Origin of the sequence: Nocardia sp. NRRL WC-3656 (assembly GCF_000720265.1) — a bacterium.
In the GTDB taxonomy this organism is placed as follows: Bacteria; Actinomycetota; Actinomycetes; order Mycobacteriales; family Mycobacteriaceae; genus Nocardia; species Nocardia nova.
Genome location: NZ_JOJF01000026.1, coordinates 1 through 57671, shown reverse-complemented (window position 1 = coordinate 57671; position 57671 = coordinate 1). Strand labels below are relative to the sequence as shown.

The following is a 57671-nucleotide window of genomic DNA, read 5'->3' as shown; positions in this document are numbered from 1 at the left end:
ATGGCGGCACTGCCGTCGCATCCGGGCGGCGCGGAGCCGACGAACGCGAGGTGTTTCTCGAGTCGCTTGCCGCGTTGTATGTCCGGGGCCATCGGGTGGACTGGCCCGCGTCGCATCCCGCCGGCGGGCGGTGTGTGCGGCTACCGGCTTATCCGTGGCAACGCCGGAGCTACTGGGTGGACCGGGCGGCCTCCACTCACCAGGAATACGGGCATCCGTTGCTTGGCGACCCCGTCAGGCCGGCGACCACACCGGGCACTCTGATACGCGAGCGCGAACTGCGGCTGCCGTATCTGGCCGACCATATCGTCGAGGATGCGGTGGTCTTTCCGGCATCGGGCTACGTGGAGATGGCGCTCGGCGCCTGTGGACGATCGTCGACTCTCGAAGAATTCGTCTTCGAGCGCATGGCGGTCCTCGGAGATGATGGTTCGGGCCACGTCCAATTCATCCGCGACGTTGATGGTTTCGAGGTCTACATTCGCGCGGACGACTCTCGGCCGTGGGTGCGGTGTGCGCGGGGGGTGGTTGGCAGTGCCGACCACCGGCCGCCCACGGCGGAAGCGCCGTCGTCGGTTCGGGAACGGTGTCGCACCGAGGTCACCGCGCGGGAGCATTACGCACGGTATGCCGAAGGAGCCATCGAATACGGTCCGGCATTCCGCGGCGTGCGCCGGATCTGGACTCGCGCCGGTGAAGCTATTGCGGAGGTCGAGCTCCCGGAGTCGGCCGCGCCATACGCGAAGTACATCTGTCACCCGGCTCTGCTCGACTGCTGCTTCCAGGTGCTCGGTAGCGTCCTGCTCGACGGACTGCCCAGCGCGGCAGTCGTTCCGGTGCGGATCGATCGTCTTCGAACGCACGCGACGCCGACCGGTCCGGTCTGGGTACACGCACGGGCCGGTTCCACCGGCGACTGCGGTGACTTGCTGGTTCTCGCCCAGGACGGCACCGTGCTGATCGAGGTGGAGGGCATGACGGTGGTCGGGCTGCCCGATCCACGGCCGTACCGGGACTGGCTCTACCGGGTCGACTGGGAGGCAGCGGATTCCCGCACAGTGCCGGAGCGCTGCCGTGCTGCCGGCACCTGGCTGGTGCTCGCCGATTCGATCGGCGTCGGCGCCGAGCTTGCCAGGCTACTCGAACAAGTCGGCCAGGACTGCGTTCTGATCGACCGGGACGATATCGACACCGTCGACGACTCCGCCTGGGACGCGTTGGTGGACAAGGTTGTCCAGAGTGAGTCCGGCTGTGCCGGGGTAGTGCATCTGTGGAGCCTGGACACCACTGCCACCGAGTACGTCACCGCCGATACCCTGACCACCGACCAGCACATCGCCGGGTTGACCACGGTGCGGCTCGCCCGCGCGCTGGCTCGCCTGCGGGTACGCGACCATCCACGGCTGTGGCTGGTCACCAGGGGAGCCCAGCGGGTGGGGCACGAAAGTGTCGAGGTTTCCCAGACTCCGTTGTGGGGACTGGCACGGACGTTGAGCGTCGAGCATCCCGAACTGGAATGCGCCCGTATCGATCTCGACTCCGTCTGGGCCCCGGCTCGCTGCGCGGCGGAACTCCTTCCCGAACTCGTCGGGGCCGATCGCGAAGACGAGATCGCACTGCGTGAAAGCGGACGCAAGCTTGCCCGACTGGCCCGAACCCGGTTCGACTCCAGCGATATCGAGCCGGCGCGGGCACGAGCCGACGGGTCATATCTGATCAGCGGCGGACTGGGCGGACTCGGGATCGGTCTGGCCCGGTGGCTGACGGCGCGAGGCGCCCGCCACCTGGTGCTCATCGGTAGACGCGAGCCGGGGGCCGAGGCACAAGCGGCGATCGCCGAACTCAGGGGAGCCGGCGTCGAGGTCGTGGTGGCGCGTGCCGACGTCGCTGTCCGTGCGGAGGTCGCCGACCTGCTCGCCGGCATCGACGGCCGGATGCCGCCGTTGCGAGGAATACTGCACGCGGCCGGGGTGCTCGACGATGGAACCATCGCGGGGCTCGACCCCGGGCAATTCGATCGAGTCCTGGCGCCGAAGGTCCGCGGCGCGTGGAACCTACACGAATTGACGGTGGACCGAGATCTGGACTTCTTCGTCATGTATTCCTCGGCGGCGGCGGTGCTCGGCTCGCCCGGGCAGGCGAGTTACGCGGCCGCCAACGCGTTTCTGGGAGGTCTCGCACGCTACCGAGAACACAGCGGCAGAACGGCGTTGTGCGTGGACTGGGGCTTGTACTCGCAGGCGGGGATCATGGCGGATCGAGAGTCGGATGGACGGCGCCTGGCGCATCGCGGAGTCGGTACCATCACTCCGGATCAGGGCACGGACATCCTCGGTCGCCTACTCGATGGTAGCGCCCGCCAGATCGTGGCCGCGAATCTCGATGTGCGGCAATGGCTCGCGTCCTACCCGTCCCTGGCCGGTTCGTCGCTGTTCGCGCGAGTCGGTGACCACGAACCGTCCACCCGGCGAACAAGCGAGTTCGCGGGTCGGCTGCGTCGCGCTGCCGGTTCCGAGCGTCCGAAATTGCTCATTGCCTTCGTCAGCGAGCAGCTCGCCCGGATTCTGCACCTCGATCCGGCACTGATCGACCACAAGGCACCGCTGATCGGTTTGGGCGTCGATTCGCTGATGGCGCTCGAACTAAGGAATCGACTCGAGTCGGAATTGGACATCCGGCTGTCGGCGTCGCTGCTGTACAGCGCGCCTACCGTGCTCGCACTGGCCGAACAGTTGATCGACGCGCTCGGCCTGTCGGCGCCAACCGGTACCGCCGACGAATTCAACGACCTGGACATGGACACTCTGCTGGCGGATATCGACGCTTCGATCGACCGCCTCGAAAACGAGGAACTCACGTGAACCCCGCGGACGAACAACGGTACCGCTCTCAATTGATGAAAGCGGCGACCACGCTGCGCAAGCTGGAAGCCGAAGTCGCGCGACTGCGCCGGCAGCAGAGCGAGCCCATCGCGATTATCGGTATGGGCTGCCGGTTCCCGGGCGGCGCCGACGATCCCGAATCTTTCTGGACATCGCTCAGCGACGGTATCGATGCCGTGACGCGACGAACCGACCGGACCACGACAACGGGCGCCTTTCTGCCCATGGTGGACGGATTCGATGGAGCGTTTTTCGGAATCTCGCCGCCTGAAGCCGACGCGATGGATCCGCAACACCGGCTGTTGCTCGAAGTCGCCTGGGAAGCACTGCAAGACGCCGGAGTGGTGACCGAGCAACTGGCAGACAGTCCAACCGGCGTCTTCGTCGGGATGAGCGGCAACGATTACCTGCTACTCAGCGCCCGGTCCGGCGCCACGAGCGGCTATACCGGCACCGGAACGGCCCACTGTTTCGGACCGGGCCGGTTGTCGCACCTGCTCGGGTTGCGCGGACCGAGCCTGGCAGTCGACACCGCCTGCTCATCGTCGCTGGTTGCGGTGCACCTGGCGATGAGGAGCCTGCGAAGCGGGGAGAGTTCGCTCGCCGTGGCAGGCGGGGTGAATCTCGTCCTCGACGACTCGGTTACCGAGATGATCGCGGATCTGCAGGCGCTCTCCCCCGACGGTCGCTGCCGCAGCTTCGACGCTCGCGCCAATGGATTCGTACGCGGCGAGGGGTGCGGGATCGTCGTCCTGAAGCGGCTGTGCGAGGCGATCGCCGATGGCGATCGCGTGCTGGCGGTGCTGCGGGGCTCGGCGATGAACTCCGATGGCCGGTCGGCCGGATTGACGGCGCCGAATCCGCTGGCACAGCGGGAGGTGGTGCGCGACGCGCTGGCCGATGCCGAGGTGCGTCCCGCCGAAATCGGATACGTGGAGACACACGGAACGGGCACCGCACTGGGAGATCCGATAGAGATCGAAGCGCTCGCAGAGGTTTTCGGCACTACTACGGAATTCGGTCGTGGCGATTGCGCGCTCGGCGCGGTCAAGACGAATATCGGCCATCTCGAGGCCGCCTCGGGCATCGCGGGACTGATCAAGGTGGTGCTGGCTTTGAAGCACGGGGAGATCCCGCGCAACCTGCACTTCAGTGCGCTGAATCCGAGAATCTCCCTCGCCGGAACACCGTTCGTGATTCCGGCGAGCGCGATCCCATGGCCAGTGGGTGAAACCCCGCGAATCGCGGGCGTCAGTTCGTTCGGCATGAGCGGCACCAACGCGCACGTCGTCGTTGCCGAGGCGCCGCGCGCCGAACAGGTGCCCCCTGGGCGCGGACCGGTGCTGCTTCCGCTGTCCGCGCGCAGCCCGGTAGCGCTGGCGGAACTGGCTGTCGCGCATGCCGATGTCCTGGAGCGAGACGGCGATCCATATGACATCGCGTGCACGGCGGGGGCCCGGCGCGATCACCATGAATGGCGGATGGCGGTCGTCGGCGCGTCCGGTACCGAACTGGCGGGGCAACTGCGCGGATACGCCCGCAGGGGTGCGGCACCGGCACGTGTGGTGGCACCACCTCCGCTCACCTTCGTGTTCTCCGGGCAAGGCGCTCAGTGGGTCGGTATGTGCCGCGAGCTGCGAGACAGTGAGTTGGTCTTCGGAACGGCGCTCGAGGAATGCGATCGGCTGATCGCACAGCATGCACCGATTTCGGTGCTCGCCGAACTGGCGGCGGCGGAGTGCGAATCGAGATTGCGTCGCACCGAGATCGCCCAGCCGACACTGTTCGCCTGCCAGATCGCACTGTCGGCTCTGCTGTCGTCGTGGGGAATTCGACCGGACGCGGTGATCGGGCACAGCGTCGGCGAGATCGCCGCCGCGCACATCGCGGGCGCGCTGAGCCTGCCGGAAGCGGTCAGAATCGTGGTGGCCAGGAGCCGTGCCATGGCCGGCGCCGACGATTCGGGGGCGATGGTCGCGGTTGTGTCGGGCCCCGACGAGATCGCGAACGCACTTGCGGCATCGGGAACTTCGGTCGCGGTGGCGGCGGTCAACGACGACGCGTCGGTGGTCCTGTCGGGTGCGGTGAGTGAATTGCGGACCGTCGTGACGCACCTGGAGCACGAGGGTGTCGACAGCCGGTGGTTGTCGGTTGGATACGCGTTCCACTCGCCTGCCATGCGTCCCTTCGCCGCTGAGCTGAGACGAGAACTGGCCGCGGTCGAATGCGGCACCGCCACCTGCCCCATATACAGCACGGTGCGTGGAAACCGAGTCGCCGGAACCGAATTGACCGCTGACTACTGGGCGGACAACGTCCGCGAGCCTGTCCGGTTCACCGACGCCCTGTACGCGGCAGCCGCCGATGGACAGCGGGTGTTTCTGGAAATAGCACCACATTCGGTCCTCACCGGACATATCGCCAATTGTCTGGGCATCTCGGCGGCGATACCGACCCTGCGTCGGGGGCGACCGGAGCTTGCCACGCTGCTCACCTCGATCGCGGCGCTCTACACCGCGGGCTATCCGGTGGATTTCTCCGGCCTGCACCAGGTTCGGCGTCCGGTCGTGACGTTGCCCCACTATCCCTGGCAGCGCGTACGTCATTGGCTCGATTCCCCGGCGACCTCGGGCGAGCAGACCGTAGCGGTGCCGGCGGCACACTGGGTGGATTCGCTGATCGGATTCCCGGAAGAGGAACGAGCGGCGGCGCTCGAGGCGGCTATCCGTAACGACGTCGCGTCCCTGCTGCAGTTGCCATCCCTCTCGGATGTGCCCGTCGATGGTCCGTTCTCCGACCTCGGGATGGATTCGCTGATGACCGTGCAGTTGCGACACGAACTCGTAGCACGAACAGGGCTCGCGTTACCGGCGACAGTCGCCTTCGAGCATCCGACTCCGAGGGCGCTCACCGAATATCTGATGAAAACCCTTGCCGAGGGGACCGACGACATGGAGAACATCGCGTGATGAAGGTGTACGGCACGGCCACCAGCGCCTGTACCCACAAGGTGCTGATGGTACTCGCGGAGAAGGATCAACACGCCGATCTGGTCGAGGTGAGCGTTCTCGCGGGGCACGACAAATCACCGGAGCACCGTCGACGTCAGCCGTTCGGTGAGATTCCGGTGCTGGAAGACGATGGGTTCGTCTTGTACGAGTCGCGGGCGATCATCCGTTATCTCGACCGGCGGCTGCCGGGGCTGTCGCTCACCCCGAGCGACATCAGGTCACACGGGCTGATGGAGCAGTGGATCAGCGTCGAGCAGAGTTACGTCAGTGGCCCGGTATGGGAGCTGGTACGAGGCGGCCCGGTATACGACATCATTCGCGCGAGCCCGGGTGCGAAATACCTTCCGCCGCCGCCGGACGCGGACGCGGTCGCCGCGGCGCGCGGCGAATTGGCGACCGCGTTCGACGTCGCGGACGCCGTGCTGGCCGATCAGGAATTCCTCGCCGGTTCCGAGTTCACTCTCGCCGAAGTGACCTGGCTTCCGTATTTGCAGTACCTGGTCGCCTCGGGCGGCGGCGACCTGATCGGGGCGCGGCCGCATCTGGCGCGTTGGTGGCGGCAGATCAGCGGCCGGGAGGCTTGGCGTCGGGTGGGGCGGGTGCTGGAGCGGCCGGAATGAACTCCTTCGACCTGTGGGGCAGCCATATGCGTGTCGATCCGCTGCCGACATTGGCGCGGATGCGTAGCGAGGCACCGATCCTCCGCCTGTACAACCCACATCAGCAGGCGCCGGAGTGGCACGTCACGCGTTTTGCCGATGTCGCCGAGTTGCTTCGCGACAGTCGTTTCCTCAAAGACAAAAGGAAACTGTCGGACTCGGCGCGATCGCGGTACTTCCGGGTCACCGAATTCGACCGGCTCGACAAACATATGCTTTATGCCGATCCGCCCGAGCACACCCGAATGCGTGCGCTGGTCGCAAAGGCGTTCACCGCACGCCGGATTTCCCGGTTGCGACCGTATGCCGTCGCCGCGACGGACAAGCTGCTGGACCGGGCGCGGCAGCAGGATTCGGTGGACCTGCTCGATGCACTGGCGTTCCGGCTGCCGATCGCGGTGCTGGCCGAGCTCATCGGGATACCGATCGAAGATCAGGAGCGGTTCCGGAAGTGGACGGCGATCCTGATCGCTCCGCCCTCGCAGGCAGATTTCACCGCGCTTCGTCGCATGGCGATCGAGTTCCAGCGGTATCTCGAGGAATTCATCGCGCTGCGGCGCCGCCGGCCGCGAGACGACCTCACCAGCGCGTTGATCGAGGCGCAGACAGACGGTGATCGGTTATCGCCGGTGGAGCTGATGAGCATGATCTTCCTGCTCACGGTGGCGGGTTTCGAAACGACGGCAAACCTCATCGGCAACGGCGTATGGGCGCTGCTGCGGCATCCGGCACAATTCGAACGTCTGCGCTTGGATCCCTCGCTCATCGAGCAGGCGATCGAGGAGGTGCTGCGCTACTGCCCGCCGGTGAAGAACAGCACCGGCGCTTTCGCGCTGACCGACACAGAGTTTCGGGGAACGGTCATTCCGGCGGAGGAATTGGTCGTCGCTTCGCTGCTGTCGGCACATCATGATTCGGCGCGGTTTCCCGAACCGGAACGGTTCGACATCACTCGGGCGCCGAACCGGCACTTGGGGTTCGGGCACGGATTGCACTTCTGCCTCGGCGCATCGTTGGCGAGGCTGGAGGCCACGGTGGCAGTCGCAGCCGTGGTGCGGTGCTTTCCCCGGCTGCGGTTCGCTACGGATCCGGATACATTGCGATGGAAGGATGGTGTGTTCGTGCACGGTTTGGAGCGGCTTCCAGTTGCTTGGGGGACTCGATGACGGTATCGGTACGGCAAGCGACAATGGATGATTTGGACGAGATCATGGGTGTCGAGCAGGACTGGGAGGAACCCCAGCGGGCAAGCCGTGACCAGATGGCCAGGCGTATTGGGGTATTCGCCGAGGGGTTTTGGATCTTCGAACAGCACGGCGAGGTCATCGGAACCCTGATGGGCTTCCCCATGCGGTATGAGTCCGGTCGAGTCACGGAACTCAGTGATTGGGATACGGTGACCGCTCACGGATACTACCCAGAGATCGATCTGGACACCGCGAACGCGATATATCTGGCCTCCGGATCGCTGAAACGTAGCTCTCGTGGTAGCTCGGCATACGGGCTGATGATGGAGATACCGATCGAACTCGCCGAACGCCTCGGGCTCCACTATGTTCTGACCGGAGCGAAAATTCCCGGCTACGACGCCTATTGCCGGCGGTTCGGCGAAATCGACGCGCGGGATTACGCGTTCACTACCCTCGGCGGCTGTCTGGTCGATCCATTCTTGGAAATGTACCGAGGACATGACTATGTTGTGCCCGACCGGAACCACATAGTCCCCGACTATTATCCGGATCCGCCGAGTCGAGATTATGGCGCGATCGTGGTACGGAAGGTCGGAACTCGGTCTCGGGGCCGCTGCACGCCGGGGTGACAGCGCCCACGGGGGCTGAATGGTCACTGGAGTCATGGCTGTCTCGTTCTCGGTCGACCGAACCGGCCAAGGCGTCGTTCAGCAAATTGCGTTGCACCAGGCTGAAGAATCCTTGCATGGGCGGCAGCATTCACCGTCCACCACCGCAGGTCTTCGGTAAGGACTTTGCGTCCGAGAAGTACCCAAAGCGGTCGATGGCCAGCGAAGCTGATCGGTCCGGCCGCGACGCTCGCCGCCTTGCAGGAGGACTCGAAGGTCCCGGGAGCAGCCAGGAGTCACCGCGGCCGAACCACGCAACGAAGGGGCTGCTGCATGGAGAGGTGACAACCTGACCTGCCCCACTGGTTGGGTTCCAACTCCGGTTGCTAACTGACAGCCTGACCGAAAGGCTGTCCCGCGTGCCACGCGCTTATCCCACCGAGTTCCGGACCCGAGCGATCGCTCTGGTCCGGGCCGGCAAACCCGCCAAGCAGACCGCTGTCGAGCTCGGCATCCACCCGGTCACGTTGTCGAAATGGTTGCGCCAGGACGATATCGACAATGGACTGCGGCCAGGCAAACCGTCGGCGGAGTCGGCAGAATTGCGTGCTGCTCGCCGCCGGATACGAGAACTCGAAACCGAGCTCGCGATCATCCGCCACGCCGCAAAGTTCCTCGGGGAGGACACCTCTGGCCCAAAAGGCGGTTCTACCCGGTGATCGACAGCCTCGTCGCGGCCGGGGCACCGGTAGACCGATGCTGCCGAGTGCTGGGAGTGGCCCGGCAGAACTACTACAAGGCCAAACGGCGCCCGACCACACCGACACAGCTGCGGCGCCAATGGTTGACCGGGCTGATCCGCGAAGTCCACGTCGCGTCCCGAGGAACCTACGGCTACCGCAGGATTCACGCCGAACTCACGATGGCAATGGACGTCAAGGTCTGCGCCCGCACCGTCTCGGTTCTCATGACCCGGGCCGGCATCCGCGGGCTGCCGGCCACGGCCCGGAACAAGAACCTGCGCGGTGTGGTGACCGCAGGAGACCTGGTGAACCGCAAATTCGATCGTGGCAAACCGAACGAGTTGTGGGTTACCGACATCGAGCGCCACGATGCGCTCCCGAACCCTGCGGTGGGGAAGGACACCGCCACCGATCGGTCGCAGCCGGTCGGTTGAAGCTGAGGGCAGTCCGCTCCGTGGGATGACGGGGTGGGCGGGAAGCAGCCCTGACAACGACGGGACGGGCCAGCACTGCCAGATGGTCCGGGTCCGGCAAGCAAGACGGAAAGGCGTACGTGAGGAACCAGCGGCTGAACGCCCCTCAAGAGAGCCACCAGCTCGAACCTGGCGGATCTGGGCTGGATAGCAGCGCGCACCCACGCGACGATGTCGTGCGGGGAACTCCTGGATCGGTTGATGTCTCCGGTCGGGAGGCCATGGTGAAAGTCTGCGGCGTAGCCGTGGCGAGGCTGCAGGGGCATAGCTGGGCGCCGACCCCGTCGAAGGGTTCGAGAGTGAACGTGGGAACCACCTCGGCGGTCCCTGACCCGGACGGCATCCAGCCGCTCGGCGGGAACGCCCATCGCCGGCCGATGCCGCCGGGGTGGGGCGGAGGACCCGTAGTAGTCCGAGGCCGGGAAAGCCGGTCACATGGCGAAGGGGTCCAGTGTGTTCGCAGCTGCGATGCATCGTGGGGAGGTCGCTGGTGAATACCAGTGATCCGGAGCTGTTGGCCGAGGCCGAGTTTCGGGTACTCAGGATGCAGAAGAAGCTGCACTGTTGGGCGGTGACCGATCCGGGTCGCCGTTTCGATGATCTCGCCAACCTCGTCTATGACCCAGCATTCCTGCTGGTGGCATGGGCGCGGGTGCGTGGCAACAAGGGTGCACGGACCGCCGGGGTCGACGGGATCGCACCGCGATCTGTCGGCCTCGGCGCCGAGGAACTGCTGAAAGGTCTTCGGGAAGAATTGAAGGCCAATCGGTTTGCTCCCCGATCGGTGCGTGAGAAGGCGATCCCCAAGGCGTCGGGCAAGATGCGGCGTCTGGGAATCCCGACGACCGCGGACCGGGTCGTGCAGGCCGCGTTGAAGCTGGTGCTCGAGCCGATCTTCGAGGCGGATTTCCAGCCGTGTTCCTACGGCTTCCGCCCGAAACGCCGGGCCCAGGACGCTATCGCCGAGATCCATTACCTCGGTTCACCTCCCCGCAACTACGAGTGGGTGTTCGAGGCCGATATCACGGCATGTTTCGACGAAATCGACCACACCGCCCTGATGGAGCGGGTGCGTCGACGCGTCGCAGACAAGCGCGTGCTGGGTTGGGTGAAGGCGTTCCTGCGGGCCGGGATCCTGACCGAACAGGGCCTGAACAGGGAAACGATCACCGGCACGCCCCAGGGCGGAATCCTCTCACCGCTGCTGGCCAACATCGCCCTGTCCGTGCTGGACGAGCACTTCGCCGCGAAATGGGCTGCGCTCGGACCGGCATGGACACGCGCCAAACGTCGCCGCGCCGGGGAACCGGTCATGAAAGTCGTCCGCTACGCGGACGACTTCGTGATCATGGTCGCCGGGAAACGCGATGACGCCGAAGCGCTCTGGGACGAGGTCGCGACGGTGCTCGCTCCGATGGGTTTGCGTCTGTCGGTGGAGAAAACGAGGGTTTGCCACATCGACGAGGGGTTCGACTTCCTGGGCTGGCGCATCCGGCGTCGAGCTTGGCGAAGCCGGACCGGCAAGAAGGCTGTCTATACCTATCCGTCGAAGAAGGCGTTGGCCTCCATCGTGGACAAGGTGCGGACACTGACTCGCCGCGCGAAACATCGAACGTTCGCGGACTTGCTGCGCCGGTTGAACCCGGTGCTGCGAGGCTGGTGCAACTATTTTCGGCATGGGGTGTCGTCGCGGACCTTCGGCTATGTCGATCATTTCGCCGTCTGGCGGATCATCGGTTGGCTCCGCAAAAGACACCTCGGGCTGAACATGCACACCCTGGTGCGGCGTTTCCTGCCTGGCTGGCAGTTCAGCGCCGAAGGGATCGATATGTTCCGGCCCGTATCGGTCGTCATCGAGCGATACCGATACCGGGGCAACAAGATTCCCACACCATGGTCGAACGCACTCAAGGCCGGATCACCCGCACCAGCGGCATGAACACATGGAGAGCCGGATGCGGTGAAAGTCGCACGTCCGGTTCGGAGGGCGGGCCGCAGAAACCCATCGGATGAAAGTCCGGCAGGGCGCTGCGGTCCGACCCCTACACCGTCCACCGCACCAGAGAAGGCCAGGTCTACTGCGCCGCGGTCCTGGATGCCTTCAGCCGCCGCATCGTGGGCTGGTCCATCGACTCCCGCCAAGACTCCACCCTCGTCGTCAACGCGTTGGACATGGCGATCCGAAACCGCCGTCCCGCACCCGGCGGGATCGTCCACGCCGATCACGGAACCCAGTTCACCTCATGGGTTTTCGGCGACAAGATCCGATCGGCCGGACTGCTGCCATCGTTCGGCACCGTGGGCGATGGTCTGGACAACGCGATGATCGAATCGTTCTGGTCCTCGATGCAGATCGAACTACTCGACCGCAAGAAGTGGAAGACCCGTCTCGAACTCGCGAACGCGATCTTCGACTACATCGAGATCTTCTACAACCGCCAACGCCGCCACTCCTCCCTCGGGTACCGCACCCCGATCGAGTACGAACTACTCTCCGAGAAGACACCCATCACCACTGCCAGTTAGCCACCACGACTGGAACCCATTTGGTGGGGCAGGTCACACTGTCACCCAATCGTGCAGCAGCCCCAATACCCGGCGCCCACCGCGCCAGCCTGTGTTCAGAACTCACAAGCCACGAGACTGTAAGGCGTCCAGAGGCGTCGAACCAACCGTTACGAAATAAGTAGTAGGTCGTTGGGCTTCACCGTTCGACCTATCGGCGGCTGCCGGCCGCGCAGACCCCGGCCGATCCCGACGCCGTATTGCGGGCCTGGCCGCGGTCCTACGCCACAAAACACCAAGGCCATCGGTTCCGCCGCGCCTGTGCCGCGTTGCGGTTCGATGAGGGCAGCGAGGTGAACAAGAAGAAGGTGCAGCGGCTCTGGCGTGAGGAAGGCTTGCAGGTACGCGCACATTCCCCGCGCAAGCGAGCCGGATGTTCGTCGGCACCGGCGGTCGACGCGGACGCGCCGAAGGTGGTGTGGGCGTTGGACTTCCAGTTCGACTCCATCGTCGACGGCCGCGCGGTGAAGATCGCGTCGATGATCGACGAGCACACCCGGCCGAACTCGAGGCGGTGTTCACCGCCCGCGGCGGTCCGCCGAAGGTGCTGCGCATGGACAACGGACCGGAGATGTTTCCCATGCGTTGCAACAGTTTTGCGCTGATCGTGTGGGGATAGTCTACATTCCGCCCGGGACGCCCTGGAACAACGGGTTCATCGAATCCTTCAACCGCAGGCTGCGAGCCGAGTGCCTCAATCGCAACCACTGGACGAGCCTGCTCGAAGCGCGAATCAATGCAATAGCCGACGATCTGGTTGGAGAAGACGTGCTTGCCTGCATACATATGCAATTCGCTTGCATCTGTCCGGACGTTCAGTGACATTGTTGATTCACAACCGGTTCGGGTGATCCGCAGTGAAGTTTCGCTGCACGGTCGTGGCAGGTCGTCACCGGCTTGTCGTTCTTGCCGCGCCGGGGCGTGTAAAACGCGCTCCACCATCGGTTGGGAGAGCAGCTCCGCCACGCGGTGCGCTCGGCCATCGATTCGCCGGCCTCGCGGGGCCTCGTAGGGGAGGGACCGGTACTCGAACTTGAGGTCGTCACGGTGGGCGTCGAACGGTGCGTTTGCCCAATGCGCCCGCGCGATCTCGCCAGCGGTGACCGGTTCGGCCAGGCATCGGCAGCAGGGCTGGCGAGCGAGCCGCATGCCCCGGAACGTAACCGCCACGGGAATCCGTTGGCGGCGGCATACTTTCACGAGCGAACAGATCGTCATTCCCCGGCAACTGTGCTTGCGACAGACACGCGCGGCCCGCCGCAGCACCTCGTTTTCCTGCTCCAGCAACCGGGCCCGGCCCCAAGCATCACGCAACGCGGTCGACACGCCGCACATGGGTCCCGGCTTGTTCCCGTCATCTATTGTCGGCTTAGCAAGAGGGTTACCGGCGGGGCCTGCCCCGGCATGTAGCCTCAGCATTCGATTACTAACTCTTCGACCGATACGAGCCCTGCGTTTGCGATGCTACGAATAAATACGGTTATAAATTCCAGCTCGTCCTCCGTATAGCGCTGGCATAGATCGTCCATTCTCTTGCTCATACCGTCGAAGGTTTTGTACAGCTCTTGGTTCCGTGCTCGACTGGCCCGGATAGTTACGGCGCGCCGATCTGTAACATTGAGGCTACGTTCGCGGATGACCCATCCTCCACGCTCCAATCGGTCGATAATGCGCGTGAGCGTGGAGGGATGGATCCCGGCGCGCCGTGAGAGTTCAGTCGGAGACATCGGGCCCTGTCCGTTCAAAAGGTCCAAGCAAGTCCAGTCGGAATCTTTGAGATCGACCTTCCTGCCGAAATGACGGTTGAGAAGCGCCATCTGTGTATTGAGCTCTCGGAGCGTTGCTTTGAGGATATTCGTTCGTTGCCGGTGGGTTCGTGCTGCGGCACGATCCGGATCGGTGATCATCTTTATGACTCCATTGGGTGATGAATGTTCAGTGCAATGTCATGCGACCGCGAAATCGCAGCGGCCGAGGACCCTTGTCTATTTGACAGCATGGGTGCTCGGGTACGGCGAAAGCCATCGATCTAGGTTGCGAGGACGAACGTACAAAAGAGGGGGACGTTGTGGTTCCCTCCTGAAGAGCCTCGTGTAAACATGCCATCCGGTCTGAGCGAAGGATGGTGGCAGTCCGATCATGGCGGCGACTCTAATTGCTGCTGTCCGAGGGCTTCTAAAGACCAGGGCGTTTGGTTGTGAGAGGCATTGTGCACCGCACCTGAGGGGTGTGGCGCGTTCATGCGAAGGGGCAACCACCCGCTTGGGTGAGGGTGTGAACCAGCGATCATGCACGCTCCTTGAGTCGGACAGCGAGGTAGGGGCTGATCTGCCTTGGGGCAGCGTCGATGTATTAGTCGAACGCTTCGGGCAGACGCGGGTAATCAAGCTCCAGAAGCCGCCGATCTCGATCCGGGGGCCTCGCCTGCCGGACCGCACCATGTGAGTCTGCCCGGTCCCGGGTGGGAACCCTGCTGCGCCTCTGGGTCGGAGCCGGGCGCGCTGGCGCCGGATATCGGCGGGGCCACCCGATATCGGGATTGACGCGAGCGGATGAGTCATCTGGCAACTCCGATGCGGGGGACCTCCGAGCCGCCGCCACACTTCGCTCTCCAGAACGTGGTAACTCCTCAGTGCATGCAAAAAGTCCGCGTGTGGTTGGTGCAGAAGACTAGGGATGGAGCTGCGCGAGAGACTAGGCATGGAGCTGCGCGAGCTGAGGCTCCGGTTACGGACGGACGGAGCGCCGACCGCCGCTCGTTGCAATCGTGGCCGTGGGCGCATACACTCCATGCATCTGATATGGTTTCAATATCATATGCGTAGGGTATTTCGTGTTGCCTGGATGGTTCGGCGTCGTGCCGAATCGTGCAACGGCGATAGAGGCGACAGAACGGACGTGAAGATTGGTAAACGCGCTGGAGGAGTAGTGTCCACTTTTCGGTAGCCGCCTGCGATCTCTTCGCTGTTTGCATAGCGTTGGCGGTCGGTTGTCGCGATGCTGTGTGAATTCGCACTCGCCCGCGGAGCGGAACCCGACAAAATAGTTCAACCGTATGAGTTCGCTGAGATTTCCGCTCCCGTGAATGATCATCGGAATAGTAATAGGACCGTCGACCCGATATCTCGCTGCGGGCGTATCGGAGATATGAATGTGCAGATTTGTAGCTGGCCTTCGTTTACGAGTCGGTCAAGGAAGTGTCCAGAGGCGCTCGCAGGGAAGTCGTCGGTACTCGGTTCGCTGGTCGCGTATTTCGAATGCTGATACATCTGGACAGTGGCTATTCGGCCATTTTCGTAGCAGATTTCGGACTGCTGTTCGGCATGCTATGTAATCGAAAACCCCTGCGGGGCTCACAAATCGGACATGGGCATCTGGTTCATGAGGGAGTGGAGAGGTGTGCATTGTTTTTCCTGTTGATGCTGGGAAGGTAAGCGTGGTCTGTGATGTCGTCGACTATCAGCCCGGATCAATTGAAAAGGTTTGCGAGCAAGTATCCAGCTGCGACTCTAGTGCGGGCCTGAGGGTTCACTTGGCTTTCGGGCGCAAGCCGTTGGTCTCGGCGCGCAAAACCGACTCTCATTCTGACCATCGCATGCGGGTTTCTTCAGGAAATGGCTTCCATCGACGCATGACGCGGGCTATTCTGGACCAGTCGCGCCCGGGCGAGGGTGCGCGTCCGAACCTCGAAGATCTGTATCGCAGGTGCCGATGAACCGCATCACAATAGACGAAGCGGCTACCACGGACTCCGTGTTGCCACGTGAGCGCAGGGAATATTGGGCCGACCTGATGGACTCCTACCATGGTCCGCTCGGCTACAAGTTTCCGTCGGAGGGGGACTTTCAGGGCAGTGCGATTCTGCAACGAACAGCGACTTATCAACTCGTCGGGTGGCGGTCTGCTGCTGTCACCTATTTCCGAGACAGCGGGCTCCTTCGCCGCCGCTGCGACGACGACTATCGCCTACTGATGCCTGAGGTCGGCAGATTTGACCTTCAGCAAAACGGTCAATTCGGGCAAGTTCGTCCAGGGGTGGGATGTTTGGTAACCCTTGATCGGCCGCTTGAGATGTCGATGACCGACGGGACCGGCGGTCTCGTTATGACGATTCCTCGGAGTGAGGTGACGCATCGATTGAGCAAGTTCTCGATGCCATCTCAGCCGTTTGATTTGACGTCAGGGCTCGGGCGGGTCGTATCTGATATGGCCGCAGGGTTGCAGTCGGGTAGGTCGACATTGACCAGTGGTCAATTTGACGCTGTTTCGGAGCGGCTCGTCGATCTGCTCTGCATGCTTATTCTGGGAGATCAGCCACAGGCTCCAGGGCACCTTGTCGAGGTCGAAAACGCGGCACGGCAGTTTATACGTAGTCATGCTAATCATCCGGATATGTCTGTATCTTACGTTGCGCGCGGCATCGGATGGTCGGTGCGGCAAATTCAACTAGCATTTAAACACGCCGGCACCACCCCTCGGGATGTCATACGAGAAGAGCGTCTGCAGATGGCCCGTTCGCGTCTTCTAGACCCTCGCTACCGTCACGTCAGCATTAGTACCATTGCGGTTGATCTCGGATTCAGTTCGCTGAGCGCTTTCAGTAAAGTGTTTCGATCTCGTTTCAATGCGACGCCTAGTGATGTGCGTAACGGCGGTCTTGTTGCGGGTTCGGATCTGTCAGGCGGCTCGACTGTCGACCTATCGCTACGTAACAGTTTTACTGGCCGGACTTTGACGAGCATGGCTGGAGGGGGCGATCGAAATGCCAGCACCTAGTGCCTTGTCCAGGAAGGTTGGCTCGGTAACCGGGTGTCGGGTTGATCGTGGGCCTGTGACCGGTGATGGCCTCGGCGCAACGCAAGCCGGTCCCCGCGATCGGCCGGTTGATGCAGGTCAGCGAACCCTATGCGTGGCAAGTGATCCACGACTTCAACGAACGAGGCGAGGCGCTGGACCCAAAATGGAGCGCGGGCAGACTGAAGAAGGTGGACCGGGCAACGCGTGAACGCATCGCCTGTATCGCCCGGTGCTGCCCGCGAGACCTCGGCTGGCCATTCTCGGTGTGGAGCCTATCGAATTGTTGAAGTCGCTGCGAGCCCGCTGGCCTGGCGACAAGCTCTACGTCATCGCCGACAACTTTCCCCACACAAGCGGGCCGAGGTTCGGGACTGGGCCGCAGCTCATGACGTGGAACTGGTGTTCTTGCCGACCTATTCGTCGTGGTTGAACTGGATCGAGTCCGAATTCGCGGCGATGCGCTACTTCGAGTTGAACAGAACCGATCACCGCAGCCCGACGAGCAGGACGCCGCCATCGGCGCCTACATCCGCTGGCGCAGCCAGCACGCCCAACTCAAACGAGACTTCGCCGTCAACTCCAAGATCCGGCGACCGGATTACCTACCGAAGGTTGCTTGACGAGGCACTAGAACAGCGCGCACCGCAACGGAATAGAATTGAACCATGGTCCGATTGTTATTGCCGTAACTTACCCCTCACAGCGAAATGACAGATATGACCGAGCCTTTCATAGTTCAGAGGAATTGCGAGCCCTGCAATATTGGCTGAAGCAGCGGTTCTAACCGCTGATCCAGCCAATCGGCAGGGACAAAGTTAAGGGCTCACTGTGCTCCGTACATCACGTAGCAGAAGATGAATGGTTCCTGTCCCTCGTTGAACCACCCGTGCGGCGTGCCGGTCTGGACTACGCAGTCACCTGGAAACAGGGCCACGTCGTTCCCGTCGTCTGTCCGCATCCGACCCTCACCGGACACGACGACCACAAAATCGATCGTGCGAGTCGAATGCATCCCCGGTCGCGTATCGTCGAAAGTAGCTAACATCCCGGGAAGCTTGGCCTCCGTTTCGACCAACGCGGATTCGACCTCCTCCGCCGACACCTCCGGTGTCGGCTCATATGTAAGTCCGGGTAGGATGGTGATGAACCCGAACCGGATCCCGCCGACATCCGGAAAGAACGCTCCCGGCGGTGGAGGTTGGACGGACGTCACCGGCAGGGTCGGTATGCCGTCCAGTTCCCACATCCGATGGACCTCGGCACCAGGTAGCAATGCGGTGGTGACAGGGGCGAGATTGGCATCAGATATGACCTCGCCGGTGCCGGATTCGTTGCGGCCCAATACAATCCTGCGCATGAAGACTCCTCACAGTGGTCCGTGCAGTGCGTGCTAGCCAGTCCTACTTGCAATGCCCGCCGCACAACCCCACGCGACCGACAGCATCAAACATATGGCCCGCGCGCAACGCTTGGTTGTCGGGCGGCGCAGGAAAATTGCACCACCGTGCAACGCCCGCAGACACATCCCAAACCCCAGGCGGCCAATCCGCACCAACGGCGGCTGACTACGTCACCATTGGCATCCGCCGCCAGATGTCCGTGACGCGGCTGCGGAATCCTGGTCCGTGTGGGATGGGCCGACACTTGGCACGGTATGGGAGCTCTCAGGGCAGCAGCTTCGCGATGGCGTCTCGAACGCGATTTCAGTTTCTGGATGCATGAATCCCCCGGGGGGTGTCGCTATGGTTTTCGTAGTATCGCGGATTGCCAGTGCGCGGACATAGTCGGCTGTGACGATCTTGGAATTCTACGTGTAGAACGTTTTCATGAGAACGCGGGTGACAGGGGGAAGACGCTGCAGAGGCCCGCACCACATTGCTCGGCTGCAAGAAGACTGAACTACGCGCGGTCATCCGGCAGTGCGCGAATCGCATCGAAGGTATCGGGCGTCATGTTCGCGACACCCCACGCTCGGCGTGCCCACGATAGGACGGGAGTAAAGGCCTCGGGATCGGCCCCTTGATCCGACGACCGGACTGCGCTTCCTCCCATGAGTGCGCGAGAATGCCGACCGAGCGGGACAGGATGAACAAGCCGCGGCCCAACTCGGGGGGGAATCCCAACTCGGAGTAGACGACCGCAGTCGCGCCATCGATATTCAACGGTATCGGATTGGAATGTCCTTGTGCGAGTTGACGTTCGAGTTCTTCAGCAATGGCGAGGTAAAGACCTTCCACTACACCGGATTCAGCTTTATCGGCAACAGCGCGAAGCAAGGGGTCCCGTCGAGGATCACGGGGATGAAAGCGATGGCCGAAGCCTGGCACATGCCGACCTGTACGACGGAATTCACTCAGTGAGGCTGCGACTGCTGTGCTTATGTTGCTGTCGGCTGCTGCGGTTTTGATCGTTGCCAGGACCTGCATGCACTGCTGGCCGGCTCCGCCGTGCACATCGCCCAACATTCCGACACCGGTGGACACCGCGCCCTGGAGCCCCACCCCGCAGGTAGCCGCCATGCGGGCGGCCGCGATCGACGGTGCTTGCGGTCCGTGATCTATGGCGGCGACGAGCGCCTTTTCCAATAGTTCTGTTTGATCGTGGTTGGGGAGGTCGCCGCGTACCATCATCCAGATCGCATCGACAAACCCGGCATGGTCGATCAGATCCTCGATCGCATAGCCCCGCAAACGGATGATTCCGGGTTCGATATCCGATATTTCGGTGGCCCACCAGTCGGCCACATCCTCGACGGTGGTGTTTTGCAGAGCTTCTTGCCGTGCTGTACTCATATTGCACCTTCCTCGCGTAGATGGGCGATATCGGTGCTGCTGTAACCCAGTTCGGTCAGGATGTCGTCGGTGTGTTCGCCCAGTCTGGGGGGACGAGTGCGCGGCGGAACCGCGGCGCCGTCGACGCGCGTCGGCGCTCCCAGCACCCGTATCTCGCGTCCGTCCTCGGCGGGTGATGGCACCGAGCTAATGAGCTGACGGTGTTCAATTTGCGGGGAGGCGAGTACTTGGGGGACCGATTCCACCGGTGCGGCCGGCACTCCCGTGCCGAGGAGTATCTGGTCCCATTGCTCGGCGGTCTTTTCTTTCAACGAGCGTTCCAGCTCCGCTCGCAGCTCCTCACGGTTGCGTTTCCGGTCGTCTCGGTGGACGAACCGGAGATCGTCGATCAGTTCCGCTCGCCCCAGCATCCGGCACAGAGTCTCGTACTGTTCTTGCTTATTTGCCGCGATGTTGAGCGCTCCTGCTGCAGTTTCGAATGTTCCCGACGGAGCGGAAGTAATGTTCTCGTTCGCCATCGGCTCGGGATCGCGTCCTGCGATGAGGTGATCGGAAACGACCCAGCCCATCGAGGTCACGGCCGCGTCGAGCATAGAAGTATCGAGGTAGGCGCCCTGCCCTGTCCGGCGTTGACGGACAAGCGCTGCGGCAATTGCGAATGCGGCAGCGAGTCCGCCGAAGCTGTCGCATACCGGATATCCGACCCTCAGGGGCGCGGTCTCCTTGGTGCCGGTGACGCTCATGATCCCTGACAAACCCTGAATCACTTGATCGTATGCGGGCCTGGCACGCATCGGTCCAGTGGCACCGAACCCGGAGACGGCGCAGTAGATCAATCGGGAGTTGATTTCGCGAAGTCGGTCCCAGCTGAATCCGAGTCGTTCGAGGACCCCTGGACGGAAGTTTTCCACCAGAACATCCGACGCTGCGATCAACTGGGTGAAGACGTCGGCACCCCCGACTGTTTTGAGATTGATGGTAATTGATTTCTTGCCGGCGTTCTGAGCGAGAAACGAGACTCCGAGCCCGTCGGCGGACAACGTCGCGTCCGCGCCAAGCTGGCGGGCAAGATCACCGGTGCCCGGAGTCTCGATCTTCACGACATCGGCGCCCATCAGCCCGAGCTGGTAGCCGGCGAACGGGCCGGCGAGCACATTGGTCAGGTCCAGAACTCGCACTCCCTGTAGTAGATCTACCGTCACAGGAACACCTCCACCGGCCCAAGGCCGTTGCCGCTGATCTCGCGCGCGGCCGCGGTGACGGCGTCGATGTACCGCTCGACACGATCGGCGGTGAACCGTGAGGTCGGGCCGCCGACCGATACGGCTGCGATCACCCGTCCGTCCGGTCCGCAGATCGGTGCTGCCACCGCTGAGGCCCCGAACTCGCGTTCACCGTGTGAGACGGCGTAGCCCGCCTGGCGTATTGTCTCGACCTGCCGCTGCAGCTCCTCGAAGCTCAAGCCTTTGCGGCGTGCGGCGACTTCACGCGACACACTTTCGGGTGCGCTGCCCAGGAGGATCTTTGCCGAGGCTCCGGTGGACAGGGGGTAGGGCACGCCGACCCCCACTACGCTGCGCACCGTCGCAGTGCCTTCGACCTGCGCTATGGACACGCGGTTGAGTCCTTGGCGGATGTATATGTTGACCGTCTCGCCTGAGGTGTCCACTAGCTGCTGCATGCGCTTCTTGGTTTCTTCCCCGACCTCCCACAAGGAATCAGCAAGCATTACCCAGCGCAGAAAACTCGGGCCCGGACCGTAGGTGGAGTCGCTGCGGCTGGTGATCAATCCCAGTGATTCGAGTGTGGCCAACAAGCGCACAACGGTGGTTTTGGGCAGCCCCGTCGATGTCACGATCTCACGGAGCTGCTTGGTCGGATGGTGCTCGTCGAATAGTTCCAATACCTCAACGGCGCGTGCGATGCTCCGCACGCCGCCATCAGCGCGCGACGGCGCGGTACCAGTGTCAGCCATAGCTGCAACTATAGACCACTGCGTGGTTTATGAAAACCGTATAGTGGGTTGACAACGACCGGTGGGTATGTTTCTCTGATCACACCGAACCGCATAGCGGATCATATGAACCGTTTGATGGTTCGTCTGGAGTCGGAAAGGGAGTTCTGTGAGCGGTAGCGCCCGACGTCACGAGGCCGATCTGATCGTGGTCGGCTGTGGAGCAGGCGGCCTCGCCGCTGCCACCCGGTTCCTCGAGTCTTTCCCGAGCGGGCGTGTCATCGTTCTCGAACGAACGACCAAGAGTCAGCGTGGCGGCAACACGGCCTGGACCGGTGCCTTCTTCCGGCTCAAGGCCGATGGTTCACCGGCGTCAGACTTCTCGGAGCGAATGCATGTGCTCAGTGAAGGTAAGACCGACCCGGCTATCATCGCTCGATTGGCCGCGCAAGCGCAGCCAACCATGGAGTGGCTTGTCCGCAATGGCGTGAATACTAAGGCGGACCTCACCTATTTCCTCACCTCGAATGGCCCGCGTCTGATGCCGGCCGGCGGGGGAGCAGCGATCGTGGAAACTCTGGCGTCCCGGCTGGAATCGCTGGGCGGCGAAATCCACTACGACGCCACCGCACAGACGCTTGTACAGAACACGGCCGGCGCAGTGACCGGCGTCGTAGTAGAGGGTGGCACCCGATACGAAGCCTCGACTGTGGTGCTGGCCTGCGGAGGCTTCGAAGGCAGTCCCCACCTGTTGAACCACTACCTGGGAGAGCGTGGGGACGAACTCACCCCGATCGCCCCAGGCGGTCGGTCCAATCGCGGCGAAGGGATCGTCATGGCGATCGCGGTCGGCGCAGCTACCGATGGTCAGTTCGAACGGTTTCACGGCGAGCCGGTCGATGCGCGAAGTCATGCGCCGGAGTCGCTGGTGATGGTCTACCCCTATGGGATCCTTGTCGACCATCGCGGCAAACGCTTCCTGGACGAGGCGACCGACACTCCGGACAACACCTTTGAGTCGGTGGCTTACCGGATCTGGCATGACGCCGATCAGTTTGCCTACGTCATCGCCGACCAAAAGTTGATGCGCCACGATATAGCGCGTGCGGTGCTGACAGACCGCGAACCCGAAACTGCCGACTCGGTCGCCGAACTGGCCGCGCGCCTCGACATCGACGGCGGGGCGCTGACCTCGACTGTTGCGCGCTACAACGCGGCGGCCCGACCCGGTCCTCTCGATGTCACCCAACTGGATGGCATCGCAACCGAGGGGCTCGAACCGCCCAAATCGAACTGGGCGCGCCCCATCGATGAACCGCCCTACGTCGCCTGGCCCGTGCGGTGCGCCATCACGTTCACCTTCGGAGGCCTGAAAACAGATGACCAGGCTCATGTCATCGACCGTTCGGGTGCGCATATACCCGGTCTCTACGCAGTCGGCGAGATAGCCGGTATCTACCACCACAAATACCCGGGAGCCACCTCTGTACTGCGGGCGCTGGTCTTCGGGCGCATCGCAGGCGAAGAGGCGGCGACCCGTGCACTTCACCCAATCAACCCGCCCAACCCACCAGTCGGTCCTGATCATTAAGGCAATGCACGATGAAAACGATCACCCCCTCGGACCCAACCAGAATGCTCCGGCGCGCTGCCCTGGCGAGTCTGGTCGGAACAACCATCGAATGGTTCGACTTCTTTATCTACGGCCTCGCCGCTGCCCTCGTTTTCGGAAATCTGTTCTTTCCGTCCCTCGACGCACACAGCGGTCGACTGGCCTCCTTCGCCACGCTCGGAGTGGCCTTCGTCGCACGCCCTATCGGCGCCGCGGTTTTCGGGCACCTTGGCGACCGACTCGGCCGCAAAGCAACCTTGATCGCCACCCTGGGAATTATGGGATCGGCTACCGGTCTGATCGGAGTACTGCCGACGTATCACACGATCGGCATTGGTGCTCCTCTGCTGCTTGTGGGGCTTCGTATGCTGCAAGGAATCGCGGTAGGTGGGGAATGGGGAGGTGCGGTGCTGATGTCGGTTGAGCATGCACCGACCGAGAGGCGCAGATTCTACGGCTCAGCACCGCAGATGGGCAGTCCAATAGGTCTGATCCTGGCCACCGGCGTTATGGCCGCGGTCGCTACGCTTCCCGACGATCAACTACACGCGTGGGGCTGGCGGATTCCATTTCTTACGGGCTTCGTCCTGGTAGGCATCGGATTATTCATCCGTCTGGGTGTCGCGGAACCTGAGCAATTCTCCACCCTCAAAATTGCGGGCAAAACCTCACGTATGCCGCTGCGGGAAGTCCTGACGAGTGGTCTTCGAGGGCTGGTCGTCGGCACGGGCATGCAGGCGTCGGTGAACGTGGTGTTCTACCTCATCGCGGTGTACTTCCTCACCTACGCCACCACCGGCCTCGGCATGAATCGGGACACAGCACTACTGATCGTCATGGGAGCCGCAGTAGTGGATCTGCTCGTCCTGCCGGCAATTGCTGCCGCGAGCGATCGAATCGGCGCCCGGGTGGTTCTGCTGTTCGGCACGGTATTTACCGGCGCGGCTGCCTACCCATTCTTCTGGCTTCTCGACGGCAGCCAGCTTGTCGAGACAGCAATTGTCGTCACAATAATGCTGGTCGGTGCTCATGCCACCGTCTACGCGGTGATATCGAGTGTGATCGCAGAGCAGTTCGACACCCGCGTCCGCTACAGCGGCACCGCTATGAGCAACGCGCTCGCTTCCGTGTTGTTCAGCGCTCCGACGCCACTGATCGCCGAAGCTGTTGTCGGCGATGGATCACGTTGGTGGCCCCTGGCGCTGATGACCTTGGGGTCGGCCGTCATTTCCCTGGTTTCGGTTGCCGCGATCACCCGAGTCTCCGCCCCCGTCGGTGCCCTCGAAGCCGCCGTGAACCTTCCCGCCGTCTGATCCACGAAAAGGAGAACCAATTCCGATGACCGCACCCGAGAGCTACACGATGCTCATCGACGGCGAATGGCGTGCCGCCTCCGACTCGGCCACATTCGCATCGGTCAATCCTTTCGACCTGACGGCGTGGGCATACGTCCCAGCTGCCACGTCCGAGGATGTCGACGCCGCGGTGACTGCCGCCCGACGCGCCTTCGATGACGGCCCGTGGTCGACGTCGACTCCGCTGTATCGGGCGACCCTGCTTCGACGACTGGGTGACTTGATCAAAGCCAACGCCGCGGAGCTGGCTCGGATCCAGGTGCTCGAAAATGGAAAGCTCATCCGCGAGGTAAGCGGCCAAACCGCCGCTCTGGCCAATCATTGCTATTACTTCGCCGGTATTGCCGAGAGCCCGTTGGGCGAGACACTGGCCTGCAGTGTGCCGAATATGCAAGCGTTCACGGTGCGCGAGCCGATTGGCGTTGTTGCTGCCATTACCCCTTGGAACAGCCCACTGGCACTGCTGTTATGGAAACTGTGCCCGGCGTTGGCTGCGGGTAACACTGTCGTAGTCAAACCGTCGGAAATTACTCCCGTATCGACGCTTGTGCTGGCCCGTTTGTTCCACGAAGCAGGATTTCCGGACGGCGTGGTCAACGTCGTTACCGGTGCCGGCGTGGTCGGCGCGACCTTGAGCGCCCATCCAAATGTCGACAAGATCGCGTTCACGGGATCCACGGCAGTTGGGAAGAAGATCGCGGTGACCGCGGCAGAACGGCTCGCGAGAGTTTCACTGGAACTCGGCGGTAAATCGCCGAATATCGTCTTTCCCGACGCGGATCTTGCTGTCGCGGTCAACGGTGTTATCGCGGGCATCTTTGCCGCCACCGGCCAAACTTGCATGGCTGGTTCCCGCGTCCTCGTGCACGCTGACATCCACGACGAGTTCGTGCAGTCTTTGACTAAAAGAACGGAGCAGATCAGAATCGGCGACCCGCTCGACCCGGAAACAGAGATGGGGACAGTTGCATGTCGAGCTCAATACGACAAAGTTATGTCGTACATCGACGTTGCCAAAAGCGAAGGAGCCAAACTGGTTGCCGGAGGTTCGCGGCCGGATGACCCGGCCTTGGCCGGCGGCCTGTTCGTGCAGCCCACTGTATTCAGCGACGTTACCAATGACATGCGCATCGCGCGTGAAGAAGTGTTCGGGCCGGTTGCTGTAGTCATCCGGTTCGTTGACGAGGACGAGGCAGTGTCCATCGCGAACGACACGACTTTCGGCCTCGCCGCCGGTGTGTGGACTCGCGATATTGCGCGCGCGCATCGTTTGATTCGACGGTTGCGTGCCGGAACGGTATGGGTAAACAATTATCGTAAAACGGACTATGTCGCACCCTTCGGTGGATTCAAGGAAAGTGGAATCGGCAGAGAAAATGGTGCACATGCTATTGAGGAGTATACGGAGGTGAAAACCGCTTGGATAGACACCGGAAACGTTATCGCGGACCCGTTCAACCCTCGAGCCTGACAGACTTCAACCCTCTCGACTGAGGCGGGTTCTGGACCTGCGGGGGCGGTGAGGCAAAGGCGCAGACCGCAGCAGTACGCTCGGCTCGGATGGCGGCGCGAGCGCTGAATCCGATACAACGAAGTGTCGGAACGACAATGAGGTCGAACTGCGGCCACCGCAATCGCACAGTGGAAGAATTTAAACAGTGAATAGGGCAGTCCACAGCCGGTGAGCGGATCACTACCTTGCTTAGTCACAGTGGACATCGACATGGAGATAAAACTCCTGCAGAGCTCCTGCTGCGGAAATGTCGATAGATATCGCCCACTTTGGAAAGAATCCTGCATCAACTGATCCTCTATAATCGACTCTTTCGATTCGAATCGAGGGCGGTGAATCATGTCCATAATGGGTGAACTCCACCTGGAAAACACGCACGAAAGTCACCTTCAATGATGAAGAAAGTTGCTATTTCAATCGCACTCGCCACCACCCTGACGATCCCCGTATATGCAGTTGCAGAGCCGGTGCCGGGCCCCGTTACCGGTAATGTGGGCTACACCGCGGCCGTAGACCGGGATTCAGTAATCATCAGCACGGATGCGGGTTCGATCGGTGATAATGCCGGCGTACTCGAGATCAGGTCGGCGGACGGAAAAGTTCTAGCCGGAACGGCCTTGTCGTTCCGGGTCGACGACTTCGAGTTTCCGATTGCTGCCGAAATTCACGAGCGCACTGCGACCCTGACGCCTCGGTTCGACCTCGCGCATGCGACCTACAAGCCGGTGTCTCTGCCGTTCGAAGATCAAGCACCGTTTAAAACCCAGTACGACCGCGAACAAGCTGCCTGGAACCGGCTCAGCAGTACCATCTTGATGGGCGCGACCGTCGGTTCCCTCGTTGGTGGTGTCGGCGGTGGAGCTGTCGGCTGCCTGCTCGGCGGCATTGCGGGCGCCACGGTTGCTGCCGCAACCATCGTCGGCCTCTTCGGTCCGTTCATTCCCGCGGCGGCACTTGGGTGTATCGGCGGAATTATGGCTGTCGGCGCGTTGGGCACCCTTGCCGGCCAGCTACTGGTCACCGCGCCCGTGGCCATTATGGCCGCCGTGCAGTATTTTACTACGATCAACCAGCCGCCCCCGGCCAAGTAATCAGGCAAAAAGGGTGTCGGCGCCACCTCGAGGTGCGTGGCGCCGACATCGACCTCCCCGCATAGCCGGCGAGGCCACCCGCTCCGCGTAGTGATCGCTATTGCCAGTCAGGGCCGGGAGCGAGCTACCTGGTATTAATTCACTTGTCGATCCGTGATCAGGTGCCAGAAATGGCCGACTTTCTTTCCGAAAATCCAAGCCCGAACCCGAATAACAATGAGTGCCATATCCGGGTCCGGTTCTTCAACCCGGCGATCGAACTCGATTATCACGCCAGCCGGGATGCTGCTGCCATGTTCGCCGCAGCGGTAGCGTCCACTGCGGCAGTCACGATCGATGCGGATATCACCCCCGCCATGCCACTCCTACCGTGTGCTCGGTTATGGACGGTACCAGATCCGCCTTGGCGCTCCGAACCGCATCCTCAGCACGGCGATAGTCCACTCATTGGCGATCGCCCCCCCAGATCTGTTCTCAGGAGAATATCGTGATCAACACATTTTGCCCGCGCTGCGGACGCCTGATGAAAGAAAAGCGAGACTGTCGTTTGGGCCGTCACAAGAGCTGCGCTCCTTCAGTGAATTACTATCGTGCACGGTTGACCAAATCCGACTGGAATGCAGTCGCCGGTTGGCTTAACCCCCGCAAGGTCCGACTAATCGGCCAAATGGGAAACGAATGACGAACCGTCGACTGCGCTGATGGCCGATCTTGCCTGTCCAGGGCCTCTGACCGTAGTCGTCGATGCCGATCAGTGCTACCGCGCAGACGCGTTCACCCGATCTCTGCTCGGATCGAAGCACAAGCGCACCAAGCCCTTCACGCCCTGGCACAACGGAATGGGAAAGTGGAGTGGTACAACCGAATCCTGGCCGAGGAGTTCGTTTACGCCCGAACCCGGACCCCCGAGCAGCAACGCTCGAACGCCGTCGGCGTCTGGAATGCGCACCATAACTACCATCGCCCGATCAAGGTGTCCGTGAACGGCAAAAAGGACATCCTGGGGCTGGGAGCCTGGATCGACCGGTAGGGAGGGATGTTTTCACTGCCACGTTGGTGATCATTCGTTCCCTCCCTGTTCGGGGGTGAGGGGGGGAAGTGTGCCGGTGGGGAGTGGGTTGGCCTTTTGCAGACGGGTGACGGGGGGAGGTGTCTCGACGTGGAACGGGTTGGCCTTTTGTAGACGCAAGCCGCTCACGTTTGACCAGGGTGTTTCGTGAGCGAGGGGAGGCGCGTCGAGGTGTTGTGGGTCAGTCACCTTGCGGGATTGGTCGTTATGGTCCGGTACTCCGCCCAGCATTTTCCAAAGATTGGCAGCCTCTTCGGGTGACCGGGCATCGGCCACGAGCTTGTCGAATGCGGCGCGATCGGTCGACGACATCCTGGAGCGATATCGTGCGGCTCGAGTCAACGCGGCCGTGGTCAGCTTGTCAGGATCGTCGGGGCTGTCATGGGCGTACGCGAGCGTCACCGCGATAAGTGGATCAACCCCTGCTCCGGCGATACTGCGCATGCGAGCTGTCGTGGCAGATTTCCTCAACGTGCTGATCGTTTCAGTCGTGGCCTCGGAAATCCCTCGAACAGCGCTGAGCGTGTCCATACATCCCGATTTTGCCTCCGCAAGGACACGATCCAGAGTTGACGCCTCCAGCGCGCTGCCTTGTGCGGAGGGCGGCAATGTTTCCGTTGAGTGTTGAGCGCGGCTCAGTTGCTCACGCCCCTGTGTGTAGCGCTTCTGAGCCTCTCCGAGCTTGGATGCCCACGTATTGAGTGCGTCGTGGCCCGTTCGGAGTCCGGTCGCGATGGCGTCACCCTGCGTAGATAAGCATTTCAGAGCTTGGCTGGCGGTTTCGGCGGCCTCGCCATGCCACGAAGCTGGCAATGTGGACGAACGTGCACACTCGAGGTCTGCCAAAGCTCGATTTGTGTTGCCTACGGCCTGTTCGTACGTCGTGGCTCGCTCGCTGATGGTGCGAGGATTACCTGGGGGAATTGGGATTCGCAACGCGATGTCTATCAATGACAGCAGATGCTGCCTAACGTAATATACCGTCGATATCCGGTCGAGCTCGTCCAGCACCCATTGAAGGATCGAGGCTGCCGTGTCCGGATCATTCCGAGCGTTCTCGGCTGCTTTCACTGCTGCGTTGGTGATCATTCGTTACCTCCCTGTTCGCGAGGGAGGGTGGTGGGAGGTGTGTCGATGTGGAACGGGTTGGAGGTCGTTTGCCCAAGGGCGGGAGTCGGATCGCTCACTTCCGATCCAGACGCAGAGATGGCGGCTTTTGTGTCTTGGTCCGTCTCATGGTAGGCAGTGCTCGTCTTGGGGAGAAGATGCACCATCTCCTTGAGTGCCGCCTGAGCGGAGACCAGTTCGACAGCCCATGCCTGATTGAACGTTTCTACAGCTGCCGCTACGGAACCGAACTCGTCCACATCAGATTGTGCAGTCGCGGGATTGGACGCCGCGGCCGCCGTCATTTCGTGACAGGCGCGCGCGACGTCCGCGACAAAGATCGGAAAAGCATCTGGATCGTGAAATAGCACGGGTGCATTGCCGTCACGAGGCGCTCCGCCCGTGGTCGTTGCCAAGCTCACGCGCGGGTCCGTTCCTGTGAGTAGGAGGCGTCGCCTTGCCTAGACAGAGTCAATCGCGAGTCGCGATGTGGGGTGAGGGCGCCCATCGGCCGATATTCGGCTGCACGCGAATCGGCCTCCGAGACGCCGAACAAGCTCGCCGAGGATTCCCTGCTTCTTGGACACATGTCCGCTCCTCTTGTTGGCCGGATCTTGGAGACAGAAAACGGTGACGAGGGCGTGAACTGGAGAAGTCCAGTCGAAACCAGCCGAACCCCGAGTATCTGTGCAATAAAATATCTGCCAGATATTGTCTGCTGTCAAGAGGGTGTCGACGCAAGCGGCCACGACTGCTCCAGTGGCAGTCCTCGGTGGTCATCGTGGCTACATGGGCGACCGTCATTGGTTCGAGGCACTGCTCCGAGTGGCTCGCCGGCGTGTTTGAGGATCGTAACGTTCCTGTCGAGCTTGCGGATTCGTCGCTTCGCCACTGCTACTACGCCCGTTTTGCGTGGTTACTCCAGGCGATCGGGCAATGTCGGATTCCTCGTGGTGGCGCTGGTTGCGAGCCAGCTTGACCGCTAACGCTGCGATCTGGGCTATCGGTCGGCGCGGTTCTGTCAGCTTGAAATCCCGTCTACGTAAGGCTTCTCGGCATTCTCGGTGATTCGGCTCTTGCTCGCCCTCGCTGCGCGAGCTACATTAGCCACATGACTAACTTAGGCGATCGACTAACTTTGTCCCGTGGTCAGCAGCGCTGTGAACAGCTCGAGGAGGCGGGAGTCGCGCTACTTGCGGAAGGCGGGTGGTCTGCGGTTACCACTCGAGCAGTGGCCGAACGCGCGAACGCAAACGCGGGCCTGATCCACTACTACTTCGGAGGATTGACCGGCTTACAGGCGGCGATCGCGCGTCGGGCCGGTGCAGAGGTGACCAATCCAGTAGTAGAGGCACTGCTTAATGCACAGGGTCCGGCTTCTGCGTCAGAGGCCCTGGGCAGACTTCTGCCAGCAACTACGGCCAACGTCCGGACGCTGCGACTTGCCGTCGAGTTGATAGCCGGAATGGGCCGGGATCCCGTGCTCGGGGAGGTTCTCCGCGACAGCGTCCGCGTGGCGCGTGGCAAGCTTGCCGAGCGAATGGGCGACCTGTACCCGAACTGGACACGCCAAGAGCGGGCGGGCGCCGCGGCGCTGATCGCGGCATTGTCGGATGGGCTGATATTGCACTATTCGCTCGACAACGAGCTGCCCGCCGAGAAGGCCCTAACGGTTCTGGCCCAGCTGATCGGAGGAGAGCAGTGAAAGTCCTGGTCTCCGGGGGTGGCATCGCCGGTTTAACCTGCGCATATTGGCTGCATCGACACGGACACACCCCGGTTGTCGTGGAGCGTGCGGGGTTCGGGCCGCTGGGCGGCTACGGTATAGATTTCTCGGGCACCGGCTACGACATCGCTGATCGTATGGGCCTGTTGGATTCCCTCGCTGCACGCCAGTTGCGAGCCGAGGACCTGGTCTACGTCGACCGCTCCGGGAAGGTTACTGCGCGCCTGAAACGTCCTCTGGTGGAGAAGGTTTTGAGAGGTCCATATCTGGCATTAATGCACACCACCCTCGAGGAAGCTCTCGCTGAGGCCGTGTCGGGCTCGGTAGAGATCCGTTACCGCCACTCAATTGCCGACGTGCGACAGAGTTCATCAGCGGTCGACGTCACTTTCAGCGACGGCCAATGCGAGCAGTTTGACATATTGGTAGGGGCCGACGGTGTCAATTCGTCGACTCGGGTTCTGCTCTTCGGGCCAAACGCCCAATATGCCCGCAACATCGGTTATAAGGTGGCGTGCTATCCCGTGTCCGATGTCCCTGACTTCGAACGAGTGCGTGCTCACTACACCGAGTCGGGCCGGCAGACCGTCGTCTACGCCACTGATGTCCCCGGCGAATCGGTGGCGGTCTTCCTCTACTCGAGCCGAAATGCCACCATCCCCCCACGGGCCGAGCGAGCTCACGGGTTGCGTACGGCATACGCCGGTGCCGGATGGGTAACGGAACAGCTCCTCGATGCCGCCCCCGCGGAGGGCTTCTTCATGGACAATCTTACCCAGATTCGTATGCCAACCTGGCGAAATGGCCGGACGGTCCTAATCGGTGACGCTTGCGGCGCGATGACTTTGGCGTCGGCGCAGGGAACTTCGCTGGCGATGGCCGGCGGGTATCTACTCGCGTGCGCTCTACGCGACCATCACAATGACCCGGACGCCGCCTTCGCCGCGTACGAATCACGACTGCGCCCTGTTGTCACTGCCCGTCAGAATCGGGCGCGTGCGTTTGCGCGCAGTCTGGTTCCTCCCAGTCGCGTCGGGGTGGCCACGCAACGCCTGATTACACGACTCATGCTGCACGACAGCTTCGCACCACTGCTACGGCTGGGGTTCGGAAACACCGCCAGCATTCTGCCTCCGCTCGCTCAGGCTTCACCGTAAACACAGCACGGCCGACACTGCCATGTGCGATCAGCACACGGACGACCTCGATCGTCTGGACGGGTGGCGCGAAGAACGGGCTGGGCCGGCGTCGGAACGCCCGGCAAGGATGCCCACTGCCAAGTAGCTCGAACCGCGACGCGCCCGGCTCGCGTTCGCGCGGCCAAGTGTGCCTGGCGGTCTGCTTGCTCGGTGAGCATCTGGTGGCCTGCGCTGTCGGAGGTGCAACCGCCGACATGGGCGGCGCTCTTCCGAGGGGGCGCTCGCGACAGTTCGACAGTAGTTAGGCCTGCGACACCACCCTACCCGGCGCGGCGAGCAAGAGAGAGGCTCGCCACTGATGTGGCGCTCGCATGGATCTGCTGCCTCTCGGGGGCTCCAAGCCCGGCATTGCCGCAGTGCTGGGGGTTCGAACTCATTGGTGTGCTTACAAGCGCTCGAACCCCCGTTGGTGACGATACTATATTGATTCCATCTATTATGAACCTCATGTCGGGGCTGAACCGCCGCTCGAAGATGACCGCCGAAGCCGGGCGTGTGACCGCTGCTGAGATGAGGATGGCCGTATCTGATCAGGGGGCGTGCCGTGGGTGACGAGCTGCAGTTGGATCCCGATGGCCTGCGACGGGATAGTGTGCGCCTCGCGGAGCTCGGTGACCGGGTGGGCAAGACCTATGGCGCGCTGCGGGATGACATGGCGCGTGCACAGGGATGCTGGGGCGACGATGATCTCGGCAAAGCGTTTGGCAAAGATTTCACACCGCAGGTGCATCAGCTGCTGACAAGCTTGCGAGCGATGGGTGAAAGCTTGCGTGGGATTGCTCAGCAAGTCACGGGAGCCGCTGATGGCTTCGAAAGGCAAGATCATGCTGGCGCTGATCGGATTGAAACTGCTGCTTACGCACCGCGTCCTTTGGACCAGCGTCCGGTTCCGGGTGCGCAGGAGTCCTCGCTCCATGTAGGGACCGCACTGCCAACTAGTGGCGGGCCGGACTCACCTCTGTCGCAGCGTGGTGGAGATGCGGATGCCAGACCTGCTGAAAAGTCAGCGTCCGTCCCTGTGCTCGGTGTGCCGCCAGAGCCGCGTGCTTCGGTAGGACCCTCCCCCTCGCAGAAGCTGGGCGATCCGACGGCGTCGAATCCCGTTGTCGGACTGCAGGGGTCACCGCCACCAGACTCGCAGTTCGCCGAGAATCCGAGACACCGGCCCCAGCCGCCGCAGGTGTCATTGCCATTGCCCGCCAGCGCCGGACTTCACGGGCGACCCTCGTTGCGGACTTCAGCGGCCCAACCCAATCCGGAGCCGGGACTGCGGCCCGAAGGGATTGCCGAAGCGAGGCGAGAAACGCCATGGAACCAATTGCACCAGGGGAGTAGCGGATCTACGGCTTCGCCACCGAATCGATCGACCCCTCGATTCGGTGGCCCGCCGCGATCGTCGCAAAAGGGCGATCCGCACAAGCGCGAGCTGTCCCGGAATGCGAAGCCTCTGGCCGGGCCGCGGGGCGTCCCACCCATCTTCGCCTGGTTGGCGCGAATGTTGGCGGACCGGCACGGCGTGACAGTCGTCGGTTTCGACCTTCCCGACCTTCAGGAAATACCTGTGCGGGAGTTCGTATTTGCCGTCGACCGGGTATTGACCGAGTATCCGGCGATCGACCTCGACGTCGTAGGAGTGGCAGACCTCGGTGACGACAGCGAGGAGGTCCGGTGGCACCACGGGACGGTTGGTGCGGTGGCCGTCCGATCGATCACCCTCGGCCTACGTGACGCCTGCGGAGCGACCCAGATTCGGGAAACGCCGAAACCGGCGGCCGGGCACAATGATTCAGCTATTTACTGGGCGACGGTACGGGAACTCGGCCTGGCGCTCGACCATATCGGGGGCGGTGTGGCGCGCAAGGCTACCCAGCGCACCCTCATCGCTGAGTACCTGCGAGGGATGGCCGGCAGGTACACAACCCTCGGCGAGTTGCTGCGCGGTTACCGGCGCTGGCGTGCCGAGTGGGCACAGGCCGTCGGCGTTACGGGCGACTTCAACGTCGGTATTGCAGTCGGTGCCGCGTTCGCTGATGTCGTGCTGCACGGTGAACAGGCCAGCGTTGCAGCAAGAGCGCTGCACTCGATGCTTATCGATGCGGTCGAGCCGCTGGAATAGGTGGTTCTATGTCGGATGCGTTGTTACTGGACCCAGTGGTCCAGGCGCGGAAGTTGTTCGAAAGCTTGCCGACTGCAATACGGCGCCCGATCGAGATGGTGGTCTTCGGCGGCGATCTGCCGCAGGCAGACATATCCAGAATGCGGTCCATGGTCGCGGATTTGCGGAACACGGCCGCGACTATTGACCATCATGCACACGACGCGGAAGCACTACTAGCGCAACAGGATTCACAAGGAGACTTCGGCGAAGCGTTGCGCGAGGCGTTGAGTTCGCTGCCGGATGGTGGGGCGAAACTGAGCGAGGAGGCGCGGGTGTTGGCTGATCATGCGAATGAGGTGGCCAACGAGGCGGAGAAGACGTTGTGCGTGATGCTGGTTTTCGGCATCGAACTGGGCTGGCGAATAGTGCGGATCCTTTCAGCAGCCGCGGCGGCGGGTGCGGTGGGTGAGGCGGCGGCCGCGCCCACGATCGAGGCGAGCTTGATGGAGGGCCGCGCCGAGGTCGAGGCCATGCATAGAGGGTTGGAGCAGGTTTATCGGCGAATCGCCGGGGACACGGCGGCCAGGCTGTCTGCGGTGGGGCCAGTCCGCTTTGGCGTGACCGTGGGCCGCGCGGCGCTATTGCCTACGTTGGTGGACGGCGGTGTGCAAATGATGCAGGTTGCGGCCGGTTACCGGAATCTCGCACCGATTGGGGACAACGGGGAAAACCCGAACGGTCTCGACATCAAGTCGATACTTTCCGCAGCAGTGGCGGGCGCTGGTGGCGCAGTGGGGGGGATGGCGGCGGCGCGCGCAGCGCCGGTGGTGTTCCCGCGTATGCAGACCAGCCGGACACTAGCCGGACTGGTACACGGAATGGCAGGGGCTGGAGCCGGTGTGGGCGCTGCGGCCTTGATCACGGGCTGGCCGGGAGATTTTCACCATCTTCTGGCACCGATGCTCAACGGCGCGTTCGCCGGGACGATTCACGCCCAGCCCGGCGCCCACACTGGATTCGGTCCGAGCAAGGCGATTGTGGGCGGTGCTGGCTTGTTCGGCTCGCCTGACCTGGATGCCGGGCGTTCAACCGAAATCGGGTTTGCTGCCGGTGCACCGGTCGAGATCTCGGCGGAATCGATGCAGAAGTGGGAGGACGCACGGAGAGCATGGTCGGCCGCACGAGACCCCGGACATGCGTCGACAACCGAGGTGCATGCTGACACCCCGCCTGCGAAATCCAGGACCACAAGGCCTGGGCCATTGCAGGACCACGTGGCAGCAAGTGGGGATCTGACAGCGTCGGCTCAGCCGATTGGAGGCCCTAGGCGTACGGAATCCGAAGCGCACGTGACCGCGAAACTGATACCTTCCGCTGCGGAAGCGCCTGCCGTACAGCCGGTTTCGGCAGATCTGGCCGTGCATTCCGTCGACGAGGGCTCCATGGCGCCAGTCGGTTCGCAGACAGCGTCGCGCACGATGCTGAGCGAGCAGTCGCACCAGGAGCCGAACAAGACAAGACCTATTGCGACGGAGGAAGCGGTTAGTTCGGACGAGTCCGCACATCAGGAACACCCGGACACCCGGACGCGCAGCACGCTGGAGTCGGAAACTGTTGTTCCGCCGAAAGCTTCGGTAGAAGTCCCACCGCGTGTCGCCGCACCGCAACTAGGGGCGAGTAGCGTTCAGGACCAGGCTGGCAGCCATGCCGTGCCGTCCGTAGTAACCGGTGCGGAAACGGCACCGGCGCCGAAGATTGCGGCGCATGCCCTCCATCATGGCGTTGGCGCATCAGGAGAGCAGCATGCTGAGGCTGAGCAGTCGGTGCGGACTTACGAGACCGGCACTACGGGCAAAATCACGCTGGTCCGAGAGTCCGGTATCGAGTCCGCCAACCCGCCTCATGTTCCAGTCGACGCTGAGGAGGGGGGTGGACAAGGCCCGGAAGCGTCCGCTGTCGAGCAGAACATGCCGGGCGGTGACACCAACCATTCGGATGAGACCGCAGTTGTGGCGAGGGTCGACACTGTGTCAACCCCAGTTTCCGTTGACGAGGCGGCGCCATCCGCACTGAACTCTCGTGATCGTGCCGAGGAGGCACTGGCCGATTTCCATAAGCGGTCGGATGAACACATCGCTGAAGCGCAGCGACTATCGAACCTGCCGGACGAGGTGTTGCAGGCGGGGCTGTTCCATACCGACGAACGGGAGTCGCTGATCGCGGGAATGGAGATCATTCGCCGCCGGACGATCGGGGACGCCCCCGGCGGGATGGTTCTGCGTTCGCAGCAGCTCGAGGGCGGGTTCGAGATGGCCCGGCGTCCGGTGCAGATGCTGCCGGGACAAGGCAAAACACTGATGTTCATGTCCTATTCGCTGAACGAGGCGGTTCGGCACGGATCGGTGCTGCTGGTTACGACGGCGGACGGGCTCGCACATCGGGAGTACACCGAATACCGGCGGGTGTTCGGAGATTTCGGGATCGACGTGCTACGCGCCGATCAGGAGACCGGGTTCGGGCCGGTGACACCGGGGCGGCCGGCGATTGTGATCGCGACGGGTGAAACGGTCGGACACCTCTGCAACGCTGGCCACGCACCGCCCCGCCGGGTGGTGATCGATGAGATGGACGCGATCGTGGACCGTGGGGAGAGAACGTTCATCAGATCCGAGGGTTCGCAGAAGGCGGCTCTCGACGACACTGCGAGCGAAGTGCTCGACGCCACCGACTTCCTCGCCGGAGCGCTCGCGAACGGGATGCTCTCGCACGAGGACTTCGGTCTGGCACGGTTCATTGAGGAAGTCGATGTGGAGCTTCCCGACGGCACAGTCGAGATCGGTACCGAGAACTGGTATGTCGGCCGAGCGGAGCTGACACCGGCGGGACGGATGAAACTCGAGGCCCTGCCGAACGGGAAACGATGGCTGCACAACATGGGAGCGTCGCGGCTCGAGATGGCCGCCGCCGCTGAGTTCACATGCCGCAACAACATCCACTACGTGATGGATCAGGGCAAGGTCGTCATCATTGATCAGGGCGAACACGGCCTGCAACGCAATCCGAAGACCGCGAGCGAATCCCGATGGAGCGCCGAACCCGGTAAGGCGAGCCTTGCTCAAGCGGTCGAGGCTAAGGAGATCCGGGCCGCAGGAACAGACGCAGCGCAGCACTTGATCGTGGTGCGAGCAGATGCCGACTCCGCGAAAAGCATCACGGCCGCGGAGATCTACGGTACAAATCGCTTCTTCGACCACATCACCGGCGCCTCGGGCACATTGACCGATCTGGGCGGCGTGCTGAACGCGGTATACAGGCTCGATACGCCGCATGAAGTCGAGCCCTTCAATCCCACGCGCCTTGTGGAAGGGCAGCCCGATGTGCACGCCGATACCAGGGCGAAGATTAACGCGCTGGCCGGATACGCCCACGAGATGTGGGACGGTGGCCGGGGCCGCTTTCAGGAGATCCTCTGCCATCGCAATGATCTAGTCGACAAACAGGTCCAAGCACTGGTGCGCGCCGGCGTGCCCCGGGAGGCGATCGAGGCGGTCGACGCCGACCGGATCGCCAAGTGGGGGGCGAACTGGGAAGCCGAGCTGCAGCAGATATTCCACTCCGCCGGCGAGCAGGGCAAGATCCTGGTGATCAATCGACAAGGGCAGCGCGGTGTGGATATCGCGGTGTCGGACGACGTGCTCGCCAAGGGCGGCATGCACGTGTGGATGACCGAGGTCCCCGAACAGTCCTATATCTACGATCAGGCGAAAAACCGCACTGCTCGTAACGGAAAACCCGGGTCGGTACAGGCGTTGATGTCGCCGTCGGACGAACTGATCCGCAAGGCCATGCACCTGCGCGCGGTCCGAGAGGCGGTGGTCTACTACGACGCTGCCGTCGCTGACCATCGAGCCGAACCGACACCTGAGACACGCGACATCCTCAGCGAGGCGGATGAGAAACTCCGTTCCCTCGTGCCTGACCTCCAACGGCGTGCCCACCAGCACGCCACCGCCGACTTCATTCACCGCTATGCGGCGCCCAGTGCCCAGCAGTCGCTCCCTGACCCTCCAACATCGTGGTACCCGCGCACGTCGAGCCTCGACGCGGCGGATCAGGTAATGGATCGGTCCGCACGGCTTGCCGACTTGCTAGGGATTCCCCGCCCGGTACTGACTGCCGCCGCCGTACCCGCCCCCCACGATCAGACGGCCCCACAAATCGCCGACATTCCCAGGGCTGGTGCACACGACGACCGCACCGCTGACCCGGTGCGCAGGCTGCTGGATCGAACGCTCCCGCCCGCGGCGGTAGAGGCTCTCCGACAGCAGGTCGACGCGACATTCCCCCCAACCGCCCTCCAGTACGCGCTACTGCCCGATGAACAAGCTGTCGATCAGCTCATTCACCGCCGTGACGCACTCGCCGAGCATCTTGGCCAGAGTCACGAACAGATCGAAGGCATCGAGGGCTTGCGAGGTATCAGTGCAGCATTGACCGATTTTCGGTACACCCTCGCGTCGGCGCTCGACGTTCCCCCGCTTGACATCACCCCCGCCATTGCCCGCGACATCCTCGGCGAAGCAGTCGTCGATTCGCTGTCCGACAACAGCCCTTATCGCCATAGCGCCACCGACTCCAGACAAGCGATTGACTCAACAGTCCGATCCCCGGCCACCGGTGGCCTCGATATCGCCAATCGCGTCGACATCGCCGCCTCCTACCTCGCGACAGCGGTACTGCTTGAACTTATCTCTGAAATAATTCGGCGCAGACCCAACAGTTGTGCCAACGGCCTCGCCGCTATGCGAATACTGTGTCCCGACAACAAGAATCGCTTCGTTATTCCGCCCGATCCAATAACGCTACGCGGCCACGACTTGGACGCCCTGAGGAACGCGTTTCGGGGCGGCAGACCGAAAAGACTCGACTCGCTCGATGATGCAGTCGAAGCCTTGAAACTGCGCCCCGGTGGCATCCAGGTTCTTGTCTACGCATGGAAAAACACACAGAACACCGGTAACACGGATACAGACCACCGTGTAGTAGTCCTGGTCAACGACAACGAACCCGGCACCCCCGCGAACCCGGTCGTGGTAGACCTCACCGCTGATCAGAACAGCAGCATCAACCTCGACCCCCAAGACTTTGTCGACCGTCGCGCCCTGCTCAAAAAAGCCACAAAGTTTGATATTTGGCGGCGCACCCAGCAGGAGTTCATCGACAAATTGCCTGAGTCTCAACGTGCCTTTTGGGGCATCGATTTCGAACCGACCGGTCACTTGGGTCAGGCTTCGGACGGCATAGGAGCCAGACGAACGGCCGTGGGTGGCTCGCATAAAGTAGTCGCTTACCCGAAGGCAGACGCCAACGGTCACGACAGGCCATCTGTTCGGACTGCTGTTTCCGTAATGAGCTTCGCAGACCTAATGGACAACGCCATAGCTGGCGGTGTGGCTCACGTCGACTCAATGCCGGGCCCCACGGGGGTAGTGATCGAACTGGTGGCTTTCCACAATGGCTTCCGCGCGACCAGGGAGACCTATGACTATCCTGAAGGCGCTACAACGCAATGGATGCTGTCTTTGATCGGCCGCGCGATGGGCGCGCCGGTCGCTGCGACTTGGCAGCACCGAAATCCCGACAAGCGAACGGTCCTTTATCGAGAAATCGTCCCTGGCAGCCCGGCAAAAATGGAGCTGCCGGAGCTTGTGGCCCGCGCCTACGACCTGGGTCTGGTTCACGAAGAACTGGACGAACAGCAAAAAGAACTCGCCAAGGGATTCGATCCCGTGGACCGAACTTACCTTGACTCGGCCCTCGGCGACCTGCTCGGCCTGTTCGACGCCGCGACCGAGATGCGGCGTAGTACTCGCCACTGGAACATCGGCCCTGACGGCGCTGTGACGGCAGGGCGGGGCGCAACAACCACCGAAGATGCCGCGCCCAGCCCGTTCGCGGCAAAGTTCGTCCGCTACATCAATGGCAGGGCGGTTTGGCAACCTCATCATTTCCCGCGACACGAGATCACAGCGATGAGGGAGCGAGTCTCATACGTCTGGGAACTAATAGAGCAGCGGTTGGCCTACGCTCCGGAAGCGCACCTTGAAATGCTGCACACGACCTACCAGCGAGTGCTGTTGGCTTTGATTCAGGCCGAGCAGCGCGCGGTTCACACTACAGACGAGATTCTGCAACTCAGCGGTTTGAGTGCGGATGCGCAGGTCAAAGCCCGCCTGGTCGAGGAATTCGCTCTCAAGCACCCGTACTTTGCGATTGTCGGTTTCGACGCCCCGCTCCTACTCGTGGATGCCGCAGAGGAGATCCTTGAGACTTTGGACGATCTGCTGACGAAGTACCGCTATGCGCCAGGACTCAGCAGGCACATGACGAACATCCGCGGGCTGCGGGTGGACTTCATGGAGATTCCAGGCAACAACGCCGAAACAAGGTTGTGCAATTTCGATGAGATCGATCGGGTCGAGTGGATATGGTTCAACCTGCGCCGAGCCAGCGACCGAGCCCGCGCCCTCGACATTGATACCAGATCTGACGCGGATGGTTTTCACCCCAGCAGCGGACGCCCGTTCCACGACGACGTGATCCACGAATTCGGGCACGCGATCGACTTTGCTACTGGTGGGCAGCTCAGTGCGGACATCGAGCACGTGCTGTACGAAACGTGGCGCGCGCTGCGGAATCACGGCGTCATCGTCGAATCCTACGAGCCATGGATCCGGCGTCTACCAAAACATGCATTCACCAACTTTTCGAGGGACGATTCGCTCAACACATTCGAAGCCGTCGCTGTCGGATTCGTCGACTCGGAGATCAACGGCCCAAACTTCGGCACCCCACAATGGGCCATCCACCACTATCTCACCACCGGGCGACTCCCCGAGGTCGCAGACACCCAACGTCATGGTCTCGAGGAGCTGAACGCCGATCGGAGCGTGGCGAACCTCTCCACCACCAACGTCGTTGCGGTGACACCTTCGGTGGCCTCGCCGCCGTTGGAGAGCGCACAGGATGACGAACATGCTGTCGCGATCGCAGAACAACGGGGTGAGCGACCAACCCCGTGGAGTCGGCAACCGACGGCAAAGGATTTACGGTCCGCACTACGCGACGACGCTGAAACCGGCAGCAACACCGCGAAACCCGGGAGCGAGATTGATAAGTTCGGCCGTTCTGCGGTGGAGCCGGGGACGGCTGATGCGATCGCGGAGGCTTTGGACCTCCCGTCTCCGAGACGGGCCTGGGCTGCGGCCGATCCGATGACGCCAGCGGCGATCGACAGTAGGCGACCCTTGCCGTGGGTCGTCAATGCCGACAATCCGAGCCTCACCGCGGCCAGCGCCAACAGGCAAGTCACGCGGATTCTCGGAGGGGGGGAATCGCCAGTGCGTGCCGAAGTGCCTGAGGGAGAGCGCAACCCGCCCGCGCAACCCGATCCGGTGTCGGCCTCACGCGCTGATAACACCAGCGCGGATCCAGTTGATGCTGATCCGCTTGCCGCCGTGAATGCAGAACTGCTCGATCTGGTGCTCGCCGGCATCGACGATGAGCGTCAGGATGCGGAGCCGCGCGCCATCGACGCGGTGACGTATGCCGATATGGATCGGTACAAGAGGTTGGACGACAGTTACCGATTCATCGACGAGTTGCGTGATGCGATGGCTCGACCAGGTTCTGTTCCACCAGAACGCGTCGGCCTGCTGGTGCACCACTTTCACGCCGTAGCGGAGTGGTTAGCCGCGCTCCTCGATGCGAACCGGGCAACCCGACCGGACCGACAACTCGCTCACAGTGCCGAGGTAAAGGAACGGCTGGCGACGGAGGCGACAGTACGCTTCCAGACAGCCGACGACCGTGTGACTGAGCTGTTGACCGTGTTAGCCGCGCGATCTACAGAGACTTCTACCCGGGGCGAGGATTTGAGTCTGCTCAGTACGGTCGACTGGTCGTTGCTGGCGAAGGTTCGAGAATTCATCGACGCGGAGTATCTTGCTGCGGCGATAGACTCCCGCAAGGCTGTGCTTTACACCGATGTCACCCGCTATGAGCGACTACGCGATATGCGTGCCCTGCTTCGTGAATTGGACGGTCTGCTGAGACGATCCGAACAGACCATCACACTGGGTAGAACCCGGCCGCTTGTGCAGTTCTTCCACGCTGCTGCGGAGTGGTCAGCGGCCCTGATCAGCGCTTCTCATGCAGTGGAGCCGAACCGCCAACAGGCGCACAGCAACAACGACCAACAACGTTGGGCCGACGTGGCTGTTGATCGTTTCAGGGCGGCCGACAGGCGAATCCGCGAAGTAGGTGCGAAACTGGCCGTCGACCAGAGTCCGACGGAGTTGCCCGCCGCGGCGCGGGCCACCGAAAGACAGACACCATGGTCAGATACGAACGTCGACAGAGCTGAACAAAGCGATGTTCCCGACGGCCATGCCGAGCTTCCTCAGGGCATACGGACAATGCCGGGCAGCGGAGGGACCGGCGAGGTAATCGCCTCGAAGTCGGTCTTCAGAGGTCCTGTCGGACCAGTCGACATTGCAAGCGCGTTGGATCTCCCGCCTGGGAAACGGCTAATAAGTATCAGCGCGGACGCGGACGCGGCCCTGCAAGGCAAGTTCGACGCTCCATGGTTTGTGTTCGCCGACGACCGGAGACTGGATCCAGACGCCAGCGCTGTCCGCGGCAGAGAGGGGGCGGAAGCCGACGGGCGGGCTCACGGCCATCTTCGTCGACTGCGGCTGCCGCGGCGCTTCCTTAACCTGGCCAGCAGGCAAGCTGCCGCCACACCAGAACCAGCATCCGCTCCGGGAAGCAGCCTGATCCTGCCGTCGCCTACCACTGTTGGACCTTCCAAGCGAGCAGAGAGCCCACCTGCGGTGAGCAATGCCACGCGGGACTTGTTGAAGGTACCGCTGTATGGCTGGTTGACAGCAGACAAGCTCTTCAGCGACGTGGGCGATGAAATTATCCGTCTTGGGCTTCCGTTGGCGGTGGCCTCGTCTGCGGGTCCGCTCTGGGCGGGCGCTTTGGGAGCGGCAATGCAGATACCCCACATCGTGGGTACGCTGCCGGCAGCGTATTTCGTCGATCATGAGCATCCTGCGCGGGTACTGAAGTTCAGCCAACCGCCCGGCATGGCTGCGTTGGCTCTCACAACCGGCTGGATGATTGCTGGCCTGCCTGACTTGCCTTGGGAGCTGCTAGGGGCATCGATTGTGTGGGAAACCTCGGCCGCGTTCTACCAAGCCAGTGCGGCAAGGGCACTGAGGGACCTGGCCGGACGCAACCTCGCCCAGCCCCACAGCACCATAACTGGGGTGCTCACGCAAGTCCCACGAATTGTCGGATGGACGGTGGCGCCAATTATGAATCATATAGCACTATGGGCCCCGTCCGTCATGAACAATGTGTCTTTCGGTGCAAATTACATGCTTCAACCCAGATTGAGAGAATTCGAATTTCCAAGGCCGCCTGCAGCCGCAGGTGGAGGTGCATGGCATAGAATGCGCATGGGTATTGCCGAAGGGATTGAGTCGGTACGTAACAATCCGGTCCTGCTCGACGAATTGAAGACCGGATCCATGCACAATTTCCTGTTGGGAACCCAATTTGTCGAAGCTACAATAATCGCAAACAATGCGCATTTTGGAATCTTGCCGGGAGCGATATTCTGGAGTATGGTGCCGCTTGGTGGGGTTGCTGGCTCACTCGTGGGGAAGCGGCTATCGAAGTTCAGCTTGAGAACGCTGCTGTCGGTTCGCGTGCAGACTGCTGTCGGTGCTGCGGCGCTAGGGGCATTTACGACCGATCCCGTAGTTACCGGAGCAGGGTTGGCTCTCACCTGGTTTGGATTCTCGGGCGTGCAGAACCAGGTAATCAGATATCAGTCGACGGAGGTTCCAGCGGAAGTGCGCACCCGGGTCTGGGCGGTCGCCAACATGATGAAACGGGCGATGTTTGGTGGGTCGATGGCTCTTGCGGGCGCTGCATGGGCCCAAGGACACGGAAGACTTTTCGAAATGGGCACCGCGATCGGCCTCCTGGGGGCTGCCTGGATTCGGCACAATTCACGGGGGCGTTCTGCAATCGACGCGCACGACCGTATAGCTGAAGAACCCGAAACTGAGACGGAGCATCCAATTCTGCCCGAACCGGTGAGCGACCTCGGAGGGGAAGTGATCAGTGCCCCCCCTTCAGAAGAGGTAGGAAACGTGGGCGCGTCGCTGCGACCCGAAACGCCTCCCTCCGTCGATGTCTCGTCGGCGGACCGATCACCGAGGGGCGCGGGGCCGATGGGGAGCCGCGCATCCGCGAGTGCACATGACGAGAATGCACTGCGGCGGGAGGTGTTCGAGGCTGTTGATTCTGTGGTTCACGACAGCCGGGCGGCCGAGGCGCTGACGGATGAAGCGCTTACACGAGTCAATGACGAAAGCCGCGACACCGTGTTGGCCGTGGCTCAGGAGCTGGCCATCAGGCACCGGCGGTTCGCGCTTTTCCGGCAGTCACTGTTGGGTTCGCTCATGGGCGACGGCAGAATCGCCGCGAAGGATCGTCAAGCCCAGTCGCTGAGTCAGGCGTCTGTGTCGGAGATCGAGCGATGCATCGACGCATTGCCGCTGTCGGATCGGCTGCTACTCGAGGCACGACTCCGCAGCTGTATGGAGGAGGGGAAGCCTGTAGCACGAGTGGATTATCAAGTGGCTCGCCGGCTAACGCAGCTGCTGATGGAGAACGCCCCGGAAACGAGCGGTGAGAGTTCGGGGAGCCCGGGAGCAGCGCCCGCAGGTCCGTCCCCTGAGATATCAGGTGCGTCCCCTCAGGTATACGTGCCACTGGGCGAGAGCGACGAGCCGAAGATGCCGGACCATGTGGCCAGGGAGATGGCAGAACAGGCGAGTCGAAACATTGCTGACGCCCTTTCGGGTATCAACCACAAGAATGTAGTTCAACACCCGTACATAATTCGATTTCCCGGTGCGGACCAGGATGGTCAAGACCAAAGAGACTTCATTGAGCCTTTGATTCTGAAAAGCCTCACCGAACGCGGAATTCATGATGTAGTGCAGATTTTTGCCGTCGTCAACGACGTTCGAATGCCCGATGGTCGATATATCGATGGGGTTCAAGTTGTAGGCTTTGTGTCAGAGGCCACGCAACTCGCACTCTTGCCTGAAGTTCCGTTTGATTCCATAAAAGAAGTCTTGGGGAAACTGCACGATCTCACAAGAATGCCTACGCGGATCGCTCGTGCCGAGTTCTTGCAACGAAAAGTTGAGCATGAGATGCGAAACTACCTCCTGACGCTGCCGGAACATCCGGAGACATTTTCTGCCCTGAGGGTTCCAGGGAGTCCGTTTCATCCTGTCATGGTAAAGGCTTCGAAGCTCGGCTGGGTCCAATATAGTGCAATCCACGGCGATGCAACGCTGAATAACATGGTCATGGACAGCCGGGGAAGAATTTTTCTGGTCGATCTGGAGATGGCGACAGTGGGTGACCCGGATTGGGACCCCATCTGGATGTCCTTTATTTCTGGAGATCCGGATGTTGAGCGGGGGCTTTACGAGCGGTTTCTGTGGGACAGCGAGGTCTTCGACGCTTACAGGCTATTCATGGATATCCAGCGGGTTATCCATGACACAAATCGCCTGCGTCGAGCCGCGGATTATGGCCTGCTCAGTCCCGAACAGATTGAGTTTGCTCGCACAAAATTCGTACTCTCTCTCCGTAGGGCTCGACAGGCGTGGGGAGTGCAGGACGAATTCTCTGAGGCCGACGTACTCCGGTCATTGGGTGTATTCGGTGGTCTATCGACATCGAACAAAGCGGCGGTCACTGCCCCGGCGGGCCCGATCGATGATGCGGAAACATATTTGTCGCCCGCCAACCGCGCCAATCGCATCGACCGTGCTGAGGCGACGAGGGGTGGAAGCAGCGCGGGTAACGCGTCCGTTGACTGGGTGTCAGTTCTGTCGATGGATGACGCTACGCTTGTAATGGAGCACCTGAGTAAACAGCTCCTCAACATATTGGGGTCGATTTTTCTTGGCGATACTCCAGGAATCGACGCGATTATTAGACCGGCAAAGTCGCTCGGTAGCGTCTTAGCCGACCTCGACCGGCGAGTGGCACAGGATGTGTTGGTGTTGCTTCACCCGGACTTCTATGATCTCATGGCGCGCTCCACGGCAGTGCAGTCTGCCCGATCGATTGCGCGGTGGGCGCCTATCGTGAGGATGATCGAGTCCTCCCTTAAAACGCTCGTCGATGCGGTCGGTTTTATCGATGAAGCGGGCACTTTCGCTACGTCCCACCCGCCTATCTCGATCCTGGCAAGGCAAGACCGGCTTGTTCAAGCATTCGAACTAGCTTTGGAGAAATTGCAGGAATTGGAGGGCCGGCAGCTCGATATTGACGGTTCGCCTTCGACGCATTCCGGCACTGAGATGTGGAGCACGATTTCCGGGACGCTGCGTCGCGAGTTCGAAGGAGTCGATTCCCGTTCGTGGCTCGATGCGGCAGACAGCTTCATGTCGTTGAGGTCGGAGCAGCGGTCCGGCCCAGCTTTGGCTGCCGCGTTCCGGCGTGTAAATATGCGTAGAACAGAGCTCCACAGTCAGAGGGTGACCAACACTCGAGAATATGTTCGTGAGTCTCTACAGCAAGCCAGCGATCTATTGTTCGTCGGGACACGACTGCTCATTTCAACCACTTGGCATACAGCCGGTTGGGGAGCTGTTACAGAAGCCCTGTACGAGCTGGAGAAAATTGCCTATCGTTCGGAGGCGCCGTCGTCGCTGCGGCATGCCTCCAAAATGATAAGGCCAGTCCTATCAAAGCTTAATCGCGTTGTCCGCAATGATGTCGGTTTACGCCAGGCGGATAGGTGGACCGCAGCGTTTCATATAGCACACAGCGACCTGTTGGACATCTATCAGAAGGTGCAAGAGATTGTCGACAACGCCGTTGCTATCTTGTGGGCCGACGAACTTGCAGATATGTCAGATAGTCCGAATCCAGCTCATTCGAATCCTCGGGCTTCGATTGCTAGCGACGCAGCAACCGGGCTCGAAGCGCTGCGAGCTGAGGTGTTTCGCGTTGTCGGTAACAAGAACGTGGCAGACCGCATCGTAACTACCACGCTCGACGAGGTTGGTGGAGACTCGGCCTTATTGCCGGCGGCCGTCCGAGAGCGGGCACTCGAGAATCTGCGATTTGCCCGCCACCGACAGTTAGTTTTACGGGCAGTGCTCTTCGACGATGCGAGTGGCAACCCGTCACACGTTTTGGTGCGTGCGGTCGAGACAGCTGGCCCTGATGAGTGGGAGCAATGTCTGCAACAGCTCCAACCTGATGAGAGAGAGCACTTTCAGAAAGCTTACTGGTACGCATCGACCGACGCGGACCCTGGTATCACTCGCCGCGCGCGAGCCAAGCTTGCACGCGGTCTCGCGCTGCTCCATACGGGCCCGAACCCTGATCCGATGCAGCATGAGACCAAATCGGTGCAGAGCCCGAATTTCATTTCCGGACTGCGACCTCCTTCCGAATATCGACCTCTCGGAGGGGCCAGCGGTGTGTCTATGCCGGATGGCATCGCCCGCAGAATCGTGGAAATTGCGTCCCGCGAGATATCGCACGCAACGATGATAGGAAACTATCATGTCAATTTACCTGTCGAGTTCAATGCCTCCCTCAATGGCCCCGGCGAGGATTTCGGAACCGTTCGCTATCTCGTCCGCTTTCCATGGTCGGATGGCGATGGGCTCGATGTGAGGACTGAACTCGAATGGAAGACATACGAAGTCCTTACGAAGTACAGAGTAAATCATGTCCCGCCGGTGTTCAAAGTACTCGATGACGTCGAGATGCTAGATGGCTCGCACGTGGACGGGGTCATGGTTATGGGATACGTCGAGAATTCCGCCCCAATCGCGGATCTAGACAGTCCGCCTTGGCAGCTCGTGTTGGAACGGATTCGGCAACTACATCGAGAAGCCGGTCGCATCCCCGCTGGTGACATGGATGCAGCGGAATTCATTCGGTTAAAGGTGGACGAGCTAGCCGCAGTGGTCGGCGCACATCGTGCTGACTTCGGCGATGTCTTTGAGAAGATGGGCATTTCAGAAGACATGGCAGAGCCGCTTATTGCTCAGGGCCTGATGACCTATGGCACCCGCTGCCAGATTATCCATAACGATCTGCATCCGGGGAATATCCTCCTTGTAGCTGATGAGAACCAAGTGTTCTTCATCGATTGGGAGCTTGCAAGAGTCGGTCCGCTAGCGTTTGAGAGAGCGCGCTTCGATATTCTGACAGGGCGCCCTTCGGAGACTTTGAGTGTTTACCATCTTCTGCTACTGAAAGAACGCACTGTCAATGATGCAATCAGGTTGTCCCGCGCATCGTCGTACGGGCTTCTCAGTGCTGAGCAAATGCTATTCATTGCAAATGAGTATCAGGCGGCCTGGGAATCCTCTCACCCGGTGCCGCCGGACGGTGTATCCGCCCCTGATTTCTATAAGGTATTCGGTGTCTTCGACCCGCCGCCGGCAACGACGACGATTGCCAGTGTTCGGCCAGTCCCTCACTCGGCACAATCGACTGCTCCGATCAGTGCCACGGCTGCATCTGATGCCACTTTGAGCGATGGTGTATCTGTCGCTGAACTGGATGCCCTGACAGGCATGGAGTTTAATCAAATGATGGATTGCCTATCAGAAATGGAGACTGGCGATGTGCACGATCTACTGCTGACACTACGCAGTATGGTTGACGATCATCTGGTAACAATCAGGCGCGGAGGCGTGTCCGGGTTCGAGCGTTTGACAAACATAATACCTGTCCTCAAGGCGGTAATTATCGAAATGCGTTACCGCCTCGGAGAGGAAACTCCATACGGCCGGGTCAACGATAATGCAATGTTGATTTCAACTGTCGATTTCTTGAAGACCTGGGCTCCCGTTGCGCGTGATATGGCAGCGGCTGCGGATGTGTTGTTCGATGCTACTTCCGCGATGTCCATTGGATTTGACGATGAACAGTTTCGTAATCATGCTGAATTCACGGAACATATACACAGGTTGGCGGATCAAATAGCGCGGAATGCAAGCATTTTGCCTTGGAGGTACAGGCTGGAGGCTTCACCTCAGGGTACCCCGGCGGCGCGGTATAAAGATCCAGTAGAGACGCTTTGTGGGTACATCTATGCCACGGTTGATATTGTGGAACTGTGGGTGCAAAGCCCGAAGTTTGTTACTCCTTGTTTGGGCCGCACTGTGGACCCAGCGATCTCGGCGATGTTCGAGGCGCTACCTGTACATGCGGCGAACTTCGACAGGGTTGCCGCGGATGCGGCGCAGACATCGAGCAAGAACTATGCGGCGGCCGCTGGCGGCTATCTAGCTTCGGCCCTCGACGTCGCAGTCTTCTATCTGACTCGCAGTCACGATACGGCTGCCGGCTTGAGGCTTCTGGAACGCAGCCGACAGGTGCTCCTGAACGCCTCGATTAGACTGCCCGACCTGGATGCTCTGCGAGAGGCGCTATCCGATGTCGAACGGCTTTACACTGAATTGCTCGATCTCAGCGACGATCTGCCAAAGCAACAGCGCACATGGCGGATCGCTCAAGTCGTGATGGATCTGGTATCGCGCGATAGTTCGTTTGTGGTGGCGTCCGGCAAGGCGCTTACGGCGCTCCGCCACACCGCTGCACCTCCCAGAAACCCTGTGCCCTCCGCCGATTGGCGCATTTCAATACCGCCCGGGTGGACTGCGCTACGCGATGCAAATGCGTCCGGTACGAGTTAGGTATGGTTTTTTCGAAGCAGGCTGCATGAGACCACCAAGCTCAGAGTCGCACCGGTACTGCGCCTGCCGGACTCACAGCGCCGCGACGGCGACACTGACGGTTGGCCAGGCCGATGAAGCTCAGTAGCGGACGTAATCGCGACGACCGTGGCCTGGTCGATCGGCGAGATAGAGCGGATCATCATGCAACCGGTGAAAAGCCGGCTGGTCGGTGTGGCGAGGATTTCTTGCACGCAGCCAGAGTGAGATGTCAGCAGAATTCATCACCGGATGTCAGTTCCGACATGCCCGTTCGGTGGATGCAAAACGAAGTGCGGACATATGTTACGAAGAGGACAGACTGCAGTAGCCGGAAGTGAGGGATGCCCGCACCGGTACCTGGCATTGCGGGCATCCTGCCGTACATTTGGTGGCGGCGATCAGCCGCAGTGTGAGGGACCTGAGTACCATGCGTTCCACCCTGGATCGGCGGCACCTCCCCAATCGATGCAGACCCCGGGAGCGGTCACCCGTACCGGGCCGGCGTACTGCGCGTAGTCGCCATCATCGTTGATCATGCGGAGACCGCTGTCTCCGTATTTCCCCACAGCCGCCAACATCCTGGTTTTGGTTCCCGGAGTGTTCTTCGTCGTGACTACGCAGTCAGTGGAGCCGTTGTAGAGCAGGTGGATACGTGCGCCGGGAATATCATGGTGATCGATTTCGTGGTAGTTACTGCCGCACGCTTCGGCTGGGGTCGCTACCGCATTCGCCGGACTGGCCGCAGCTACTGAGCCGGCAAAGACCGCTGATGCGGCGAGGCTCAGCCTGATTGCCTGAATAAGTCCACGCATAGGGGGCATCCATTCTGTGCCTGCCGGTGCAGGTCAAGCTAGACAATGTGACGGAGATAAGGTGATAAGGCATATTCAACTGATTGCTCCGATCGCCTCCCAGTGGTGGTGGCCCCGCCGCCGCGACGCTTCACGGGCCGTGCCGTCTGGTGCAGTGAGGTCCCAGTAGACGCGGTGCACATTGAGCATGAGACAACCACGCATCGGGTACGCCCGAACAAGACCGCTACACAGTTGCGCATGACCGTTGCCGACATCGTGGCGTGGATTACGAGATATCGTTCCCGACCGGATCCGACTTGGAAATAGGCCGCCCAGCACCAGCGCCGAACATAAGCGACCAACCTCGAGGGATCATGCGGAAGGTCACCGACCTCCACCAGAACCCCATGACCTCGAGGAAGGCGTCGCCGCCCGCATCGAGCGTCAACGGGTCCTCTATCACGGCGATTCATCATCACCGAACAGTCGCTGACGACTACGGTTTCCGGCGACGCGGTCGTGCTCGGCCCGCTCGATCGGCTCCTGACCCCTATGGCGTTACCGCGCATCGCACTCGGCATCGTCCCGGCGCGGGCTACCTATGAGGCGCCGACGATCAACGGCTTCATCATGTTCGACCGCACCATGATTCACGTCGAAACGATCAGCGCGGAACTGACGATCACCCAGCCGCGCGAGGTCGCGGTCTACGAACACATTTTCAAGGTGCTGGGCGAGCTGGCGGTCTATGGCGACACCGTGCACAGCGGTCAGCAACGCGATCGGCGGCACCACCGCGACCGCACCGGCGATCGGCGGAGCAGGTGCGGGCAGCACGGCGTGCACAGCGTTGCCGGTCACGCTCACCGTCGCCGACGCGACGAGCACACACCAGAAGAAGGCGTGCGCACGGTCGGGACGATGCGCACGGTCCGGGGCGCTCGGCGGGGTGGGCGTGCGCACGAGGGTGTCGGGTTCTGCGGGTGCGGGCATGTGGTGTGGTCCTTCGGACGAGCGGGGATCCGGTGTGTACGCGGCGGTGTTCATGTGGCCGTTGCCAATGGGTGGGGCTCGCCGGTGAGCACGGCGAGTGCGGCGGCGACTTCGAGCAGGTTGGCTTTGACGTAGGTTGCCGTCGTGCCCGCGGTCTTGCCGTGGTGGCCGGCGTAGGCGCGGGCCACGGCGTAGCCGAAGGTGCGCTCCACCCATGTCAGGGTCGTATGCCGAAGCCAGTGCATGGTTACGCCCTGCACGGCCACCCACGGCAACTCTTCTCCGATGCGCGCCCAGATGTGGTCGTAGCGTCGCGAGGTGATGGGTGCGCCGTTGCGGTAGCGCAGCAGCTGCCCCGACACCGGCGCGTTGCGATCGGCGGCATGTGCGCGCAGGTGACGCATGAGTGTGGGCGAGACCGGCTGCCAGCGGTCGGTGCCGTCCTTTTCGCGGAGCCACACCAGGCACTGGTCGGGGTCGAGGTCGTGCGGTCGCAGGGCCAGCGCGCCGCTGCGGCGGCATGCGGTCTCGATGTGCAGGCGCAGGATCAGCGAGTCCAGCTCTCCGTCGTTGCCGGTCACGGCGGCCGCCGCGCATATCTCGGCCAGCTGCGCGGACGGAATCGCGTAACGCTGCGAGGGTTTTCGTGTCGGCTTGGCGACCCTGCGGGCCGGGTTGTCGCTGGGGCGGATCCAGCCTGTGCTCTCGGCGTAGCGGTACACGCAACGCACCGCGCTGACGAAATGCTCGACCGCGCTTCCTCCGCCGCGCGACGCGCGGTTGGCGCGGGCGCGCTCTTGGACGGCACGGGCCATGTCCTCGAGGTCGGCTTGGGTCGGCTCGTCGAGGCGCCGTGTCGCCCACTGCGTTTCCAGCCGCCGTAGATGCGCGTCGTAGGTGCGCAGGGTGCCCGCGCTCAGTGTGGCCCGCACCTGGGGGACGACGTCGGCGAAGGTCGGGACGAGCGCGGCGGTGCCGACGAGATCGGCTGGACTGATCCCCATCTGCGAGAGCAGGACTCGCGCCGCCGCGACCGCCTCGGCCGACGCCGCCGGTGATGTGCTTGTGGTCATCGGTGTCAACGCTCCAGCAGTGCCAGGCCCGGGGCGAACAGCGTCTCCATCGCGGCGGGCGCGACGATTGCCAAGCGCTCGCGGGTGCGTCTGCCTAGCAGAAGGACGCGGTCGCCGATGAACAGCTGCACGCAGCGCCGCTGCCGGTAGGGGATGCGAATGAACCCGTCGCGCATCAGAATCGGACCCTCGTGGTCACCGGAGGCGACGAGAACGCCGTGGTCGTCGCAACGCAGGGAAAGCCGGTCGCCGAGTTGCCAGCCCAGCGCGGCGAAGACTTTGCGGTCCAGGACCCGCCCGGCTTCCCCGACCGTGACCATCCCGACGACCAGGTCGGCGTCCGGCGGGGAAACCGACAGCGGTGGTAGGGGGTGCGGGCCGTGGATCAGCTGCTGTAGCGGTGTCTGCGGCGGGATGACGGGTGCGATCACGCGCACCACCCCCACAGCATGCGAGGCCTGGAATGCCGAGCGGTGGCACCGAGGTCTGGCATCCGTGCCGGAAAACTGCGCAGGTCACAAAGGTGTGTCACTGGTCGTCCTTCGCGTGGTTGAGTGCGCTCAACCACGTGGACGCCGAATGTGTCACCAGTGACACGAAATCGTGCGCGAGGGGGGACTCGTATCCCTCCATGCGGCAGATTTACCTAAACTATGTGTTCGATAGCATCTAACATAGAAAATCGCACGGTCGAATTCAACCACCACCCGTGGAATGGTGATCCCTGATGACTGTAGCTGAATACCTTTCAGCTCGGGTTCACGGGGCGCATGGAGAATCCGATTGGCGGCCGAGAATCTAGTCGGTGGGCAGTCGCGTCGGCCCTATTGCGTTTCCATTTGATGCTGTCGACAAGCGCCCTGCCTGGGAAAACTTGGGAGAAATCAAATCTGCGCATTTCGCAGGTCCGCACCCCCACGGGCGGGGGCCGTGGTTATGGGAACGGGTCTGACGTGCCGGTTTCGGTGGGGCAGTCGGTGATTGAAGCCGAGCATCAGCTCTGAACGGGTCCTCGCCCCGCTCATCTTCCACTCCCAGGTCGCGTCCCGCTGCGGCGCGTGACCCCGGCATTGTGGTGGTGGCATCAACGTCTCTCGGAGTCGGAGATGAGCTGGTTGATTCCGTAGGAGCCTCGAAAGACAAGTGCGTCGACTATGTCCAGTAGTGCTGCGCGTTGCTGGGGGCGGCGGGCTTGCGCTAGTTGTATGAGGCCTCGACGTTGGTGACGCCAGTGTGGAGTCGCTTTGCTGGTGGCTGGTTTCCGGCGGCCGAATGCGGTCGATGATAGTTGTAGTGGATGTTCCAGATCTGCAGCGCCTGCTGGCGCTGCAGATCTGAGGTCCACTCGCGGGCGTAGAGGAATTCCTCGGCCAGGATCCGGCTATAGCGCTCGACTTTCCCGTTGTGCCGAGGCGTGTAGGGAGTGATCCGCTGGTGACGGGCACCGAGTAGCACTTTCGCGAAATCGCGGGCCCTGTAGCAGGAGCCGTTGTCGGTGACGATCCGCTCGATTCGTGTGATGCCGTGCGCGGCGAAGAACGCCCTGGCTCGGAACACGAAACCGATTGCTGTGACAGCTTTCTCGTCAGGCAGTGCCTCGGTGTAGGCCAGCCGGGAGAAGCCATCGACAGCCGAGTGCAGGAACACGTAACCAGGCCGGGTGCGCCGGTTCACCGCGCGGGTGGCTTTGTGCTGGGCCGATCCCTTGCCGTGGACACGCCAGCCACCGCCATCGGGGATGTGGCCGACCTTCTTGATATCGACGTGCACCATATGCCCGGGCCGGCAAGCGGCGATCCGGCGCGGTGCCCGATTCGGCTCACCGGCCGGGTCCAGGAACCGGCGCCGGTTCAGCCCCAGCCGCGCCAGAAGCCGGCCCACGGTCCGCACAGACACAGCCGTGCCCTCAGCCGTCAGCTCGAGGGCGATCCGGCGAGCGGACCACTTGCGGGTCCGCCGCAACACCTCGATCCGGTTCACAACAGCCACCGACTTGGCGGCCGGTGACCGGTGCGGGACGCTGGACCGGTCGAGTAGCCCTACTTCGCCGTACCGGCGAAATCTGCTGACCCACTTCGACGCACACTGACGTGAGATTCCCATTTCCGGCAACACCCCGCGGCCTGGCCGTGCTGATCACGCCTGGCCAGGCCGCGGACTCGGGCGATGTTGCCCGCAGTGCTCGAGCAGGTGGCGGTGCCCCGGCTCGCGGGTGGCCCACCTCGGCGTAATCCCGACACGGTTCATCGCGGACAAGGCGTACTCGGCAGCTTCGATCCGGGACCTGCTGCGGCGCAAACGGATCCGCAGCGTCATACCCCAACGATCCGACCACCCGGGGCGATTCATTTCTCGTAAGCCACTGCGGCTTCGCTTTTGGATATGGATGCACGGGACCGGTCTCAGCCTTGTCAAGGAAAGCTGGTGGGTGACCATCAGTCTGCGCCATCGCGATGGGCGAAACGACGAACAGTGTTGTGTCCCAACCTTTACCGTTGAGTGTGTACACGGTCGGGCGGAGGGATCGAGGTACCGGAATGGCACAGGCAGCGAATGGCCCCGACCCAGAGGTGTACCTGGCGTTTGCGGAACAGCTGATCCTCGATATGCCGGAGGGGCGGGAGTTCGTCAGTGCGGATATTTTGCGGATGATGCGTTCGTCGGGTTGGCCGGATCTGGCGGAACCGCGACGGCTCGGGCCGATGTTGTTGCGGCTGCGGAGCAGGGGATGTGTCGAAAAGATTGATGTCCGGTCAACGCCGGCCAGGTCGCACGGTGGTGTGACGTCGGTGTGGCGGCGCACCGAACGCCAGCTGTAGACGACAAGAGGGCTAGGTTCTGTCTCGAAGTGAGCCATGGTGCGAGCGGACCTGATCGATGCGCAAGGGGGCGAGGCTGGAACCGCCCGCACGCTGTGGGAAACCGGTTTCACAATTCGATGCCGAGTTGTCGATCTGGTGGGGTGTCGTTCGTCGGAACTATGGAACCGGTCGAACAACGCGGCCGGACCACCAGCACTCGAGGAGACCGACCGATGAGCGCACCGACGCCGCCCAAGCCTGCGGCCAGATTCCTGGTCATGTACGAAACGCCCTCCGACATCGAGGCATTCGAACGCCACTACTGGGATGTACACATCCCGCTCGCCAAGAAGCTGCCGGGCCTGCGTCGCTATACCGTCAGCCGCGACGCGAAGCCCGTAGTCGGCGAGCCGTACTACATCGTGGGAATGCTGGATTGGGATGACATGGCCGCCCTCGTTGCGGCATTCGAGTCCGAGCTCGGGCGGCAGTGCGCCGCCGATGTGCGGGAACATCTCAGCCGCTATGCGACTATCCGCAGCATGGTCCTCCAGCTCGACGAGGCATAGCCACGAGGTACTTCGAGACAGAACCTAGCGCCGAGCGTGTGCTTTCGGCCTGAATTGTGGCAGTCGTTCTCTTGTCGGAAAGCGCCTGAGACAGCGCGGTGCGCAGTGGCTCGAACCGCTTAACTTGCTGTTTGGTGACGAGGACGGCATTCGGGTTCGCGGCGGCAGCAGTTGCACTGTTGCTTGGGATTCCTCACCGATGACTACGAACTTCAGGTATCCATTGACGAGCGCTGATGGTTGCTAACCCGCCACGAGTGGCGCAACAAAACCGGGTTCGCGGGGGCCATGTCGCAGAGCTATCGGAGAAGGCACATCGTTTGGCCCGCTTGCCGATCCGCAACTCCTCCGGAAACCAGCACCGCGTCGCCTGCGGGGACCTGCTCGAATAAGTCGTGCTCGGATAGGTCCTTCTCGATCGATCACCTGAGTGGCCCTGTCCCGGTGGTGCGGACCTTGTCAGTGAGCTAATTGCGGATGGACCGCCTCAGCAATTGCCGGGCTAGCATTACCGGTCGCCGTCGTCGCCAACATGTCCGTCAACTGCTGCCATCGCTTCGCGAAGAAGGACCGGGCTAACTCTTAAGCCGAGGCGCGTTGCGAAGGGGGGAAGCGAGACTGCTCCTCTCTGACCAGCTTCAAAGTCAGATCGACACCAGCAAGAGCGAAGCAGGCCATTTCTGCGCAGCTCCTCGCGAGCGGAAATCATGTACCTCTCGATAGTCGCGATACTCTTAGCCGCACTGTCAGCCGAGCATTGGACACAATGGCGTGACACTGGTGTGGGGCTCCGCCGTCTCGATCCATCTGAACGTCGCTGCGGTTCTCCAGTCATTCACGCCGAGCCGAGCCTGGACAAGGTTGGGTTCCGACGTTGTATATCGCGCCGTCTTCCAGGATGGCCGCCACAATCAGGTGACCGTCGTCATGGACGGAGTTGTCGCGCGGGACACCTGCAACCAATCAGATCTCGACAACGACTGCGCCAATGCTGTTTCTGCATGTTTGCTGTCTTCGTGAAATCGATTGCTTCACAGCGTGTCGCTGGCCTGTCCCCGGTGAATAGGGCCGCTTGGTTTTAGAGTCCTTGTTGGCCCTGGAAGGGCTGGAAGGGACACTGAAAGACATGGCAGGACGTAAGCG

Annotated in this window: 32 protein-coding genes and 6 pseudogenes (1 of these 38 running past the window's edge); 27 read left to right on the top strand and 11 right to left on the bottom strand. The window is 61.9% G+C overall.

Annotation, left to right across the window (positions count from 1 at the left end):
- From IG65_RS0127050 to IG65_RS39880, 11 genes and pseudogenes are all read left to right on the top strand, one after another.
- Positions 1–2861, top strand: partial view of a type I polyketide synthase gene (locus IG65_RS0127050; RefSeq protein WP_030517776.1) — the 3' portion only. 2455 nt of this gene lie to the left of the window's left edge; the window shows 2861 of its 5316 coding nt (coding positions 2456–5316); its start codon lies off the left edge, out of view; it ends in the stop codon at positions 2859–2861.
- Positions 2858–5851 carry a type I polyketide synthase gene (locus tag IG65_RS0127045; protein WP_051756944.1) on the top strand — a complete coding sequence of 998 codons (2994 nt, stop codon included), beginning with the start codon at positions 2858–2860 and terminating at the stop codon, positions 5849–5851. The genes IG65_RS0127050 and IG65_RS0127045 overlap by 4 nt, the downstream gene beginning before the upstream one ends.
- Complete coding sequence (locus IG65_RS0127040; protein ID WP_030517774.1) at positions 5851–6513, top strand: glutathione S-transferase family protein; 663 nt, start codon at positions 5851–5853, stop codon at positions 6511–6513. The genes IG65_RS0127045 and IG65_RS0127040 overlap by 1 nt, the downstream gene beginning before the upstream one ends.
- Positions 6510–7718 (top strand): cytochrome P450, encoded by a 1209-nt coding sequence (locus tag IG65_RS0127035; protein ID WP_030517773.1) that lies wholly within the window; start codon positions 6510–6512, stop codon positions 7716–7718. Before IG65_RS0127040 ends, IG65_RS0127035 begins: the two co-directional genes overlap by 4 nt.
- A 32-nt stretch (positions 7719–7750) precedes the next feature.
- The gene (locus IG65_RS0127030) at positions 7751–8371 is read left to right on the top strand and encodes a hypothetical protein (RefSeq protein WP_156055782.1); all 621 of its coding nucleotides are present in this window, start codon (positions 7751–7753) and stop codon (positions 8369–8371) included.
- Between the two features lie 398 nt (positions 8372–8769).
- A pseudogene (locus tag IG65_RS39330) lies at positions 8770–9461 on the top strand (transposase); the annotation flags it as partial.
- Between the two features lie 649 nt (positions 9462–10110).
- Positions 10111–11505 (top strand): group II intron reverse transcriptase/maturase, encoded by a 1395-nt coding sequence (ltrA, locus tag IG65_RS0127015; RefSeq protein WP_081879802.1) that lies wholly within the window; start codon positions 10111–10113, stop codon positions 11503–11505.
- A gap of 107 nt (positions 11506–11612) precedes the next feature.
- Positions 11613–12092: pseudogene (locus IG65_RS0127005) on the top strand (IS3 family transposase); the annotation flags it as partial.
- Between the two features lie 239 nt (positions 12093–12331).
- Positions 12332–12472 (top strand): annotated as a pseudogene (locus tag IG65_RS39885) (IS3 family transposase); the annotation flags it as partial.
- Between the two features lie 32 nt (positions 12473–12504).
- Positions 12505–12750, top strand: a complete 246-nt coding sequence (locus IG65_RS37170; RefSeq protein ID WP_231509446.1) for a hypothetical protein — start codon at positions 12505–12507, stop codon at positions 12748–12750.
- Complete coding sequence (locus IG65_RS39880; protein ID WP_197039931.1) at positions 12741–12953, top strand: integrase core domain-containing protein; 213 nt, start codon at positions 12741–12743, stop codon at positions 12951–12953. The genes IG65_RS37170 and IG65_RS39880 overlap by 10 nt, the downstream gene beginning before the upstream one ends.
- A gap of 590 nt (positions 12954–13543) precedes the next feature.
- Here the strand turns inward: IG65_RS39880 and IG65_RS36125 are convergent.
- Complete coding sequence (locus IG65_RS36125) at positions 13544–14038, bottom strand: MarR family transcriptional regulator (RefSeq protein ID WP_051756942.1); 495 nt, start codon at positions 14036–14038, stop codon at positions 13544–13546.
- Positions 14039–15842: 1804 nt separating this feature from the next.
- Here IG65_RS36125 and IG65_RS37150 point away from each other — a divergent pair.
- From IG65_RS37150 to IG65_RS39320, 4 genes and pseudogenes are all read left to right on the top strand, one after another.
- On the top strand, positions 15843–16907 hold the full coding sequence (locus tag IG65_RS37150) for an AraC family transcriptional regulator (protein ID WP_081879787.1): 1065 nt from the start codon (positions 15843–15845) through the stop codon (positions 16905–16907).
- 62 nt (positions 16908–16969) lie between these two features.
- On the top strand, positions 16970–17215 hold the full coding sequence (locus tag IG65_RS36120; RefSeq protein WP_197039940.1) for a hypothetical protein: 246 nt from the start codon (positions 16970–16972) through the stop codon (positions 17213–17215).
- Positions 17133–17333 (top strand): annotated as a pseudogene (locus tag IG65_RS39875) (hypothetical protein); the annotation flags it as partial. The gene IG65_RS36120 and the pseudogene IG65_RS39875, both read left to right, overlap by 83 nt.
- Positions 17334–17350: 17 nt before the next feature.
- On the top strand, positions 17351–17548 hold the full coding sequence (locus IG65_RS39320; RefSeq protein WP_231509462.1) for a hypothetical protein: 198 nt from the start codon (positions 17351–17353) through the stop codon (positions 17546–17548).
- Between the two features lie 203 nt (positions 17549–17751).
- On the opposite strand, the gene IG65_RS0126990 is transcribed toward IG65_RS39320, so the two are convergent.
- The 4 genes from IG65_RS0126990 to IG65_RS0126975 form a co-directional block, all read right to left on the bottom strand.
- On the bottom strand, positions 17752–18285 hold the full coding sequence (locus IG65_RS0126990) for a cupin domain-containing protein (protein ID WP_081879786.1): 534 nt from the start codon (positions 18283–18285) through the stop codon (positions 17752–17754).
- A gap of 592 nt (positions 18286–18877) precedes the next feature.
- A complete protein-coding gene (locus IG65_RS37140; protein WP_081879785.1) occupies positions 18878–19720 on the bottom strand; it encodes a citryl-CoA lyase in 843 nt (280 codons plus the stop codon).
- Positions 19717–20898, bottom strand: a complete 1182-nt coding sequence (locus IG65_RS0126980; protein ID WP_231509444.1) for a CaiB/BaiF CoA-transferase family protein — start codon at positions 20896–20898, stop codon at positions 19717–19719. Before IG65_RS0126980 ends, IG65_RS37140 begins: the two co-directional genes overlap by 4 nt.
- 20 nt (positions 20899–20918) lie before the next feature.
- Positions 20919–21695, bottom strand: a complete 777-nt coding sequence (locus IG65_RS0126975; protein WP_030517763.1) for an IclR family transcriptional regulator — start codon at positions 21693–21695, stop codon at positions 20919–20921.
- 148 nt (positions 21696–21843) lie between these two features.
- On the opposite strand from IG65_RS0126975, the gene IG65_RS0126970 reads away from it, so the two are divergent.
- The 5 genes and pseudogenes from IG65_RS0126970 to IG65_RS39315 all read left to right on the top strand — a co-directional run.
- Positions 21844–23265, top strand: a complete 1422-nt coding sequence (locus tag IG65_RS0126970) for an FAD-binding protein (protein WP_051756939.1) — start codon at positions 21844–21846, stop codon at positions 23263–23265.
- An 11-nt stretch (positions 23266–23276) separates the two neighbouring features.
- The gene (locus IG65_RS0126965) at positions 23277–24599 is read left to right on the top strand and encodes an MFS transporter (protein WP_063833779.1); all 1323 of its coding nucleotides are present in this window, start codon (positions 23277–23279) and stop codon (positions 24597–24599) included.
- A 25-nt stretch (positions 24600–24624) separates the two neighbouring features.
- Positions 24625–26112 carry an aldehyde dehydrogenase gene (locus IG65_RS0126960; protein ID WP_030517760.1) on the top strand — a complete coding sequence of 496 codons (1488 nt, stop codon included), beginning with the start codon at positions 24625–24627 and terminating at the stop codon, positions 26110–26112.
- Positions 26113–26546: 434 nt separating this feature from the next.
- Positions 26547–27245: a hypothetical protein gene (locus IG65_RS0126955; RefSeq protein WP_156055780.1), complete on the top strand. Its 699-nt coding sequence runs from the start codon at positions 26547–26549 to the stop codon at positions 27243–27245.
- A gap of 743 nt (positions 27246–27988) precedes the next feature.
- Positions 27989–28212: pseudogene (locus IG65_RS39315) on the top strand (IS481 family transposase); the annotation flags it as partial.
- A gap of 93 nt (positions 28213–28305) precedes the next feature.
- Here IG65_RS39315 and IG65_RS37975 read toward each other — a convergent pair.
- Together IG65_RS37975 and IG65_RS37970 are read right to left on the bottom strand one after the other, a co-directional pair.
- Positions 28306–29403, bottom strand: a complete 1098-nt coding sequence (locus IG65_RS37975) for a hypothetical protein (protein WP_156055779.1) — start codon at positions 29401–29403, stop codon at positions 28306–28308.
- Positions 29400–29843 (bottom strand): hypothetical protein, encoded by a 444-nt coding sequence (locus IG65_RS37970; RefSeq protein ID WP_156055778.1) that lies wholly within the window; start codon positions 29841–29843, stop codon positions 29400–29402. The genes IG65_RS37975 and IG65_RS37970 overlap by 4 nt, the downstream gene beginning before the upstream one ends.
- A 689-nt stretch (positions 29844–30532) precedes the next feature.
- Between IG65_RS37970 and IG65_RS0126945 the strand changes: the two genes are divergently transcribed.
- Together IG65_RS0126945 and IG65_RS0126940 are read left to right on the top strand one after the other, a co-directional pair.
- The gene (locus tag IG65_RS0126945; RefSeq protein WP_030517757.1) at positions 30533–31126 is read left to right on the top strand and encodes a TetR/AcrR family transcriptional regulator; all 594 of its coding nucleotides are present in this window, start codon (positions 30533–30535) and stop codon (positions 31124–31126) included.
- Entirely contained in the window at positions 31123–32304 is a 1182-nt protein-coding gene (locus tag IG65_RS0126940) for an FAD-dependent monooxygenase (protein WP_030517756.1), read from the top strand. Before IG65_RS0126945 ends, IG65_RS0126940 begins: the two co-directional genes overlap by 4 nt.
- Positions 32305–32791: 487 nt before the next feature.
- Here IG65_RS0126940 and IG65_RS37965 read toward each other — a convergent pair whose 3' ends face one another.
- Positions 32792–33262 (bottom strand): hypothetical protein, encoded by a 471-nt coding sequence (locus IG65_RS37965; protein ID WP_156055777.1) that lies wholly within the window; start codon positions 33260–33262, stop codon positions 32792–32794.
- 570 nt (positions 33263–33832) lie between these two features.
- Here IG65_RS37965 and IG65_RS0126935 point away from each other — a divergent pair.
- The 3 genes from IG65_RS0126935 to IG65_RS39870 all read left to right on the top strand — a co-directional run bounded on the left by IG65_RS0126935 (position 33833) and on the right by IG65_RS39870 (position 52220).
- Entirely contained in the window at positions 33833–34462 is a 630-nt protein-coding gene (locus tag IG65_RS0126935) for a hypothetical protein (RefSeq protein ID WP_156055776.1), read from the top strand.
- A gap of 8 nt (positions 34463–34470) precedes the next feature.
- Positions 34471–50277 (top strand): phosphotransferase, encoded by a 15807-nt coding sequence (locus IG65_RS0126930; RefSeq protein WP_030517754.1) that lies wholly within the window; start codon positions 34471–34473, stop codon positions 50275–50277.
- A gap of 1286 nt (positions 50278–51563) precedes the next feature.
- Positions 51564–52220, top strand: coding sequence for a Scr1 family TA system antitoxin-like transcriptional regulator (locus tag IG65_RS39870; RefSeq protein WP_369801596.1), 657 nt, complete (start codon positions 51564–51566; stop codon positions 52218–52220).
- On the opposite strand, the gene IG65_RS0126915 is transcribed toward IG65_RS39870, so the two are convergent.
- From IG65_RS0126915 to IG65_RS0126900, 3 genes and pseudogenes are all read right to left on the bottom strand, one after another.
- Positions 52136–53158 carry a site-specific integrase gene (locus tag IG65_RS0126915; RefSeq protein ID WP_030517752.1) on the bottom strand — a complete coding sequence of 341 codons (1023 nt, stop codon included), beginning with the start codon at positions 53156–53158 and terminating at the stop codon, positions 52136–52138. The two genes, IG65_RS39870 and IG65_RS0126915, sit on opposite strands and share 85 nt — an antisense overlap.
- Before the next feature lie 5 nt (positions 53159–53163).
- Positions 53164–53589, bottom strand: coding sequence for a hypothetical protein (locus IG65_RS0126910; RefSeq protein WP_156055775.1), 426 nt, complete (start codon positions 53587–53589; stop codon positions 53164–53166).
- A gap of 766 nt (positions 53590–54355) precedes the next feature.
- Positions 54356–55273 (bottom strand): annotated as a pseudogene (locus IG65_RS0126900) (IS481 family transposase); the annotation flags it as partial.
- 422 nt (positions 55274–55695) lie between these two features.
- On the opposite strand from IG65_RS0126900, the gene IG65_RS0126895 reads away from it, so the two are divergent.
- On the top strand, positions 55696–55977 hold the full coding sequence (locus IG65_RS0126895) for a hypothetical protein (protein ID WP_156055774.1): 282 nt from the start codon (positions 55696–55698) through the stop codon (positions 55975–55977).
- A gap of 215 nt (positions 55978–56192) precedes the next feature.
- Positions 56193–56528, top strand: coding sequence for an EthD family reductase (locus tag IG65_RS0126890; RefSeq protein ID WP_036525835.1), 336 nt, complete (start codon positions 56193–56195; stop codon positions 56526–56528).
- Positions 56529–57671 lie beyond the last annotated feature (1143 nt).

Bases quoted from the DNA above. Each gene is read 5' to 3' on its own strand.
- IG65_RS0126945 (WP_030517757.1), top strand. From the start codon at position 30,533: ATGACTAACTTAGGCGATCGACTAACTTTGTCCCGTGGTCAGCAGCGC.
- IG65_RS0127035 (WP_030517773.1), top strand. From the start codon at position 6,510: ATGAACTCCTTCGACCTGTGGGGCAGCCATATGCGTGTCGATCCGCTG.
- IG65_RS37965 (WP_156055777.1), bottom strand. From the start codon at position 33,262: ATGGAGCGAGGACTCCTGCGCACCCGGAACCGGACGCTGGTCCAAAGG.
- IG65_RS0126890 (WP_036525835.1), top strand. From the start codon at position 56,193: ATGAGCGCACCGACGCCGCCCAAGCCTGCGGCCAGATTCCTGGTCATG.
- IG65_RS37150 (WP_081879787.1), top strand. From the start codon at position 15,843: ATGAACCGCATCACAATAGACGAAGCGGCTACCACGGACTCCGTGTTG.
- IG65_RS0126915 (WP_030517752.1), bottom strand. From the start codon at position 53,158: ATGACCACAAGCACATCACCGGCGGCGTCGGCCGAGGCGGTCGCGGCG.
- IG65_RS0126930 (WP_030517754.1), top strand. From the start codon at position 34,471: ATGTCGGATGCGTTGTTACTGGACCCAGTGGTCCAGGCGCGGAAGTTG.
- IG65_RS0127040 (WP_030517774.1), top strand. From the start codon at position 5,851: ATGAAGGTGTACGGCACGGCCACCAGCGCCTGTACCCACAAGGTGCTG.
- IG65_RS37975 (WP_156055779.1), bottom strand. From the start codon at position 29,403: ATGATCACCAACGCAGCAGTGAAAGCAGCCGAGAACGCTCGGAATGAT.
- IG65_RS0126975 (WP_030517763.1), bottom strand. From the start codon at position 21,695: ATGGCTGACACTGGTACCGCGCCGTCGCGCGCTGATGGCGGCGTGCGG.
- IG65_RS0126960 (WP_030517760.1), top strand. From the start codon at position 24,625: ATGACCGCACCCGAGAGCTACACGATGCTCATCGACGGCGAATGGCGT.
- IG65_RS0126895 (WP_156055774.1), top strand. From the start codon at position 55,696: ATGGCACAGGCAGCGAATGGCCCCGACCCAGAGGTGTACCTGGCGTTT.
- IG65_RS37170 (WP_231509446.1), top strand. From the start codon at position 12,505: ATGTTCGTCGGCACCGGCGGTCGACGCGGACGCGCCGAAGGTGGTGTG.
- IG65_RS0126955 (WP_156055780.1), top strand. From the start codon at position 26,547: ATGATGAAGAAAGTTGCTATTTCAATCGCACTCGCCACCACCCTGACG.
- IG65_RS37140 (WP_081879785.1), bottom strand. From the start codon at position 19,720: ATGAGTACAGCACGGCAAGAAGCTCTGCAAAACACCACCGTCGAGGAT.
- IG65_RS36125 (WP_051756942.1), bottom strand. From the start codon at position 14,038: ATGATCACCGATCCGGATCGTGCCGCAGCACGAACCCACCGGCAACGA.
- IG65_RS0126965 (WP_063833779.1), top strand. From the start codon at position 23,277: ATGAAAACGATCACCCCCTCGGACCCAACCAGAATGCTCCGGCGCGCT.
- IG65_RS0126990 (WP_081879786.1), bottom strand. From the start codon at position 18,285: ATGCGCAGGATTGTATTGGGCCGCAACGAATCCGGCACCGGCGAGGTC.
- ltrA (WP_081879802.1), top strand. From the start codon at position 10,111: ATGCAGAAGAAGCTGCACTGTTGGGCGGTGACCGATCCGGGTCGCCGT.